Genomic DNA, 57,671 nt, shown 5'->3' with positions numbered 1-57,671 from the left:
TCAATACCGTCTCTGGTTGCACTATTTGGTTATCGAGGGTAATAGTTAAATGATGTTCTTGCAGGTCATCTTCGGCTAAGGCGATTTCATAACTAAAGGGGGGTTCTTTAACTTCGATAAGATCTTGCACCACGGTGCGCTTTAATAATGGGGTTTCAATATATAGCTCTGGTCGCCATTGTCCGGCTGGGAAAACTAATTTAAATTCACCGGTAAAAATACCATCTTTAGGGCGCTCATCGAAACCACGGCCATCGTCTTTAAATTCAGCAACATTCTGAGTGCCAGCGCCAAAGTTTGCAAAGTCACTGTTATTGGTGCTAATAAAGTCAACATTTAAACTGACCACATCCCGAAACAAGCCCACTTGAATCGGCTCACCATCATTTAGTATTTGCCCTGTAATTTTAACTGTTTCGCCACGAAACAGTAATGGGGGTAATGGTTCGGCTTGTAATTCTACTTCTCCTAACACCACAATCCGGCTTTTCGGCAAAATACTACCAACGACCTGCCAAGGCCCAGGCATTGGCTGCTTAATAGTAATCAGATCATAACTTAGCTCATCAAACCATTGTAGGTTGTCATCTTTTCTCGCCGAGGTTGCATAATATTTACTGCCATCGGGTTTTACCAATACCACTGCTGGTGCACCGGGCTTGCGAAAAAATAATAAGGTGATTTCGTCAACTTTATAATCAATACGAAAACGATTTTCCAGTAAAGGAATTTCATTTTGCCGCCCATCGCGCTGCAGTAAGGTTATTTTATCTTCATTTGTTGCACTGCTGGTGTTTGGTAACATCATAACCAAACACACAACTAACATTATGCTTCTCATGTTTTGCCTTATTCGGCGCGCCATATACATTGACCACCGGCTTCGTTGACTATATTTAATCGCTCTTCGTGAGCGAGTTGCTCATCATTATTGGCTTGTAAGACCACCAGCGGTGGACGGTTTGAATCTAAACGACGCAGTTCTTTTTGTTGTTGCTCACTGCCTTGATTTTTATTTTGATTAAGATTGAGCTTTACCTGCCCCCCCGTCATCGCTAAATAAACGTCAGCTAAGATCTCAGAATCCAGTAGTGCGCCGTGTAAGGTACGCTTAGCGTTATCTACATCATAACGCCGGCATAACGCATCTAAGTTATTCTTCTGTCCTGGATGCAAGTCACGCGCCATTTTGAGGGTGTCGAGAACTTGGCAGTAATCATGGGTTCTTTGATAACCTTGATTGAGCAACGCAAATTCATTATCCATATGACCGACATCGAACGGCGCATTATGAATTACCAGCTCCGCCCCTTTAATATAGTCGAGAAACTCTTGAGCTATTTGATGGAATAACGGTTTATCACGTAAAAACTCATTAGTGATACCATGAACATCAATGGCTTCTTCGTCACTTTTGCGCTGTGGGTTGATATAAACGTGAAAGTTATTGCCGGTTAAACGACGATTCACTAATTCCACACAGCCAATTTCAATAATACGATGCCCTTGTTTAGGGTCGATGCCGGTGGTTTCTGTATCTAAAACTATTTGTCTACGTGCCATATCGAATTTAGCCTGACTCTGGTATCTTTCTATAATCACTTTATTGTACATAAGATCAAGGGAAAACAGTGCAAAAAACCGTAGAGATTTACACCGATGGCTCATGTTTAGGTAATCCGGGCCCCGGCGGTTATGGTATTTTTATGTTTTATAATGACCACGAAAAAAAATTAAGCCAAGGCTATACCCTCACCACCAATAACCGAATGGAAATGCTCGCAGCAATTGTTGCTCTTGAGAGTTTAAACCGCCCGTGTGAGATAAACCTCACCACCGACAGCCAATACGTGAAACAAGGTATTGAATCATGGCTTGCTAACTGGAAGAAGCGAGGCTGGAAAACGGCTGCTAAAAAACCAGTTAAAAATGTCGATTTATGGCAGCGTCTTGATGCAGCCTGCGCCCGTCATAATGTGACTTGGAAGTGGGTAAAAGGTCATAGCGGCAATAAATACAATGAAATTGTTGATGATTTGGCGCGTGATGCCGCTGGCAGTAAAGATTTATTAGTCGATGAAGGTTACAACCCTGAATAATATTAGTAGGTAATTCATCATAAACCATTTAACAACTTAGTTATATGATATAAGCTTTGGATATATTAAATAATGGAGTTGTTAAATGGCAATCTCGATCGAGTCTTTTTTTCATCAGCAAAGTGCTACCTTTACTTATCTAGTGTCTTGCCAAACCACTAAATCTGCCATGTTGATCGATGTCCCTGCTGACTTTGATGCTGCTAGCGGTACGTTAAGTTTTCAGACCGCCGACGAGATCATTGCCCATATAAACGATAACCAACTTATTCTTGAGTGGGTTTTAGAAAGCCACGCCCATGCAGATCACATTACTGCCGCCAGTTATATAAAGCAGCAACTTGCGACATATCATCCTTGCAAGTTAGCAACCGGTAAAAAAATAATACAAGTGCAGGAGCATTTTAGCCGCCTGTATAATATTGATATGCCATGTGATGGCAGCCCATTTGAACAGCTATTTACTGATAACGAGCATTTTGCACTGGGCGCACACAAGGTTACTGTATTAGCGACACCAGGTCATACTCCAGACAGTGTGTGTTATTTAATTGAAGGCAACTTGTTTGTTGGTGACACATTTTTTATGCCCGATAGCGGTACTGCACGCTGTGATTTCCCAGGTGGCAGTGCCAAAACGCTTTATCAGTCACTGCAACGTATTTTAGCCCTGCCCGATGAAACTATTTTATGGATGTGCCACGACTATCAGCCGGGTGATCGCCCGCTTGCCAACAAAACATCGGTACTCGAGCAGCGCACCAGTAATATTCATCTACAAGCCTCTGAGCAAGATTACATAACAACCCGTAGCGCCCGTGATGCAACACTCAGTGCGCCTAAATTATTGCACCCAGCAATACAAATGAATATTCGCGCAGGCCAATTACCAAAAGCACAGCAAAACAGTCAGCGTTATTTAACGCTTCCGCTCACAGTGTTGCTTTGAGGTTTGCCGTAAACCCGCTCCTTTTACTGGAGCAAACTGTGGACGAGCGTGCCATTTAGGCTTTATGGGTGTCAAAGGCGCAACTCGTTTACGAGCGACCAACATATACACACTTCCCATGGGTTTTAGATATTGCTTGGTAAAACGTCGCCATGGCGCAAACCGCGATAAACGGTTGCCTCGTGCTAATGACGAATAAATAAAACGTTCATCACTGACTATTTCAAAACCTAATAGGTTAAGCCAATCTTTTACTCGTGCGGGAGTAAAAAAGCGTCCCGTCCATGGCAACTTTTGACCGCTAAAGGGCAACAATTGCGCCAGTCCACATAAACTAAATGGGTTAAACCCGGTGATCACCATATAGCCACCTGGTATTAAGGTGCGATGTGCTTCACGTAATATATGATGCGGATCGGTGTGATACTCTAAGCAATGGCTTAATATACAGGCATCAACACTGTGCTCGTAAAAAGGGAGCTCATCTATATCGGCAACAACACCTGTAAATGGTCCTGACTCTGCTACGCAGACTTGGTGTTTAATGGTGCTTTTACTGGTATTAAGTTCGCCACTGAGATTACCGAGTTTTAACATGTGATAGCCAAACATTCGCGGTAACCACTTGGCCATTTTACGTTCTATATCACTACGTAAATAGTCACCATGAGGAAACTCTTGCCACGACAGTGGTTTGGGTCCTTCTTGAAAACTAAGGGCTGGTTTCATACGCTGAGCTCGTTATACTGTTTGATATCGTCACTTTATAGAGCAATGTCACATGGTGCAAGTCAAAGCAATTAAAGCCTTTTCTGATAATTACATTTGGTGCCTTAGCGACCCTACAAGTTCGCAAGCATGGGTAGTTGACCCAGGTCAAGCTGAACCAGTGTTAACTTATTTAAACCAAGCAGGTTTGACCTTAGCGGGTATTTTAGTTACCCATCATCATTATGATCATACTGATGGCGTAGCCACTTTGTGTGAAAAATTTGTAGGTATTGATGTATACGGCCCACACAATAGTCCATTTAAAGGGATCACAAAACCATTAATGGACGCGGATAAGATAACCGTACTTGGTACGGAATTTACCATCATAACAACACCTGGACATACCTTAGATCATATTTGTTACACTAATCCTGTGCTTGCTTTTACAGGTGATACTTTATTTAGCGGTGGCTGTGGGCGTTTATTTGAAGGAACCGCTGAGCAAATGCAGCACTCTTTTGATAAATTAAAAAAATTACCGCCTGAATGTGAAATTTATTGTACCCATGAATACACGCAGTCAAATTTAGCTTTTGCGTTGGCGGTGGAACCTAGCAACCGCGATTTAATTGAGTACGCACAGTGGGTAGATATTCAGCGTCAAAATAATCAAATTACCTTACCAAGTACACTCGCATTAGAGCTAAAAATAAACCCATTTATGCGAACTGATATTACTGGAATACTAAAGCGCTTACCTGAAACATATAATCCGAGTACAAAAAACACCTTACAAAATAATGAACCTTGGCAAAACTTTGCAGGTCTTAGAATCTGGAAAGACCATTTTTAAAAAACAATCTAATAATAATCAAGCAATTAAATTTTTAGATAGTTGATTATTACGATTTTAGATAGTCAAAAAGTGGCAATGTTATCTCATTACAGGTAGTATTCGCCGAGTTTTTTACCTGATGCATTGGTATTTATGAATAAATCCCCCCTTGTTTTAGCCTTAGCACTAGTGCTAAGTGGATGTCAAACATTAACATCAACACAACCTGATGACCTAGTTGCTAATCACCCAGAACAATCGCAACTTGAAGGCGCAAGCCCAAATGATATTAGCGAAGCGTTGATGATCAATGCGCAATATCACCAAGTAAATGATGTAGATGAAGCACCTATTTTTGATGATGTATGGGAGCGTATTCGTTATCAACTATCGATTGAAGTCCCGCAAAATCGCCCTGTCGTCACTGAGCGTAATTACTACGCAAGACACCAAGCTTATTTAGACCGTATTTCAAAACGTGCTGAGCCTTATCTACATTTTATTGTAGAAGAAATTGAAAAACGCGATATGCCAATCGAAATTGCATTGCTGCCGATTGTTGAAAGTGCCTTTGATCCATTTGGCTACTCATACCGCAGTGCATCAGGTATTTGGCAATTTATGCCACAAACTGGTGAGCGTTTTGATTTAAAGCAAAACTGGTGGTACGACGGTCGTCGTGACATTGTACAATCAACCCGTGCGGCGCTTGATTATCTATCTTATTTACATAAAACCTTAGAGGGTGATTGGCTCAACGCCATCGCGGCCTATAACTCAGGTGAAGGGCGTTTATTACGCGCCATAAAAAAGAACCGTAAAAAGCACTTGCCTACTGATTTTTGGTCTCTTGATTTACCCAGTGAAACCACCACCTACGTACCAAAACTATTAGCATTATCAGACTTATTAAAACGCCAAGATGACTTTGGGATAAAGTGGAACCCGATTATCAATGCACAAGTTGTTGAAGCGGTTGATGTAGGTTCACAAATTGATTTAGCACTGGCCGCGGATATGGCTGATATTAGCCTGACTGAATTATATCGTTTAAATCCAGGTTTTAATCGCTGGGCAACGGATCCAAATGGTCCTCACTTTTTATTATTACCAACAGATAAAGTTGAGCAGTTTCAACAATTATTAGCTAAAACAGCGATGAAAGATCGTCTGCGTTGGCAACAATATATTGTCGCAAGCGGTGACAGTTTATCGGTGATTGCGAAAAAGTTTGCCACCAGCACCAGTGCTATCAAATCACTCAATAAACTAAAGTCAAATACCATTCGTATTGGTCAGCAATTATTAGTGCCGTTAAGTGACGGTGCAATCAATAGTAAACACTTACCAAAGCAAATGCGTATGGCGGTGAATAACAATAGTCAAAAGAAGCTCTCGCATACGGTTAAAAATGGCGATACTTTATGGGATATAAGCCGAGAGTACGATGTAACCATTAATGAACTCGCTAGCTGGAATAAACTTAAAAAGAATAGTGTGTTACGTTTAGGACAAAAGTTAACGGTTTATCAGAGCCCTACGACCCCTCAGGCGGCGTTAGCCAGTACCAATCGAACAATCACCTATAAAGTTCGCCGTGGTGACTCTCTGGCTCGCATCGCAGCTAAGTTTAATTTAACAGTCAACGATATTATCAAATGGAATGACTTATCAGGACAAAAATACTTACAACCAGGACAAAAGTTAAAGCTTAAAGTGGATGTGAAAAGCACCTAAACGAAGTTATACAGATAATAAAAAAGAGCGTTTTCGCTCTTTTTTATTATCTACTGAGGTAACTTAGCTAACCACTCTTGGAGCCATGGCTGAGTTACTGGCCAAGGTTCAAAATCTTCACAGGCATCGATTTCTAAACGATGACCGATAGGTTGTGCTTGTAAGTCACGAAATAACTCATCAAAACTTCGCCCTGCGCCACAAAACGTATCACCATAACTTCGGTCGCCCATGGCGATAATACCGTATGGCTTAGCAGTTAACATAGGAAAAGTGCTATTCAACTCGTTAAAAAAACCAGCAAGGTTGTCAGGAATATCACCTTGTCCGGTGGTCGAGGTGATCACTAAAATATGTGTGGCTTGCTGAATATCTGCAATGGTTGGTTGATCAACTAAATTTACGCTGTGCCCTGCTTGTTCTATTGCGTCAATAACGTCGTCACTTAAACGCTCGGCACCACCATAAACACTGCCTACAAATATGCTAATAGTTGCCATTAATAATCCTTCTCTTGATGTGGCCAGCCAAGCTGTTGACAAATAGTGAGCATTGCTTCACCTAGCGGCGCTTTAATATTGATTTGTTGTTGAGTATAAGGGTGCACAAAATTAAGCTCAGTTGCAAATAACATTAATCGACGTAATGCAAAATGCTCTCTAAAAAATTGGTTATGCTGATTATCACCATGATTAACATCACCAATAATAGGCAGTGATAAATGTTTTAAGTGACGGCGGATTTGATGCTTACGACCAGTTTTAGGAAAGCACTCCACCAGCGAATAGCGCACTGTTGGGTATTTATCAATTGGTATCGGTAACATTGCTTGCTGCAAGCAGTTAAACTGAGTTTGTGCCTCTTGTGGGGCTTTATTTTGATCAGCAAACTTATCCGCAATTTTATCCAGCTGTTCTTTTAGTGGTTTATCTAAAAACACCGACTCCGGAGCAAAACCACGCACTAACGCGAGATAACGTTTCGAGATTTGATTATCAATAAATAACTGATTAATGTCCCGTGCAGCTTCAGAGCTCAATGCAAACAGTAACACACCTGATGTTGGCCTATCTAAACGATGCACAGGGAACACATGCTGGCCAATTTGATCGCGCAGCATCTGCATCGCAAATTGTGTTTCGTGTTTATCTAAAAATGATCGGTGTACTAATAAACCAGAAGGCTTATTAATTGCGATATAGTTTTCATCACGGTACAAAATTTCAAGCTCGCCAAACTCAACGGGGGCTGGACGTTCATTCACTATTACTTCTCTTCCTAATAACTTATCAAGCTGAGCTAATAATTGCATCACAGCTGCACCACCATTTTTTTGCGCTAACATGAGTTCAGCCATTGGCGCGATGGCAAAATTACTCGGTAACGGCTGTTGTTGAGCGACTAACATTTGCATTTTTTCAATAAATACAAATTGTAACCACTGCTCAAACGCCATAGTATCGTGACAAAATGGCACTGTTGAGTTTAACGCTTGCGGATCAATTGGAGTATTTTGCCAAAGTTGATGCTGTTTTAATAAGTCTTCGAGTTGCGTTAAGTAAGTTTGGGTCTGTTGGTACATAACCACCCTTGTTGATTATCATTGCTTGATTATACCCTGTTCCAACATGGCCTGCTATGGCGTATAATTTAACGAATTTTGCAGTAAAAATCAGTGGATCATTATGACCGAGCAGATCGCAACCTTAGGGCAATTACTTGATGGCGCAGGCACAAATTGGCGCGTTTTTGATATTGGCAGACATATTACCAAGCTAGATAAAAAGCAATTTTTAGCCATTGAGCAAGCACAGATCCCCTATCCTTTCCCGCTCGCAGGCCATGCATGGTTAGCTATTCAGTTTTGGGATAGCAAAGCCAGTAGCGAGCCCTACGTGTGGTTTTTAAAGTTTCCAGTTGATGAGCAAAGCAAACTGGTATGCGCCAGTCGCGATCACTTTGCCAATATGGTAATAGAAGCACTTGGCAATGATTTGACCGGCGAGCAAGCTGACGGGAAGCTTGATAATAACCCGTATGTGTTTACACCTAACGCAAATAAACTAGCTACATTTAATGCACAGTTAAAAGTGTTATTAAAACAACCTGCCTCACAATATTATGAGTACACCCAACTGTATTTTAGTGGCAAACTAGGGTTTGATAATTGGCAAAGTGTGGCAGTACAGGGTATTGCTGATTTTGCATTACGCTTAGATAGCGATAAAAATCTAGCGTCATTACAACAAGCCTGGGAGCAACTGCCAGCTGAAGTATTACAACCGCTCAGCGCAATGCTTGAACATGTTGAAATACCGTCGATATTTAGTCAACAATTGTTAAGCTACGCCCAGCAAGCCATTGCGCAAAAAGATACCTTAGCACTGTGTTGTGCCCTACGTGCAATGTCAAAAGCACAAGCGCAAACACTTACGGCACAATTAGTGGATACTATTTTAGATTCAGAAATTGCCACAGAATCGGATGTTTTACTGACCATAGCAGGACGTTGTTTTAACTTGCTCACTGATCCTGAGCGGTTACATATTTTTATGGACAATTGCGCCCATCATCAGCAAATTGAAGAGCTTTTCCCAAGTATTTTTGCTGACTTAGTTGCAATACCGAGTATTCGACCACACTTATTAGGTTTACTTCGTAAAGAAAATCGCAGCGAAACCCTCGCGCGAGCAATTGGAAGGTTATTCTCGTAAATGGCAAGTTTATGGACATTCATTATCATTGGTAGTGTAATTTATTTGTTTTGGCTTAATCGTAAAGTTGCTGAAGCTGCCAACGCACACGCAAAACGTCAAAGCGACCAGCTACAAGTGCAATTAATGAGTGTCGCCTGCACTAAACGCCGCTTTGGCCTTTTAAAAAGCGGCAAACCTGGTATCAAAAGCGAGTTTATTTTTGAATTTTCCAGTGATGGTGAAAGCGTTTATCAAGGGGTGTTATTTATGGAAAATGAAATGCTGAAAAGCGTTTTAGTGCCGCCGCATAAGATTTAGTAGTGAGTTAGTGAGTTAGCAAGTTAGCGAGTTAGCGAGTTAGCAGCGCACACTGATATTTAATCATTTCACGTTAACTATAAAAAACTAAGGCGTAACATATAGTTACGCCCCAATCTGACTTCGTCCATAATAAGGCATCCATACCTACGCCGAAGCTACCATTTTTATCTATCCCCTGAACGGGTATATATCCAAATACACCCTCACATTGCATCTATGCAATATCCTACACATCCTAGTGTTATCCTCTTTGCCTACCTGGCCGTCCTGCGTTTCCAAACGCTCCTATTACTTCCTGTAATATAATCCTTTGGGCTATCCTTATCATTAGCTCCGCTAATGTACCGCATCCTCGCAGTGTCCTAACTCATCCTTGCATCCGTGTTAACTTGTCCATTTGCTTCCTGCTAAGCATCTTGCTTAATTGCCATAATCCGTTTCCTTGGCAGCAGCTCATTCATTGAGTCTGTGTCGTCTTGACAAAGTAAAGTTTAAAGCAAAGTGGACTCAGCGGTAGTCATAAATAATAATAATTTTCATGTAACAAATTTGCCAAAACAATTTTTTCACTATAAAACAGTTTGTTACGATGAAATCAATCATGATCACAGCGATATAAAAGGCTTAAGCGCACGATAATGTGAGACATCTCCTACAGTGACATTTCCATTATGGCGCTTTATCTTAAATCAATGCTGTTGAGCTGATTTAAATAGCAGTTCACCTTGTACATTGTTAAAAGTCAGTTGTTGTAAGTGCACAAAACCTTCACTGGCAAAAAACGCGGTATGTTTATCTTGGGTTACAAATACAGCCATACCCGATGCAGCTGGATTACCGCTAACTAAATCATTCAAGCCACGCAGTAGATGACGGCCGAGGCCTTCACCATGAAAATGAGGATCAACTGCGATAAAGGCTAAAAAATAGTAATTTCCTTGTGCTGCGAGCGCATTACGGATCGTTTGCTCTTTTTCAATTAATTGATTTGTTTGCAAATAGCCAGCACTAAGCATTAACTTTAAACGCCAGTGCCAATAGCGCTGTGCTTGCAGCTGACTTGATGATTCGAATACACACGCAACCGCTTTTAAACGATCATTTTTATATAAACCAATCAGCGGCTGTTTTTCTTGCCAAAAAGTACTGAGCTCTTCACGGATCAGAGCACGTAATTTTTTTTCATAAACGGCTTTATTCGCCTCACTATAATTGAGCATTGGTTGCAATAGCGGATCATCATGATAAGCTTGATAGATTAAGCTCGCAGCAATACTAATGTCTTCTGCAGCGATATATTGAACTCGAAATGTCTCATTTTCAGTCTCAACTGTCATAGCTAGTCCTTTTTATTATTTTGATTTTTTGTACATCAACAACTATAGGTATATTCCTATCTGCGTTAAAAGGCAAATTCAGCGGGTGTTAAACTCTAACAACCCATCATAAAGTTCTATAACTGTTTTACCGTTACCATCAAGGGGCATGACATGGATACCACTAAACACGATATCAATACATTATTCAAACAACTCGGCTTACCAAGTTCAGAGGCTGAGATTGACACTTTCATTGCTGCTCATTCATTACCCGCCACAACATTATTACAAGACGCCCCTTTTTGGGATCAAGCACAACAACATTTTATTGCTGAATCATTAGCAGAAGATGGTGATTGGAGTGAAGTGATTGACGAACTGGATGTACGTTTACGTCAGCAGTAAAAGTATTTGGCTACGGCCAACCACCTGTTATTATACCCGGCGCAGCACATGTTAGTGCTATGCCTTACTTTAAAGAGTTTAAAAATCGAATGAATGCTGTTGTTTTTGATGCAATTAAAGCCCTTCTTGATGAAGGCAAAATTCCTACTGTAGCTTTAACTAAAAGTAAACTGACACAACCTATTCCATTGCCTGTTATTATTGCTGCTGTTAGCCAATATAAAAATAACCCTGATTCTATCCATAATTTAGCAAAACAACCTCAGCAAAAAAGTGAGACTGTAGACAACTCTAGTCAACTTGATCGCATCGAAACAAAACTAGACCGCTTACTGGCACTACTTGAAAAATAATAAATTAGAGATCCATCATGTTTGTTGTTGATTTAACGTTTGATTGTTACCAAGATACGACCCTTGAAAATGCCGAACAAGCGATAAACCGCTTAGTTAATGCACTGCGCTTTAATGGGCAAATAATGGGAGAAGAATTCCCAACAGTATTAAAAGATGGCTACTTTGTAACGCGTGTTATGTGTCCAACTGATGATGCAATGCACCCGCTCAACAACAGTCCATTTGTAAAACACAGCATTGATAAATTACATAGCGCTGGATTGCTGGCACCAAAAGTAAAAGTGATCGGCCAAGATATTCACTCTAATGGTGCAGATGAGTGTCATGAGCCGTCCAGCTATATTTTATATACAACCTATGTGCATACATGTAGTCCGCTGTATTGCGGTGATGATTTTTTACCCGTTCCGTTGTTTAAAATACCCGCGATTGCCAATGGTGATTATAAAACTTTAATAAAATGGCAAGAAGACTGGCAAGCTTGCGACCAAATTCAAATTAATGGTGCAACGCGTTGTGAATTTCCTGCATTAGATGAAATATCAAACATTGATAGCGATCTTTCTCGTCGCGGTAAAGATATTGCCAAACGTGTTAGCTTTTTAACTAAAAAGCCAGTTTATTATTATTTGTATCGGGTTGGTGGCAAAGACAAAGCATCTGAGCTTGAACGTAAATGCCCAGGCTGTAATAACGAGTGGAAGTTACCTGAATCATGGTTTGGCTTATTTGATTTTAGATGTGAACCATGTGGTTTAGTGTCTAATATATCGTGGGATTTTCAGTAATAAAAACAAAAGGGAACTGCAGTTCCCTTTTTTAGCATTGTTATATTTCAAGTGCTGCAATAAACTCTTCAAGATTAGCCGCTAAGGTATGATGCGGTTTCTTTCCGACATACTCTAAACATACTTCACCTGAAGAAATTAATACTGATACTAATAAGTCGTCTTGATCCGTTAGGCCTATAAATACCGTTGGCTCTTGCTTAAGCTTACGCTTCATCAATACATGCCCGGTTATATTTTGCTGCAGTAAATCAAAGTCATCTTCATTCCAAGCTTGCAGTAACTCCACGCTATGTTGGTTTATTTTGGCAGTAATTGCTCCAGCAAAAAACGCGCCATAATACTCATTCAGTGCTTGTGGAAATTCAACCTCAAGGGCTGCTGCTAAATCAGTTAAAGAGCCTGTAGGACTGCGACGCGTCGCCTGCCATTGGATCATACCATTTGCATCCGCACTGCCAACCTCACAAGGGCTTGACCAATCACTGTCGTGCTCAATACATGGTAATGAATCTGTCTGCTCTAACTGGCGCTGGGCAAATCGTTGATGAAGTTGTTCTAGTTCTGTAGCAATACTCATACTGTGAAACTCATAAGCTTTAGGTATAATGGCGCTATTGTAACTATAAAAGACGTAACATGACAGATTACAGCAATTCACCTGAACTAAAAGGCAGCGTACTTGGCCAATCAACCGAGTATGTAGATACCTACACACCGAGCTTATTGTTTCCGATCGCACGTAAACTTAACCGCGATGATTTAAACATTGATGAAAGTGCCTTACCCTTTAAAGGTCAAGATCTTTGGACTGGCTATGAGCTGTCGTGGTTAAACGCAAAAGGTAAACCTGTGGTTGCCGTGGCCACCTTTGAATTTCCTTGTCAAAGTAGCCATATCATTGAATCAAAGTCTTTTAAGTTATATTTAAATAGCTTTAATCAAAGCCGTTTTGATTCAATTGATGACGTACAGGCTATTCTAACTGCGGATCTATCGACAGCAGTAGCAAAGCCCGTCAATGTTACTTTGTACAGCCCGAGTGATTATAACTGTTTACCCTGTACGCCGTTGCCTGGTGAGTGCATTGACGACTTAGACATTGAAATTGATAACTACCATTTACATGCTAACTCTTTACAAGCGGTCGCGACAAATACAGTGACTGAAACACTGCACAGTCACTTATTAAAATCTAATTGCTTGATCACCTCACAACCTGACTGGGCGAGTATTATTATTCGCTATACCGGTGAGCAAGTATGTAAAGAGTCTTTATTGCGGTATTTGATTTCTTTTCGTACTCATAATGAGTTTCATGAGCAATGTGTTGAGCGTATTTATTGTGACTTAATCACGCAATTGAAGATTACCAAGCTTGAAGTTTATGCCCGTTACACCCGACGTGGTGGCCTTGATATCAACCCATATCGATCCACAGATCACGATACAATACCATTTAACGTGAAAATAAACCGCCAATAATAGTCATTTTATTGTATAGAACCCCGAGCCCGCTCGGGGTTAATTTTCAACTCGCTAACTTTCTAGCTCACTAACTCTTTTAGTTGGTATTGACATACCGCATACATCAACATAATTAGGCGTTTCTACAAACCATGCTTCACTGCGATTTTGACGCGCTTTAATCAACATTTTAAAACTATTAGAATCTGTTTTTAGCATCTTAAATTGACTCAGGTCCTCTTTGCTTATATCAGCTAAAACTTGCAGATCCGTTATTGGATTAAATTTCTCTCCTGCTGTTTCTATGCGTGAGAGCAGATTAAAATGAGCCATGCCTTCTAGCACCCGGCCAAATACGGTAATATTTCTATCTAAGTAACGAGGTCCATGACCTAATGTGACATAAAACTCAGTGCCACCGCTGTTAATATCATTATCCCTTGCCATCGCAAATATACCGTTACAATGTACTTGCCAAGTTTGGGTTTGCGCTTCATTTTGTGCCACTGCAAAGCCATTTAAAAACCCCGTGATTGCAGCGTAACCATCTTCTCTATCCAGTTCGGTAATTTTAAGTGCCATTTTAGTCGCTAAATAAAACTCAGCAGGTACAGCTTTACTTGCAGTGTTAATTACTTTTTTACCACTGGCATCACCGCCTTGGGCTACAAAACCTTCCACAAAACGGTAAACACTCAAACCTCTATAAAAGCCTTCACGAGCAAGTTTTTTTATATTCTGTGTGTGTTTTGGTGCAAGTAATGGATTAAGTTCAATATACGCCGCGCCCGAAGGTAGAGTAATTTTAATGATATTATCAGTGTCTACCATTCGCCATTCTGATGCGCTTACATTACTCATTACATCACTGACTGTTGGTTGTTCAACCGTGTTTGCCACGCTTGTTTGACTCAAGATTAACGCAACCGCAGCTAAGCATGATTTTTTCAACATATCCCACAACTTTTTTTATTATTAGTGGTGCTACATTATTGGGTTAAGGTTTTTTTATCAAGCCAAAATTGTTGTTGCTGAATCGGCGCACTGCGCGGCAATAAGGGATTGCGAAGCTGAACAATTAGACGATTTTTTAAATTAGCTTGCGCAATAGTGATAGCAGACTTACTTAATACCAGTGCGAGTAACTCAGCAGGATAAGGATGACCTTCGGCTTAGCTAACACTTAATTGCGTGTTAGCTAAGCCACTAAAAAAACAAAATAAATAAGCTAAAATATAGGCTCTCAATGCATCATGACCATTAATCTAAATCGAATTTATAAAGAATATCAACATTTTGATACAGGCCACTGGTGATTTCAATGTATAACTGCGACAGTAACTGATAGCGTACAGCCACTTCACTAAGGGAGTCAAAAATCCCCACACTGTATTTCACTTGAATGCCTGGCGCAACGTAACCCGAAATTTCAACTTTGGTTTCCTCGCCGCTACCCTTAGAGCTCAAACTCACATCAGATAAACCAAACGTTTCACCAACTTTAGAAACCATTCCTTCGCTGCGGCTCACCCCTTGCGATAGCAACAACTGAGTTAACATCGCATCGGTTGAGCTATCACCTTCACCTAATGGTTGACCATTTAACAAGTAAGCGAGTGATTGTGCTTGATCCATTGCAGGCTCTGAAAACACTTTGAATACAGGCTGGTCGATATTGCCTGTTAAAGTGATCCCGGCAATAACATCATTAGCTGTATTGGCTGGATTACGGATCGCTTTAATATTTAAGTACGGCTTATCAATTGGGCCACTAAAACCAATTTGCCCGGTGCGAATTATCAAATCTTGACCAAATGAACGATATGTCCCTTGTCGTAAATTCAATTCACCGGTGGTGATCATTGGCGTTTGTTGATCCATTTTAATCGCTAAATCACCTTCAATTTTTGACTCCAAACCAAAAGATTTTATACGCACATCGTTTTCAACAATTAGCTTTAAGTTTATATCGTAATCAAAAGGCACTGCTTGCGTTTGCTTAGTCTGCTTATCAATAATAATCTCATCATCACTGACTCGCACAGCGCCTTCTGGTAACTCTTCGATTTCTATTCGACCATACGGAACAACCACTTGCCCTGCTAGTTTAAAAGCATTATCAACTAAACTTATTTTTAAGTCTGGGGAGATCTTAAAAATCACTCCTTGCTGCGCACGCACATAAAACTGCTCACCAAGTACCGCTAAGTTAACTGCAGGTTGAGTCCCTTGCCAATCAATATCACCGGTCAGTGCTAAGTCACCGCCTTCAGCATCTTTTAACTGACCCTCTAAGGTCGCTTTGGTTTTATCAAATGCGATACTAATATTTGAATCCACAATCGCGACTGGAAGTTGCTCGCCTTGTAAATTCACGTCGGAAATCTCAAGTTCACCATTTAACAATGGCGCACTGAGCGTGCCAGCTAACGCAATTTGCCCGCTAATACTGCCTTTTAATTGCTCTAGAGTACCCATAAAAGGCTGTAAATCGGTTAATAAAATCTTATCAATCATAAGTTGACCACGAAGCAATTGCTGACCAGTTAAATCTTCAGCATTGAGGTCAGCACTGATATCACCAATCACACTAGAACTTAGACGAGCCTGCAATTGTGTATTTTGTTGATCCGCGGTCGCGTTAAGCGAAAACGTTTCTATTGGTAAACGATAGCGCTTATCTTCATTTATAAGCGTAGCCGCCAAATCATGTGAGCTAATTGCTGCTGTTAAAGTTTGTAATTGAGTGTTTTGCCAATTCGCATTTAGTTGGCCGTTCAAGCCCCCTTCGGTAATAATATTCTCAGGTAATAAATGTTTTATTTCGGCTAGATCAAAATTATCCAGTTGCGCTTTAAACTGACCTTGTTGGTTAGTTTGGCTAAGCTGCTCAACGCAAAGTTTGCTATTGTCACTTTTCCAGCAATGTTGCTGCACCGAAAAATCGCCATTGTCGATATTAAATTCAATTGCAACCGCCGGTTGTGTGCTAACACGAATAACATTATCAGTAAGTAATACATCACTGACACGGCCTTGCCATACTTGATTAATAAATTTACCAGCAACTTCAAATTGAGCTTCTCCGTCAGCGGCATCTAAATTAAGTTGCAGTTGATGATCAGCTTTATCACCTGCAGCTGCTATAGTAAAACTGTTGATATGACGACCAGATACGCTCGCATCGGTGAGTTTTAAACTCACATTGGTTTGCCAATCAGCGGCATAATTAAAGTCTGTTTTGAGCGCTAAATGTTCAATCGCAATATCAGCAAAGCTTAAATGACTGATGCCAACATCTAAATTAACTATCGGCTCCAATCGTTGCCCAGTTATCGCAAGCTTACCTTCACCAACGCCGGTAAATTCGAGTTCATTTTGCTGCGCTTTATTTAAATGTAACAGCCCTTTAATATTCCACTGCTTAGTGATATCACCAGATAATGTAAGTTTATTTTCACCACTGGCAAGCTCAAACTTATCAATACTTGCATACAGTGAGTTATTTAAATCAAAGTCTGAGGCAAAGCTAAATGGTATATCGTTCAGCGTACCAGCTAGCTGAGTATTGGTCATTTTCAGCTGCCATTGCTGCTGCTTAGCACTGAAAACACCGTTAAATTGCCCTGAAAGATCACTTGTTAGCGCATCTGTTAGGTACTGGGCTTTCAAATGAGTTAATTGCCCTGAAAACTCACTATGAATACCTTTATCCCAACGCGCAGACGCTGTAATAGTGGCTTTACTCTCGTTCGCTAACAATGACAAGTCATCGACGTGGATCTGGGTTAGGCCACCTTTAAGAGAGGATTTTAACTGTACCTTAGGGTATGCCGCCAACTGACTTTGTGCTATTAGCTGTAACTTATAATCATCAGCATTACCTTTGCCGGTTAACTGCACATCACTAATCTCTAAAGCGTTGTTATCTACTTCAAGCTGCCACTGAGTAATATTTGCATTGACTGAAAAAGGAAAGTTTATCGTTTTTAAATCTGCGTTTATTTTTGCACTTAGCGGATATTGCCCTTGGGTGACTACATCTAATTGCAAATCGTGTAAATCACCATCCACAGCCAAACTGAGCTGATGCTCTGGATTGTTAAGAGTTATTTTTGCCGTAACCGGCGTATCATCAACTAAGGAGGCTTTTAATTGGCTACTCAAATGCCATTGCAAATAGTCAGCACTGAATGAAGGTAATATCAGTTGATTTTTTGCAATTGAGAAAGCACCTTTAATATCTGTAATTTCATGACTTTGCTCACCCTGTACAATCGTTACTTTCGATACCAATAATTGCTCAAGTGTTGCTGCAAGCGGCGAGCTAAAATGGATGTCAGGTAACGCCGCAAGTGCAGTTAGTGGTTCGCTAGGAGGTGATTGAGTCTCTTTGAGCAGCACATCAACTTGAGCAATTGAGAGTGATTTTAACGTCACCAGGGATTGCTCTGCCGAGGCTGACAGCGCAAATTTTGTCACTGTGACATCAGCGCTGGGATGAGCAAGCTTAAACGATGCAATTGCGATACGTTTAATCGAAACTGCTATCGGTAAACTGATTTCATCAGTACTACTGGCAACTGGCAGCTCTGGAACAGTCGCTTCATCATCAGCTAAATTTTGTGAAGTATCGGGCAATACCAGTGCCATGCTCTGCGCACTTATATTTTCGATGCAAATACCTTCACATCCCCACCAATATAGATCGATTTTTAGGTTTTTAGCATTAAAATCTAAGCCACCTTGTTGAAACCGCACATCAAATGAATCGTTATATAAAAAACGGCCATTGTTAATATCTATGTGTAAGCCATCGACTAGTTTGTTTGCGGTATAGGCAATCAACTGATTACCCGGTGCTGTAAATAATAAACAAAATACCAGCACGAATACCGAGGCAAGAAACACTGTGAGTGCGGTGATGATTTTTTTCATTCTTGACATTAAATTTCAGGCCCTATGGTAATACTTAATCGTGTACTGTTACTTTCTTTAGTGAGTCCCCACGCGTGATCAATTCTCACAGGGCCTACTGGTGTTAAATAACGAATACCAAACCCAGCCCCCACTTCTACACGGTCAGTAAAGTCATTGGTCGCTGTACCGCTGTCTACAAATAAGGCTGCTCGCCAACTTTCTGCAAACTGGTAATTATATTCAACAGTACCTGTAATTAGATATTTACCACCAATCAAACGACCGGCTTCATCTTCAGGTGATATTGATTGATATGCAAAACCACGTACGCTTTGATCACCACCAGCATAAAAACGCAGTGAAAATGGTACGTTATCAATATCATCAACCAACATTGCACCAATATTTGCTTTTAAAAAAATCAAATGTCGGTCAAGGTATGTTTGCAACCAAGCATTTTGTATCTGCATTCTGACGATATTAGTAGTTGAAAACATGTCCTTTAAGCCAAACTCTGCCGACACCAGCCATTGATATCCTGATGATGGTGTTGTGCCTCCCTCGGTAACTTTTTTAGCGTAACTGAGCCCGGGCATTAACATTTTTGAGCTTTGCTCTGTATCGCCAATTCGGTATGTTTCACGATCGCGGCGTAAAAAAGCGGTACGAACCCAGTTATCATTGGTCAACCATTGCCGTTGTAGTTGCCCTGTGAGAATTTTACTGTATACGTCGTTAGTTAACTCATCTTCTAACTTGTAACCAACAGAAAAACGCCATAAGTCATCATTTGGATCATCAACAGGGACAGTGTAACCAAGTGAAATATCTTGCTGACGCTGTGACACATTTAAGTTACTTTCAAGGTAGTGGCCATTTTCAGTGATCCAAGGCTTAGACCATTTAAAACGCACTTTGGGCCCCAGATCTGTACTGTAGCCGCCGCCTATTTCATAACTATTGGCAGGTTTGTGTAGCACGTCAACCCTAATAGGCACTTGCTTATTTGCACGATTAGAAATATCAGCGTAAACACGTACGCTGGCAAAATAAGGAGTGGTTGAAAGCGCTAAGTTATACTCAGATACCAAGGTTGCTTTATAAGCTTCACCTTGCTGAAATTTTGCAATAGAACGGATGTATTTTTCAGCTCGAGTTTCTTCACCTAAAACTAACTCACCAAATTGATAACGAACACCGGTGTCGATCGTTAGGATCACTTCAGCACTGTTATTCTTTAATGAAATTGCGAGTTGGTGTGCTAGCCATTTAACATCAAAATATCCTAACTCAAGCAATTGCCCTTCAATTTTTTTACGCGCCGCATCATAGTTACTGTGATTTAAAATATCCCCTTGATTTAAATTAATAGTGTTGATGCTATGCTTGAGTAGAGGGTCATCTTTACCATCACCTTGGACAGTAATACGTACGTCTGCAATTCGTGTTACAGGTCCGCGCTCAATAGTGGCCACTAAGGTTTGTGTTTCATTATTATAATTTAACTTAATGGTCGGTTTATAATAACCAAGTGCTTTTAAACTACTCGCCACTTGTTTTTTTGCATGACTTAACAAAGTACTGGTTGCATTGTCACCTTCTAATTGTTTTAAGTACAGCGCAACGTTTTTTTCAAGATCGCCCTTAATACCATTAATTTCATAACTAGTTACCACTTGCGCAGCTGCAAATACATGAAACGAAAAAAATAAAAATAAACCAACCGCAAAGCGAGTTAATATCCAACTAGGCAAGTAATTTCCTTACTTAAAAACAATTTACCGATAATTATTGAAATAGTACCATATTGAAGTCACTTCACGCAGTAACTCAAATGTGAAAATTAGTACGCTTATGTGCTTTATTTTGGTTACAATAGTCGATACTAATTTGAAATAATTTTATTGAGTTTTTAAATGCACTTTCCTGATGATGACAATGGCCAACTTTTAGCTGAAATCGCCGCTGCGGGTATAGATTTGGCCCAAATGCACAAAATTGATTTCTATATTTTATTTGAGCAAAAAGTAGATGCCGAAAAGTTTGCCACCGCGATAGCCAAAGATGAACTCTCCCCTGCCACCGAATTAGTGCAATGCACAGACACCGGTATTTGGGAAGTGGTAACTCAGGTAGAGATGGTGCCAGATCACACTTTACTTGGCCAAACAGAGCAATATTTAGAAAGTATTGCAAATGGCTATAACGGTTATGGTGATGGCTGGGGATTAATGGATGGCGACGACGCCTAAGTCTAAAATCAGTTAAGCTTATTAATAGCTTAGCTGATTTGCCTTTCTGAAGTTACCTTGATAATCAAATAGTTTATCGGCAACCTTCCAGCCATATTTTTTACTCTTTCTAGCAATAACAAAATCCGGTGCAACAAGCTGCATCTGTCCAGCAATAACTTGTCCAGCTGACTTATATTCTGTGGGTGTTTGACCATTAGCAGTACGCTGAGCAAATTGTTTATTAAACGCATAACGGGCGCCGGACTTTGAGAAATCATAAATTTCATCGCAACTAGCACCATCTTCATCATAATAAGTAACTTTAATAATATGTTCGTTATTTGCAAGGCTAACAACACTTAAACCACTGCAACGTAATACCAATGCATCTTTTAAATTTAATGCAGCACGTAGTTTATCATCAGGATCAGCCATTACCTCATGGCAAGACTGGCACTGACGTGCGGCAATATCATTTTGCGCACCACACGCTTCACATTCTTTAAAGCGAAAACGGTAATCACATTGCTCTTTTGAGCCATCATCATCTTCGAGTAAACCTTGGCAGCGACGGCCAAAATGCTCAATCACTTTACCTTGTGTATCGGTTTTTCCCCAAAATATATTGGCAAAACCACAACCCGGGCAAAGTACTTGTACAGGCTCGTTATCACTATCGCCTTTTTTACTTCCTACTTCGGGGTAAAATAAGTCAAAGCCATTACCTGCATAATCAATTACCAAACACTCGGTTTTCCCTTCGCTTAAACGCAGGCCTCGACCAACAATTTGTTGGTATAAACTAACCGACTCTGTCGGGCGTAAAATAGCAATAAAATCAACATGAGGCGCATCAAACCCAGTGGTGAGCACCGATACATTGACTAAATACTTTAGTCGGCGCTGCTTAAATTCCATAATAATACGGTCACGTTCAGCGTTAGGAGTATCCCCGGTGATCAAAGCCGTTTGTTGTTCAGGCAAATAACCATAGACTTCTTTTGCATGCATTACAGTCGCAGCAAAAATCATGATCCCTTGGCGTTGCTCGCTGTACTGAATAACTTGCTGCATAATAGCTTTGGTTGCTCTGCTATGCTTTTCTAGCAACTGGTTCATATCATCGGCTGTATAGCGTCCGAAGGAATCACTTTGTAAAGAAGAAAAATCATAATGACTGATCGCCGCATCCACTTCCTTTGGCGCAGTCAAATAATGATGCTTGATCATATAACGTAGGGGTAGTTCAAAAATACATTCTCGAAATGGACTCGCTTTATCGCCTCGAACAAAACCATGATAATGACGATAATAAACCCAGCCCATTCCCATACGATAAGGCGTAGCGGTAAGCCCAAGTACTTTTAACTGCGGATTATATGCTTTTAGCGCAACGATCACTTTTTGGTACTGGCTATCTTGCTCACCACTGACACGGTGACATTCATCTATGATCACTAACGAATAATGTTCGTTAAGTTGCTCAAGATTGCGTGACAGCGATTGGATACTGGCAAACGTTACTTGATGTAGCAATGACTTTTGTTTTAAACCCGCAGAAAAAATACTCGCCTGAAGGCCAAAGCTTTTATATTTTTCAGCATTTTGCTCAACAAGCTCTTTGACATGGGCAAGTACTAAAATTTTCTTTCTGGCAATTCGCGCTAACTCAGCGATCACCAAGCTTTTACCTGCACCCGTAGGTAATACAATTAAAGCAGGATCTGAGGTTTTACGAAAATGAGCGACAGTGCGATCAACCGCTTCTTGTTGATAGGGTCGTAGTACATACGTCATAGTGGCAACTTCGAAGGGGTCAACAAATAATGGGGGAATAACTATTTTATAAATAAAGAGGGGGTATATACCCCCTACAGTATTAAGCTAAGTGGTCGGTAAGTTCAACACCTTGAAATGCTTTAGGGCGTTTACCACGGCCAGTCCATTCAACAATTTCACCCTCAAACTCAATACGGTATTTAGGCATTACTTTTGTGCGTTTATCGTGGGCACCGTCTTGAAGATCATCAAGAGTAAGACCTTTTGCTTTTAACAGATCAAGTACTTCTTGTTTCGCTTGCTGCTGCTGCGTATATTTTGCAATCGCATCGCCAAGTAATGCCTGTGCTTTTTCTAAGTCTGATAGACTCGCTGATTTAATAAAAGCTTTAACTTCTTTCATTTTTTACTCACTAAGTTGTAAAGTTATAAATTAGATATGATTCAACTAAATTATAAGCCTATTCTTTAAAATAGGCCAAGCTGATTAAGCAGTTTTTAAGGATTTTATTTAAACTAAGATTAATCAATAAGATTAGTATAGTCATTTATTAAAGTTAAGTGGTTTATTATTCACTTTATCAGCGCTGAAAAATATACTTAACATGCTTAATTAACCTAAAGAGTATGCAATCCTTTTATTTAAAAACGAACGTTCATCTCAATATTTTCGCAATTACATAAATTCATTTGATCACTTTATAATACAACTACATCGACGTTATTAGCGTTTTAAACCGCCCCGCTAAACCAATATCATTAATGTTTTTTTCAAGACCAATAGAATAGGATTGCTTTTGGTCAGCCCAAGATAAACTCGTGTACACATTATCGCTATTGTCTTTAAGTACATAAAGGACCCCAGGGTTGCTATTTACATAATAATTCACCGCGTCCGCATCAATATATACGCCACTGCTTTGACTAAAACTAAACATTTTTATAATCACAGTACCAAACGTATCATTCTTGACAATCTGAGTTAACTGATCCCAACCGCTACCGGCAATAAAATTTCCGCCAACGGTTTTACTCATAACAGTAAATTCTTGTTGCAACAATATATTATCTAAAGCAACTGTGTCTCCTGCAAATTGCTGCGACAAATTAGTTTGGTCTGCGGTTGATTGCGCCGCCATGATTTCAGGTTTTAAGGTGCGCAGAAATAGTTCATGGCCATTTTTGTGCTCTGCAATCACTTTTTCAATATCTTTGATCTGAGATGTGTCCACTAACGCAAAACCATTGGTTTTAGTCTCTAAAGCAAGCCGTAAATAGCCTGTATCTTGGGCAGTATTAATTTTATCATGTTCGTGCAGTTCAATTGGCGTTTCTGTAAAAGAAAACACCTGAGCGCCCTGCGGTTGCGCTGCATGTTCTGCAAGAAAAGGATTAGAATTTAAATCGGGCTCATTAGCAAAAGCTACAACCGAGAATACAGCTATCATCGTTGCACTGAATATCACGTTACATTTTTTCATAATAGGCTCTTTATCCATAAAGAAGGCAATTAAGGGTGTTTAACTAACAATCAGTATAGTCGATTAAACACACAACTTGTACCTATATAATAAAATTATTCTTTTAATTTATATCTCGATGACGGTTATAAATAGCAGCCCTTATAGCGTGTACCTCCCCTTTTAAATTAAGCAACAACCACCTTACTTATATTTAAACAGATACAAAAAAGCCCTGTACGTGCAGGGCTTCAACCATCTGAATAATATTAGTTTAAATGCTAGGTACTAATTTAATTGCGCCCTGCTCTACTTTCATATCTAAAGGTAATTTACTTAATAGCGCAACCTTAGGATCATTCATATTTAATCTATAGACTGGGTTTACAGCTAAAAATCCGTTAATAACTTTCATTGCTTCATCATCAAGCACCGCTAGGTTTCCCTTAAAACCGCCCGCGTCGATAGTTGAATCAAGCAATTTTACATTCCGTAGAAATACCGCTTTTTTCTCACTATCATAAAATGGCGCACCTTCTATTTGCAGCTTCAGACGCACTGGGTATTTAAGTGCGAAAGCATTTATAACAGCACTCGAATCTGCACCTAATACGATTACATCACGATTATCAGGGCCGACATTCACGCTTAAATCATTCACATTAAACTGTACAGGTAACCCCATCAAGCTGACTTCTTCACTAAGTTTTGGTAATTGCTGGTTAAGTGCTGTTTCAATTTCGCTGCTAGTAAATGAATAAACAGATACGCCGTTCGTGGTGTTACAAGCAGAGAGTAATAAACAGCTAATTAATAAAATATACTTCATTGTTTTTCCTTTACTATAATATTATCGTCAAAAACCAAATAAAAACAAAAGCCGCACAACGGCGGCTTTATTTAATCTGCGGCGCCCTAGATTATTTAAATGCTAAATACCGCTTTTAAACGTCCTAGTGTGTCAGCATCAACTGAACCTTGAGCCAGAGCCAATAACTGTTTTAAGTAATAATGTAGATCAGCTTGTTCACCGCGATGCTTATCGTCAAGCATTGCAACCTGCTCAGCCATACGAGGTGCTCCCTCAGGACTGGCAACATTAGCTAGAATTTCCATTCTTAACATCAGTTGCGTAATGGTTAAATGCGTATCAGCACACCCTTGCCATTGTGCAGGTATTGCTTGCTGGTTTTCAAGCGCACTAAATAAAGCGCTAAAATCAGCCTGTGCTGCTTGTTCTGTCAGCACGGCTAATTTACCATCAATGTTAGCTAATAGCTTTTGCATGCGGTTATTTAATTCTTTGCTCCCTTCAAGCACAATTAGCTTAGTGCGTAAATCTAGTAATTGCGCTTTTTGATTAACCGCTGGTAATGCGTCTTCAAGTTCACTCAGTTGTGCTGCGATAACTGCGTTGTCGGCGGCTTGTTGCTGTTTATGCTGAGCAAACTCCTCACTGCGTTTAGCAAATGTCACATCGTTGTATTGACGGAATTTTTGCCATAATGCATTTTCAGCTTTTACACCCGCAAAGCCTATTCCCTGCCACTGCTGTTGCAGCTCTTTGAGCTGCTGACAAGCATCAGCTAAGTCTTCACTTACTGATAATTGCTGTGCTTGTTCAACGAGTGCATTTTTTGCTGCCGCGTTGCTTTTATGAAACGCATTCAACGCATTGAATACTTGCTGTTGCTGCGCTTTATATTGTGTTTGCAAAGCACGGTATACTTTTGGCTCTACATTACCCGCATTACGCCATACTTTATTGATACGATTGTATTGGCTTTCAAACTCTTTCCAATCAAACTCATCGCTCGTCGTATCAGTATCAGCCAATGATTTCATCTGAGTGATAATCGCTTCGCGTTCAAGTTTCGTCGTTTCGCGCTGTTGTTCAAGTTGCGCAAAATGTTCACGACATGGTGCAAATAATAGCTCTATCTTGTCATCAAACTCTTTACCTTGCGCCTGCTCTTGCTCGGTATCTAAACGTCCAAGCTCATTCCAACGACGGCGTAATGTTTTCACTTCGTTTGCACGCGCCTTGGCATCTGTGCAAGGTTGATTGAGCAAACTGGTAATTTCAGTTAGTAGCTCTTCACGCTTAGGGGCAGACGCATACTTTTGCCAATCACGAGCATTTTCTAACTGCTGCTCAAGATCTGCTTTGACTTTTTCAAGACTTTGCTGACTAACTGGAGTTAACGTTTCATACAGCTCAATAAAGCCTTTAAACACACCAAATGCAACATTAAAACGGCCTTGTTCAATAAGGCGCTGAACATCGCGTCCTTTGCGAGTAGCTTGTTGCTGATTTTTTGTTAATGTATCACTAATAGGTGCAACAGCTTTATTCCAGCGTTGTTGTTGCTCATTTAATTGTGCTTTAAAAGGCCCTTGTAACGGCTTAGGTAACTGAGCTAAAGATGCATTCGCCGCTTTATACGTCTGCTTAAATTGGCGATTAGCCTCATCATAATTTGCTTGGTCAATATCGTCAGTGTTGATACTGCTCAATTCTTTTAATGAAGTTTTAAAAACCCTGATCGCTTCACTAAGCTCTGGTAATTTAGCTACTTGCTTAAACAAACTTGTTAATCTGCCAGTCACTTGGTTTTTTTGCCCGCCGTCTTGCAGTTCGCTTTGTGTCAGTGTTTCCTGTGCTTGTGCAACTTTAGCTTCCAACCAATCTTGTTGTATTTGCTCTGGTGTTTCTAAGCCAACTTGTAGCGCATTTTCAATTTCATCACTTAACGCTTCTAAATTTGCCAACGCCAATAATTGTCGTTGCTGCTGAGCTAACCGTTGTTGTTGTTGCTCATGCACAGCTTGTAATTGACTAACTAACTCATTTAATTTTTCGGTTAGTACGGTGTATTTATTTGCAACCGTCTCGCGTTGTTCTGGATTTAACCAAGTTAGATCAAGTGCCTGCCATTGCTGGGTTAACTCACCATATTGTTGAGTAACAAGCGCATAGTCTTGTTTTTCACGTAATGCATTAAGTTTTGCCAAAATAACACGAGTATCATTTTGTACTTTTAATGGCATTTCAATTGCTAAACGCTCATTTTCTATATGCGTCTCAAGGGTTAATTTTGCCTCATCATGTGCATGCTTAACTAAGCTTTTCACTAATTGATGGGTGATCACTTGCTCAACAAGGTGCACTTGTAGTTCGCTTGAACCTTCTTTGAACGCCTTTTCAACTAACTTAGGATTAGCCAAACGTTTTAATAGCTTCGCTCTTACTTGCAGTTCTTTTTCTGCAAATGCAAGTTTTTCAAGCGTTTTTACCGGAGCAAAACGCTCTATGTATTCGTTTTTAATGTGGCTAGATAAGTTACTTTCATCACTCAGTACGGCATTTGATATATGCTGTTCTGCTAATTCTTTTAAACTTTGATCTTGTTTATACGCCTGCCACCACAGCACTAAATCATTGACTTTATTAAGCGCTTTTTTACGGATCTCTGCTGAACTATCTTCCAGAGCTAATGCATTTAAAATCGTCGCATCACGCTCTACATCTAGCTTTTCAATTGCCTCTAAACGTACTTGTTGCTTCGGGTGCTTCCACTTCGGGGTAAAAAGGTGTTTAAAGATCATGTTCACTAAACCTTGCTATTTCGTTGTCTGCGGTAAATTCTTTTTGCAATTGTGCTTTGGTTTTTTGCACCATTTCACCATTAGAACCGATGGTGAATTGCTCATTTGTTTGCGCTACTTTTGCTTGGTAAAGCATGACTAATTGCACTGTCTGCTGCTTTTGCTCGTCACTGAGTACCGTGCCATCAGGCCACTTACCTGTTGCGGCACCATACTGGAGGCGTTCGAATAATTCTGGGGTAATTGTTTTTACGAGATTATCGATGTTCATGTCATTTTTTCTTTTTTAAAGTCACTAAAATAACGCGGTTTATTAAATACCAAATACAACCGATTGCAATGGCTGCGGAGCATGCGTACCACGATGGAGTTTCAGGTTCTGGATGTAAAAAGTATAAACTAAAGAATCCACCTAAAAATATCAGTAAAGCAAAAAAAGAATGATTCATAAACATTTGTTGTTTTTGAATGCGTTTTTCGCGCGCTAGCTGTTGACGTTGTTCATCATCAAGCTGCGCTACATTATTCTCACAGTGAGGGCACTGTTGGTGTTTATCGGATATTGACTTATTACAACTAGGACAACGAACAATTGCCATATCTTTCTCCATACTTCGCATAAAAATCTACGCATAAAAAAGGCGCCTTGCGGCGCCCTTTATTGTACGTGTTTTATTTGTCGTTGTCTTTTTTCAATTGCAGCCAATAGCTGAGATCCGAAAAACAACGAGTATCTAATTTTTACAATAACCAAAACATCTCTGATTACACCACTCAATCCTATAACTGAGAGTCTTTTGATTGTTTTGCGAGACGCTTTTCCCAAAAAGTAGCGTTTTTGATCCCTAACTTAACAGGGTCAAATGTGATATCCCCGCCTTTTTTCTTCTGATCTTCGTAATCGCGCAAACATAATAGCGCAGGTCTAGCCACAAAGAATATTGATAAAATGCCCAATATATTTATCCAAGCCATTAAACCTACACCAATGTCACCAATACTCCAGATATAACCAGAGCTGTTTACCATGCCATATGACACCATAAACATAATCACAAATTTCACCATCACAAGCGGAATAGTACCTTTAAAATAACGATTTAAATATGCGATATTGGTTTCAGCAATATAATAATAAGCAAGTATTGTAGTAAAAGCGAAGAAGAACAATGCAATTCCAACAAATGCTTCACCAAAACCACCAAACACGCTGAATAAAGCCATTTGCGTGAAAGCAGCTGAACCAACTTCAGTTGCAGCATCAACGTTTTGTACAATAAATTGCCCTGCAGGTAATTCACCCACTACATTGTATTGCTGGGTAATTAAAATCATTAATGCTGTCGCAGTACAAACAAAAATAGTATCAACATAAACAGAAAAAGCTTGCACTAAACCTTGTTGGGCTGGGTGATCAACTTCAGCCGCTGCAGCTGCATGCGGTCCGGTACCTTGACCAGCTTCGTTAGAATAAATACCACGTTTTACACCCCAACCAATAGCGGCACCAAAACCGGCCTGTGCGGTAAACGCATCTGTTATGATTAAAGAGAAGATATCAGGTACTTTATCGATATTTAAAAATACCACGATTAAAGCTAATACTATGTAGCCTAACGCCATAAATGGCACCACAATTTGAGTAAAGTTAGCAATACGCTTAATACCACCGAAGATAATAAACGCTAAAACAATAAGAATAATTGCCAAAGCAACCAATTTAAAGCTACCAACTTCACCAAAACTCGTTGAGACCATAGTGCCATCACCAAACACTTGGGTAAACGCGTTGCCAACTGCATTGGCTTGCACGCCCGGCAGAAAAACACCACATGCAATAATTGCCGACACGGCAAATAAAATCGCCAGCCATTTTTGTTCTAAACAGCGATCAAAATAATATGCTGGGCCGCCGCGATATTGGCCATCTTCTTCTGTTTTATAAATTTGCCCTAATGTAGATTCGGCGTACGCGGTACTTGCCCCTAGAAAAGCCACTATCCACATCCAAAAAATAGCACCAGGGCCACCAAAGCCAATTGCTGCCGCTACACCGGCTATATTACCAACCCCTACTCGTCCAGATAACGACACAGCCAATGCTTGAAAAGATGAGATCCCTTTATCTGAGGTGTTAGGGCTAAATAGTAATTTGCACATTTCTTTAAAATGTCTAACTTGAGCAAATCGGGTTAATACAGAATAGAACAAGCCTGCGCCTAGGCATAAATAGATGAGTGCATTACTCCAAACAACATCATTAACAGCGCTTACAAAAGCTTCCATGGATATCCTCTATAGTTATATTTATTATTTTCTAGTTACGATACTCTGCTGTAGCTAATCAGAATGCGCGACATATGGCTATGGGAAATAAGGTAACAACATTACTACCTCCCCTGCAACTTTTTGAATATTAACTTAAACGATCTAAGTTTGTTAACACTTATTTTTCAAAACAACTACTTGTAAAACTTAATTAACCCTTCGTGGTTTTATGCAGGTAACTTAAATATACGGCTCGAACAGAGCTTGGAAAAGATTTAAGTAACACATTAAACAAATATCATCGCTTTATTAGCGTCGCTAATGCCATTCATCGCGATTAAAAAAACTAAGGGCATCGATATGAATGATGCCCTTAGTACAAACGCGTTATCTTAATTTATCTACTACGTTAACAATCGCAGCCAAGGTGTCTTGGCCAAATTGATATGAACGGCGATCTGACCAGCCATAATCAGGATCTGGTAAACCATCGTTATCCTTAAATGGCATTTCAACCGTATAAGCAAGCGCTTTAAATTCTTCTGCAACAGCTGATGACCCCACCGTTAGATTGGCTTGACCTGGCTCATCTTTCGGGTAACCGTGGACATCTTGAAACTCAGGAGTCACTATGTGCAATGCCGCTTTAAAACTGTCTTCTAAGTCTTTTAAGCGTGCATCATAGCTTGGGATACCTTCACTACCGGCTACAAAGTTATATGGAATCGCTTCATCTCCGTGAATATCAAGGTGCATATCAACACCGGTCTCACGCATTTTATTTAGCACTAAATATACTTCTGGGCTATTTTCCATGCTGGGAGTTTGCCATTCACGATTTAAGTTAACTCCTTTTGCGTTAGTACGTAAATGCCCGCGAGCACTGCCATCAGGGTTCATGTTCGGTACGATGTAAAATACCGCTTTTGATAACAATGCTGCTGCATGTGGATCTTCATCATCTAATAACTTATGTAATACACCTTCAACAAACCATTCGGCCATCGTTTCGCCTGGATGTTGACGGGCTGTTATCCAAATAGTTTTCTTATTTTCATCACTTTCGCCACCAATGCGCAGTACGCTCATATCACGGCCATCAAGTGTTTCACCTAAGGTTTCAAGCTGACAGGCTTCTTGGCTTTGTGCCCATGTGATTAGATCTAAGTGACGCTCGTAGCTATATGGTGCAAAGTAAGCAAAATAAACACAGCCACATTCTGGCTCAATCTCAAATGATAACGTGCCATCAGCATAGTTTGAAGGAACACGAAACCAGGTTTGGCGATCATATGATGCAACTGCCTGATAACCTTCCCAGCCGTCAGGATAAGCTGAATTTTCAAGGTTATTGATATGTAATTTATGGCTTTGAAAAGGTGTTGTTTCTAAACGGAAATGGAACCACTGAAAAAAATCAGATAAATGATCTTTATTGATCTCAAGCTGAATATTAAGTGGATCGGTCGCGGCAATGACCTTGATATTGCCACTGTCAAAATTACTGGTGATTTTCATTTTATTAAACCTATATATGAAAAATTAATCGCTAACTCATCGCTTGTTAGTTAGAAATTAAATAACGCCTCACTATAATGGACGCATTGTTATTAAAATGTAGCAAACTGGATACAGCCTACCACATGGCTTGGGTTTTGAAAAAACATTCATGACTAAAAAAGCCAGCGAATGCTGGCTTTTTGTAAAGATTTTTAAGCTATTACCAATTAACGTGGCAAGCTTGGGAATGAAACCTCGGCCATATCGCGCATACAACGCACAACTTGGCAGCTGTAACCAAACTCATTATCGTACCAAACATAAAGTACAATACGGTTGTCATCAACGATAGTGGCGGTTGAATCAACTACACCCGCATAACGACTGCCGACTAAATCGGTAGACACAATCTCAGTAGAGGCCGTGTAATCAATTTGGTCGCGTAACTCTGAATGCAGAGCAGCATGGCGTAAGAACGAGTTTAACTCCTCAACCGTGGTGCTGGTCGCAAGGTTTAAGTTCAAAATAGCCAGAGACACATTCGGTGTAGGTACACGGATTGCGTTACCCGTTAATTTGCCTTCAAGTTCTGGTAATGCTTTTGAAACAGCTTTAGCTGCGCCAGTCTCAGTGATCACCATATTAAGTGCTGCGGCACGGCCACGACGATCTGCTTTGTGGTAGTTATCAATCAAATTTTGGTCATTAGTGTACGAGTGAACTGTTTCAACGTGACCATTGTTAATACCAAACTTATCATTAAGTGCTTTTAATGTTGGTGTGATTGCGTTGGTAGTACAGCTTGCTGCACAAACAATTTTATCTTCCGGTTTGATATCGTGGTTATTAACACCATATACGATGTTTTTGATATTGCCTTTCGCCGGTGCTGTTAATAGTACTTTTGCAGCGCCTTTTGATTTTAAATGTAAGCCAAGGCCAGCTTCGTCTTTCCAGATCCCCGTATTATCGACGATCAATGCGTTTTCAATACCATATGCTGTGTAGTCAATTTCATCTGGAGAGTTAGCATAGATCACCTGAATGTAGCTACCATTGGCTTTTATTGCATTACGTTCTTTATCAATGGTGATTGAACCATTGAAAGGACCATGAATTGAATCACGACGTAATAGGCTAGCACGCTTTTCAAGGTCGCCGTCTTTACCACCACGAACAACGATTGCACGTAAGCGTAAATCCGCATAAGGACCTGATTTTTCAATTAACAAACGCGCTAGTAAACGACCGATACGACCAAAACCATATAACACTACATCGCGTGGCTCTTTGGCTTGTGAGTTTACAATTTCAGCTAACTCGTCGTTTAAATACTCTTCGATAGAACGACCATTTGCAACATCGTTAAATAAATAACCATAAGCCAGTTTACCAATATCGATACGGGCAGAGTTTAAATCCATTTTGCTAATAGCTTCTAAAAACGGAAAGCTTTCGCGTAAACGTAGTTTAGTACCTTCAAACTGTGCCACTGTTTTGTGAGATTTGATGATATCAATTGTACTGGCATTGACGAGAGGACGGCCATATACCGCGATTTCAATACCACGATTACGATAAAGCTTACCAATGATAGGTTGCATACTTTCTGCGTAATCTTGGCGTTCTTGCCAACTATTTGTGTATTCTAACTCGTGAGATGAGGTCATTTTATTTACCTAATTAAACAATTTTTGAACGGATAGCCATAAGACGTATTGAATTTTGAGAGCAACACGCCTCAGTGGGCTTCGCTATTCTAATTTAAACTAACTTTATTCTCCACTGTTAGAGATCAATTCATTACGCTAGAATAACAAGGTAATTATTAAGGTGAGGTTAAGGGATGTTACTAAGAGCAAGTGTTTTACTGAGTTTGTTGGCATTAACTGGGTGTGAAGAACCGTTGACACTTGCAAAGGTGTGTAAAGAAACCCCAGGTTTATGTAATGATTTAAATACCGATAGTCACTGTAAAGCACAGCGTGCTGATGTGATCATGGCGCGTTACCATGAATACAAACAACCGACTGACGATAACAAATATTTATTATTAAAGGGTTTTGAAAAATACGATAGATGCGTATCGCTGGCGGCAAAAATTGAGCATATCAAGTTAAAAGAAAAAACCACCTCACGCGTTGAAGCGCATTTAACCAGTATCAAGGAAATGACACGGTTATTTCAAGATACCAAAAATACTAACCACCCTGGGTTGTTGTATTATCACTGGTCACGCAATAATGACCAATCAGCCCTGACTAAATTACTTGCGCTTGAAAAGGATCCTAGTGTCACTGAGGACGCTGAAATCCAGTTTTTCTTAGCCAGCTACTATATTAAGTTTGATGAAGATAAGACCATAGACTTACTGTATAAAACGTTAGAGCTAAACAAAGCTGAGCAAACTCCAAACCCCGAAATATTCACCACATTGACCAGTTTGTTTTATAAGCAGGAAAAATATAAGCATGCCTATACTTTTGCAAAAATTGCGCAGCTTTCTGGGATAACCAATGTTGAAATATTCCCAATTGAACAACAGCTAACAGCAACAGGAAAAAGTCTCAGCGGATTAGATACCCTCGCACAGCAAACCTACGACAGTATTCAAGCTGGGCAGTTTGTTTCACCACGGGATTTTTAATCGCGTTCAAACTTAGTTTATAGAAAAGAAAAAGGCAGCTGACGCTGCCTTTTTTAATTTATTTGCTCGTACCAACTTCAACACGAGTTTTGAGCTTTTGACCAGGTCGAAAGGTGACGACGCGTCGTGCCGAAATAGGGATATCTTCCCCAGTTTTCGGGTTACGGCCAGGCCTTTCTTTCTTGTCACGAAGATCAAAGTTACCAAATCCAGAGAGCTTAACCTGCTCGCCTTTTTCAAGCGCTGAGCGGATTTCTTCAAAAAACGCTTCAACTAAATCTTTGGCATCCTTTTTATTGATCCCCAATTTTTCAAATAGGTGTTCAGCTATGTCGGCTTTAGTAAGCGCCATATCTAGTCCCTCAACGATGCATTAAACTGTTCAGCCAGTGCGGCCACCACGTTATCAACTACTAGATTGATATCTTTCTCTTCGAGTGTTCTATCAACCGCTTGCAGTGTTAGAGCAATCGCCAAACTCTTATAATTTGGCTCAATACCTTTGCCCTTATACACATCGAATAAGTTTAGGTCAACCAATTGATTTCCGCCAACTTTTTCTATCACTGATAAAATGTCGCCAGATTTCACCTGATCTTCCACTAAAATAGCGATGTCGCGGCGGTTTGAAGGGAACTTCGAAACCCCTACAGCCTCTGGTAAATTTCTTTTTTCAATGGCTGTCATTTCAATTTCAAACACGTAAGTCGCATTATTGATATCTAACGATTTTTGTACTTGAGGATGAATAGCACCAAAGAAACCGACCTTTTTACCTTCAACATAAATCACCGCAGATTGGCCCGGATGTAAGCCATCTGATTGCTCTGCTTTGATTTCAAAACGCGTTATATCATTGGTTAATGAAAGTAATGCTTCAACGTCACCTTTTAAGTCATAAAAATCAACGGTGCGCTTTTCTTCAACCCAATGTTCACCATGTGCCAGACCAGTAATAGCACCACCGATAACTGCAACTTGGTTTACGCCATTCTCTGCGTTTTCATCACGTAGAAATTTAAGGCCATGCTCAAATAAACGAATACGTGGCTGCTGGCGGTTTTGGTTATACATTACTGATGCAAGTAAACCTGGCATAAGGCTCACACGCATTGCCGACATTTCAATCGAAATTGGATGTGGCAAAATAAGCGCGTCACTGTCTGGGTGTAAAATAGCCTGTGCTTTAGGATCAACAAAGCTGTAAGTGATCGCTTCTTGATAACCACGAGTCACTAACGTATTGCGAAATTTGCTCACTGCAATATTGGCTTCGTTATGAGTGGTCATTTTTAATTTAGCAGTCGGAGCTACGTTTGGAATACTGTTGTAACCATATACGCGAGCAACTTCTTCAATTAGATCTTCTTCGATACGAATATCAAAACGGTAGCTTGGTACATCTGCACTCCACACACCATCGACAATTTTCACATCAAGCCCTAAACGGGTTAAAATGTCGGTTACTTTCGCATCTTCAATATGATGACCAATAACACGGTCTAAACGCGCACGACGAAGACGCACTTCAGTGACCTTAGGAAGCTTATCTTTTGCAACAGCTTCAACTACAGGGCCTGCTTGACCGCCTACAATCTCAAGTAACAACGCAGTTGCACGTTCTATTGCATCATGTTGCAGCGCAAAATCCACACCACGTTCATAACGATGCGATGCATCTGTGTGTAAACCATAGCTACGGGCTTGCCCTGCGATAGCAACTGGATTAAAAAACGCACTTTCTAATAGAATATCCGTTGTTTGCTCGGTAACGCCTGATTGCTCACCGCCAAAGATACCGGCAATCGCCAGCGCTTTGTTATGGTCGGCTATTACTAAGGTAGATTCATTCAACTTAGCAGTATTACCATCTAGTAATACCAGCTCTTCACCAGCATGGGCGCTACGTACTTTGATACCGCCTTCAATCGCATTTAAATCAAAAGCATGCATTGGATGGCCAAGTTCAAGTAACACATAGTTAGTTACATCAACCACAGGGTCAATTGCGCGCACGCCACTACGACGAAGCTTCTCAACCATCCAAAGTGGTGTTGTGGCGTCAAGGTTGATGCCTTTGATCACACGCCCTAAATAACGTGGGCAGGCTTCATCGTTTACTAGTTCAATTGATACTTTATCATCAATAGTTGCTGCAACCGCTGGTATCTCTAGGGCTTTAACATCAATACTGTTAAGTACGCCCACTTCACGAGCGATGCCTTTAATACCTAAACAGTCACCACGATTCGGGGTTAAATCAACATCAATAATGTTGTCATCAAGGCTTAAGTATTCACGTAAGTCTGTGCCCACTGGTGCATCAAGTGGCAACTCCATGATACCGTCGCCTTCTTCGCTAATACCCAGCTCCACGAATGCACACAGCATGCCGTGAGACGGTTGACCACGTAGTTTGGCTTTTTTAATTTTAAAATCGCCCGGTAATACAGCGCCAACCATAGCTACTGCAACTTTGATACCTAAACGGCAATTTGGCGCACCACATACAATATCTAATAGCTCATCGCCACCGACATTGATTTTAGTTACACGTAGTTTATCTGCATCAGGATGCTGACCACATTCAACTACTTCACCGACAACAACGCCAGAGAATTCTGCAGCAGCGGGCTCTACACCATCTACCTCAAGGCCGGCCATCGATAACTGTTCCGAAAGAGCCTGCGTGTCAATTGCAGGATTAACCCACTCTCTTAACCACTTTTCACTAAATTTCATGTTATTTCTTCACTCTTAACGGAACTGATTAAGGAATTTCAAATCGTTTTCGAAAAACGCACGTAAGTCATTTACACCATAACGCAGCATGGTTAAACGCTCTACACCCATACCAAAGGCAAAACCAGTGTATTTTTCTGGATCAATTCCCACTGATTTAAGCACGTTAGGGTGCACCATTCCGCAACCTAATACTTCTAACCATTTTCCGTCTTTACCCATCACATCAACTTCCGCTGAAGGCTCTGTAAATGGGAAAAATGAAGGACGAAAACGAATTTCCATATCTTCTTCAAAAAAGTTACGCAAGAAATCGTGCAAAATACCTTTAAGCTCAGTAAAGCTTACATCAGTATCAACCATCAACCCTTCAACCTGATGGAACATCGGCGTATGTGTTTGGTCGTAATCGTTACGGTATACACGCCCTGGAGAAATAATACGCAGCGGCGGTTGCTCAGCTTCCATGGTGCGAATTTGCACACCACTGGTTTGCGTACGCAACACCAGTTTTGGATTAAAGTAAAAGGTATCGTGATCAGCACGCGCTGGGTGATGCTCAGGAATATTTAGCGCGTCGAAGTTATGAAAATCATCTTCTACTTCTGGGCCAGATTTAACCGCAAAACCTAATTCGCCAAAAAAGCTCTCAATCCGCTCAATGGTACGCGTCACTGGGTGTAAACCACCTGTTGGCATAACACGACCGGGTAATGTTACATCGATTGTTTCAGCGGCTAATTTCTCTTCAAGGGCTTTGCTTGCTAATAATTCGCGCTTGTCGTTAATCGCAACTTGTACATCTTGCTTAGCTTGGTTAATTACTTGGCCTGCTTCTTTGCGTTCTTCAGGGGCAATTTTACCAAGGGTTTTTAATAGATTCGTGATTTCGCCTTTTTTACCAAGGTAGTTAACCCTGATATCTTCAAGCTGCGCGATTTCACTGGCACTGGCGACCGCCTCAAGTGCTTGCGCTAATATATTTTCTAAGTTCATTCGATACCTGATCTGTCACAGAAGGTGATTTAAGTAATAGCTAATGATAACTGAAAGCAATGGCTAGATTCCAGACCTTATACCAATCTTATTGAATTCTTTCCCATTCTGGTTAAGTAAAATGGGAAGTTAGACGATTTTGTAGAGAAAACTAGAGTTTTAGAGTGGATTTTATGAAAGGAATTGTCAATTTACGTTGTGCAGCCATCGATGCATGGTCAAGTTTATCAAGCACATCAAGTAGCGCACGCATATCACGACTCAAACGCGTTAATAAAAAGCGCGCACATTCATCACTGAGCTCTAAGCCGCGCATATTGGCACGCTTTACTAAGGCTTCGGCTTTGTCATCATCACTCATAGAACGGATTTGAAATGTCGTACCCCATTTTAATCGTGACTCAAGATCCGGCAGGCTAATATTTAGCATGTCTGGTAACAGATCCGCTGTCACTACCAAGCACTTACCCGGTTCGTTAAAACGGTTAAAAAAATTAAACAACGCTTTTTCCCACGCATCGTTACCTGCTACTAAATGCACGTCATCAATACACAGCACATCAAGGGCATCTAAGCCATCGAGCACCATAGGACCAAAATCAATCACTTCGCGCATTGATAGCAGCATAGTTGATAAACCATGCTCTTGAGCATGAATACAGGTTGCATACAGTAAATGCGATTTACCTGAATCCCCTAAACCACACAAATAAGTATATTGAAAAGTGGTTGCTAAACTTTTAAAGGCATTTTTTAAATGACTCACTTCCAGTGAATTTTCACCACCAAAATAAGAGGCAAACGTTTCATCATCCGGTAACGTCACCGGCAATGCCATTTGCACCGGCTCCATTGCCGGCATTACAAACCAACCCATTGATATTCTAAATCGTCTTGCGCTGTCACAGGATAAAACGCACGAGGGTCAACAAAGGGTTGAAAAGCGCGGTCGAGCTCTAAGGCTTTTTGTAAATCATGCATACTGCCAGTATGATTTATCGCAAAACTAACCATATCAGCGGTACGAGCACGAATTGTCACTTGGGTAACCACGCTTAAGCTCTGTAGCTGACGTTTAGCAAGCTCTATATCGACAAAGTTAGTGGTGCCTTTTAATTTAAACACCGCTTGGGCAAGTTGCGTTGTAGAATTTGGATCAACCGCATATTCATTGGCCAAGCCTGCCGCTAAACTGTCAATCATTAAGGCTATGGCTTGTTGTTTATCACCGGTTACTCTGTTTGCTTCAAACAGCTCATCGTTAGTAAAACGCCAATCCAACAGCCAAACCTCACTGTCAGGTTGTTTGTATAAACGCGCGGTAATACTGCGCTCTGCACTATAGCGGCTTGATGCCTGCTCGACTGGCGTAGAGAAATTTCCCCACACTTCAGGTATTCCCACTAATGCACGGTCTTGTAAATCAAGTAATGGCACCACGACAGGCAAACCACGTCGCGCTGCGGTGCTATAAATTAGTTGCTCTAACTGCGGATAGCTTTCTTGGGTAACAAGTTCGCGACGCCAGTTATCTTCAATGGCAAGCCAAATAGCCACCAGCGGACGACGCGTCCCCCACAATGGTAAATTAAGTTCTTTGACGAGTGCGTTGATTTTGTTTGCTTCAAATTTAACCACGAGGTTAAGCTGACCATTGGCTTTTTCGTCGTATTCAAATTTGAGCATGTAATCTGATATATCTTTACTACGTCGCTGAGCCGTTGGGTTTTTGTCAGCATTTGGATCGCCACTGACCTTAACCAGTACATTTAGCAACGCTTCGCGGCTGGCGCTGAGTCGAGCATCGCGAGATTTGTCAGATACTTTTAATACGTCCTGATATAGATCAGTAACTTCAACCGCAGTTGCAGTGAAACTTAGGAAAATGGTGGTAATAGCAATAAATAATCTAGACACAGGGCATTAGTTCTTGGTTTTAAACTGATTTGATCCTAATTCAAAGCACCCAACAAAGCAAAAATATATTTGTTAAAACCCACTTACAAATAAGTGTTTGTAATCAATACACAGAAGATCACAGCGGCATCCTCTATAAGGATCGCAATTAGCTTACGAATAAGTGATAAACCGGAGCTTTATCGCGGGTGCTAACAATCTCATAATTGCGCTTAACTATCCCAAATTGGTTTCTAACGCTTTCGAAAACCATTACTATTGCGCATTCTATTGCAGCAACTAACGGATGCTTACATGCTCGACTTCGCAGTGCTGGGGGTATTTATACCCACCTTCTTTTTTGTCTCTATTACACCTGGGATGTGTATGACTTTAGCCATGACCTTAGGAATGAGTATTGGCGTGCGCAGAACTATGTGGATGATGATTGGCGAATTACTTGGCGTTGCTATTGTGGCTGTTGCAGCAGTCGCAGGGGTGGCAAGTATTATGCTCAACTACCCGACACTATTTAACGTATTAAAATGGCTCGGTGCAGGTTATTTAGTCTACATTGGCATTTCAATGTGGCGAGCAAAAGCAACCATCAAATTAGGCGCAGACAGTAAATTAAAAGTATCTCGCCAAGCACTATTCTCACAAGGCTTTATCACCGCGATTGCCAACCCTAAAGGCTGGGCGTTTATGATTTCCCTGCTACCCCCATTTATAAATATTGACTACGCGATTGCGCCACAATTGAGTATGTTAGTCGCCATCATTATGCTCAGCGAGTTCACTTGCATGATGCTCTATGCCACTGGCGGTAAAAGTTTACGGCTGTTTTTAAACCAAGGTGACAATATCAAGTGGATGAACCGCATCGCTGGTAGTTTGATGGTCGCGGTTGGTATTTGGTTAGCAGTTAGTTAGCGGCCAACTAAGCACACGACTCACGCGCAATATTCACGACTGAATATTGCGCGCTAAATTTACATCTCTGTTACATCAGCGTTTAATCGCTATTAAACAGCACCTTTTTCATACTGCTCTTTTAAGGCAATCACTCGCTCACGCAATTCATCTGCAGTGACTGCATTGGCAGCAATAGGCTCGCCAACAGTCACAGCGACCAGCGACCATTTCAGTCGTGGAAGTCGCCATTTTGCTTTACGACTAAACATGCTGCCCCATAACCCGCCTAGATGAACAGGTATAACGGCCACCGGTGAACGCTGTATAATACGTTCAATACCACGGCGGAAAATATCAATCGAACCATCGCCAGTTAGCCTCCCTTCAGGGAAAATACCCACTAACTCACCGTTATCTAATGCTTTAGCAACCTCATCAAATGCTTCTTGAAACGCCTGCGGATTAGATTTTTCACTGTCAATTGGGATAGCTTTGGCCATTTTAAATAACCAATGCAACGCGGGAGAATAATAAATGGGGGCAAATACCATAAATCGAATAGGCCTTGGTGATGCCGCTAAAATAAACATCCAATCAACAAAGCTGACGTGATTACTCACCAATACTGCTGCGCCTTCACTAGGAATATTATGCTCCCCTTTGGTACGCACTCGATACATACAAATGGTCAATAAATAAATAACAAAGCGTAAGAAGAACTCTGGCACCTTGGTATAAATATACACAGAGATCAGTAAATTTAATCCTGCCAGTAACAAGAATAACTGTGGGATCGTCCATGCAAATATAGATAGCGTTACAATACTTAACACCGCACTGGCGACCATAAACAACGCATTTAACACATTATTAGCGGCGATGATGCGTGAACGGCTTGATTCGACGGTGCGTTGTTGGATCAAAGCGTACAATGGCACAGTATAAAAACCAGAGGCAATGCCAATGCCGGCCATCCAAATAAAATGCCAATACATGTCACCAGTATGCAGTATTTGTGAAAGTGTAAATAATTCTTCGCTTGGTAGCTGGTAAAAGTTCATTGCAGGCTCTTGGCTCAGTAAGTACAAAAATAATGTGATCAACAACGCGCCAAATGGCACAATACCTAATTCTATCCGCGAGCGAGACAACTTTTCACACAACAGCGAGCCTATTGCGATGCTCAATGAAAATACCACCAAAGCGCTGGTGACGACCAGCTCATCGCCAACCATGACATATTTCACATAATTTGGTAGCGCCGTTAAAATAATCGCCCCTATAAACCAAAACCAACTGATACCAAGTACCGACTTTCCGACCGACTCAGTTTGTGAATTAAGTACCCTAAATAGGCTTTTGGTGGATGAGAAAATATTAAAAGTAAACACTAAATTAGGATCATTCGCGGCACTAATTGGAATAGAGCGACTACTCAAATAACCAATAATCGCAAGGCTTATAATTGCCACACAGATGACCGTTGGCCCCACCGTTTGGGTAATGTAATACGTGCCAAACGTTGTGCCAATCAATATAGCCACAAATGTCGCAGATTCAACAAGGCCATTGGCTTTGGTTAATTCATCTGCTGCCACGTGCTGCGGTAAAATGGAATATTTTAGCGGGCCAAAAAAGGTACTTTGTAACCCTGTTAAGAATACCGTGGTTAACATCAACCAAACAGATTGCGTTGAAATGGCAACAGCGCCTACTAGCATAATCGGAATTTCGGCAAGTTTTACGGTGCGGATTAATTTTGACTTTTCCTTTTTTTCAGCAATTTGTCCCGCCATCCCTGAAAATAAAAAGAACGGTAGAATAAATAAGCCTGCCGCTAAGTTAGCATAAAAAGCGCCATCGGCAACATTTGCCGTTTGAAAAATCAATAACAGTAGCACCGCTTGTTTATAAATATTATCATTTAACGCAGAGAAAAACTGGGTGACAAAAAGCGGTAGAAAGCGCTTACTCTTTAGTAAAGCACGCTGATGTTTTTTATTATCTTGCATTGTGATCCTTACAAATTAACCAAACTGGTGAAAAAGAGACTCCAGCTACTAAAAATAGATTACCCAGTTATTGGATAAATTACGATCAAACTTTTACCACCAAGGTATAAAAACAAAAAACCTGCATAACAGACGTTAATGCAGGTTTTAAATTAATGCGCTTCTAAGAGCTAATTTTGACTAACCACTCGTCGGCCACTAAATGCATGCATTAATGTCATGCCATCGAGCAAATCAAGTTCGCCACCGACCGGAATACCATGGGCTATCCGCGATGCATCAACTTTATAACGGTGACAAAGCTGGGCAATATAATGCGCTGTAGTTTCCCCTTCAACTGTAGGGTTGGTCGCTAATATAACCTCGTTTATCCCACCTTGTTGCAACTTACTTTCAAGAATATCAAGGCCAATTTCATTTGGACCAATACCATCGATAGGTGATAAATGTCCCATCAATACAAAGTACAAACCTTTATACTGGCCAGTTTGTTCAATCGCCAACACATCGGTAGGTGATTCAACCACACATAAAATTCCGCTATCTTGACGTTTGGGGCTTAAACAGATTTCACACTGCGGCTGCTCTGCAAAAGTACGACACGATTGACAGTGTCCTATTGCAGTCATCGCCTTGATAAGTGCATTACCAAGCTGAGTGCCCCCTTTACGGTCGCGCTCAAGCAGATGAAACGCGATGCGCTGCGCTGACTTTGGGCCTATGCCGGGCTGACAGCGTAGTGCTTCGATCAGCTGGTTTAAACTCTCTGAAAGTTGCATGTTTTATCTTAAAACGGCATTTTCATACCTGGTGGTAATTGCATACCGCCAGTTACTTTACCCATGCGCTCTTGTGTTTCTTCTGCTACACGGCGTACTGCGTCATTACACGCAGCGGCAAGTAAGTCTTCAATAAGATCTTTTTCGTCTTCCATTAAACTTTCATCAAGTTCAACACGGCGAACATTATGGTTTCCAAGCATGGTTACTTTAACTAAACCAGCACCTGCTTCACCAACCACTTCTAAGTGAGCAATTTCGTCTTGGGCTTTTTGCATGCGCTCTTGCATTTGCTGCGCTTGCTTCATCATGTTACCCATTCCACCTTTAAACATAACTTTCTCTCTTTCTATTTCTAATTGCCATGAAGATAAGGGCTATTGCAATGAATTACAATGCCTGAATACTGTTTTCATCGATAATTGCAGAAAATAGCTGCTGTAACTGTACGATATTTTCATCACCGTTGATCACATCGATTGCTTGCTGATGGCGCCCTGCATCGATCTTTTGCTGAATTAAGTAAGGCGAATCTATCACCCCAGGGGCAAAATTGATTGTCAGCTCAACATTATGCCCGTAAATACTGGCCAGCGCTGCACTAAGCTTTTGCCTTAACATCGGGGTATCGAGATGTTTTTGCGATTCATCCACTTCTAAGTGCAGCTGTTGTTGTTGCTTTGAATAAATTGAATGCAAAGCAAATTGACGCATCCGCCCGCCAAGTCCCATCCGCTTAATTAAGTATGCCCACTCATCTTGTTGATGTGCAAAACGAATATCGCTGATCGGGCTTTGAAAATCATCCGGTATTTGAATGTTTATTTCAGGCTCAGGTGCAGCAACTACTTTTTGTGGATTAATTTGCTCTAGCAATTCCGGTGCTAAATTCTCAGTAATAGTCTGATGTTTTTCTTTAAAGTCAGGTTTCACACGCTTATTTGCGGCGATATTCGGCGTGTAACCATCAGTCTCAGGCTGACTACTTGCCCCCGTTATCTGGGGCTGTGACTTTTTTACCGCAGTACCGCGCTCAACCGCAGCTGGTTTATTCGTTGATGGCGCCACAGGTGTTTTACCACCAGAGAGCGTACCTGCACCGGAAATATTTCTATCTCGTAAAATACGTGCAATTGCAGACTGCGCTTGTGCTTCTTTTTGGCTAATATCTGTGGTATCTGAATAGTCAGAGAATGAGCTGTTATTTTGTGCTGGAGCGGTTTGCTCTGCGCTATATTGATGCTCAGGCAAAGATTGTTCTGGCGCATGCTCAAAGCCACTATGAAAGCCCTGCTCCACTGCGTTATTCATTACCTCATCATATTGGGATACTAATTGTTGCTCAAGCTCAGCATCTGAATCATGCTCATTACCATGCGCGGCTTCGTGCATAATTCCCGAATTTGTATGTGGTGCAGTAGTAACAGTTGACTGCGTATCGACAGGTGCTGTTTGCTCACCGGTTACAGAGTGTTCAGTTGTTGCAACGACTTGTTCAGGCGCACTCACGGCCGTTTTTAGCGGTGCAGCTTGAGGCAATGATACTTGGTTATCAACAGGCTGTGGTGTTGCAGGCTTATTTTTATTGAGAATATCTCTCAATGCTGCTGAGCGAGACCGGTTGTTATCGGCCGCTGGTGCCTGCGCCGCAGTACTTGCAAGCATTTGGCTATCAACTGGTTGAAATGCCAGTAAGCGCAGCATAACCATTTCAAAACCTAAACGAGGCTCTGGCGCCCATTGTAAGTCTTTTTTGCCATTAAGCAGTAATTGATAATAAATTTGGATTTGTTGTGAATCGCAGCTCTTTGCTACTTCATTAATAAACTCGCGATTATATTCATCTAACTTGGCGGCATCGGGCACTAATTGGGTTAATTGTGCTAAATGTGTAAGGCCAATTAGATCATCTAACAAAGCAATATAATTTGGGTTTTGGGTGGCAACTTGCTCGATTTGCGCCATCAATGCATGGCCGTCTTGGGCTAATAATGCAACCAGCAAGTGCTGGCTATAATGGTTGTCCATCAACCCTAGCATTGCTTGCACCGCTTGATGCTTAATATCACCATTCGTTTGAGCAATCGCTTGATCAGTTAAACTCAATGCATCACGCATACTGCCATCAGCAGCTTTGGCGATAATTTGCAGGGCTTGAGTTTCAAAACTTAATTTTTCTTCACCTAACACATATTCAAGTTGTTGGAGTATTTCAGGTTGCGATAACGCATTAAGATTAAACTGCAAACAACGCGATAAAATGGTGACAGGCAGTTTCTGTGGATCCGTCGTCGCTAATAAAAACTTAACGTGCTCAGGCGGCTCTTCCAAGGTTTTTAATAATGCATTAAAACTATGCTTTGAAAGCATGTGTACTTCATCGATCAGGTACACTTTGTAGCGACCGCGAGTTGGCGCGTACTGCACGTTATCCAATATCTCACGGGTATCTTCAACTTTAGTGCGCGATGCGGCATCTATCTCAAGTAAGTCAATATAACGACCAGTTTCGATATCTATACAGCTGCTACACTTGCCACACGGTTGCGCCGAAATGCCTTCATCACAATTTAAGCTTTTTGCAAAAATACGTGCGATGGTGGTTTTACCCACCCCGCGAGTCCCAGTGAACAAATAAGCGTGATGCAGTCTGTTTTGTGTTAAAGCATTAATAAGCGCTTGTTTCACATGGGACTGACCGACCAATTCATGAAAGGTCTGTGGACGCCATTTTCTCGCTAGGACTTGATAACTCATTAATTATTCGCCTTCGAATTCAACCAATTTCAGGATTTTAATCCCCATTTTTGCAATGCGTTGCTCGCCACCTAGTTCTGGTAAAGAGACTACAAATGCTGCATCTGTCGCATGACCACCCAACTTATTGACTAATTTAGCGGTCGCTTCAATGGTACCGCCGGTTGCCAACAAGTCATCTACTAAAAGCACTTTGTCACCTGGGACAATGGCATCTGTATGCAGCTCTAATACATCTTCACCATATTCTAGCTGGTAATCTTGAGAGATCACTGCACGTGGCAGTTTACCCGGTTTACGCACTGGAATAAAAGGAATACCTAATGCATATGAAAGCGGTGCACCGAAGATAAAACCACGTGATTCAGTACCTATAATCTTGGTAAAACCTTGATCTTTATAAGCTGAAATAAATGCATTAATTGTTGCTTGAAATGCAGCGGGATTAGCCATTAGCGTAGTTACATCACGGAACATAATGCCTGCTTTAGGGTAATCTGCAATAGTAGTTATGCTATCTTTAATGATAGATGGAGTTACTTGAGTCATAATTTAAACTGTTTTATCTGTAATATTACAAAGCAGACAATTATAACATCACAAAAATGAGTTGTCGGTAAGAAGTTAAATAATTAAGTAATAAGACTGCACTATATACAGCCTTATTATAATTTAGCAGTGCTAAATTAAGAGACTGTGGTGATCCAGCCTAGGATTGCATTTAAACAGCCAATTCCTGCAAACACAGCTAAGAATGCAAGAAAATACATTGCATTAAACGGATCTTTAAAATCTTTATCTTCTGACATAGGTACTACCTTTTATTAAGCGCGACGAATTAAGGCGCACATAATAGACGATGTAAAATAATCAATAAAGACTTTAAGGGTGATTTTTTGTCACGATAACGCCACGCTCTGCCATTGCATGTAATGTTGCTGTAGCACCTTGCACAAGCTGTTCTGTAGTAAATTGCGGCGCTTGTAAAGCAACTTGCTCCACCAACGAAGCTAATTTGATACTCGGTGTTGTATCTATAATCGCCAGTAATAATGCGGTCATTGCATTGGTAGCAAGAAATTGTACTTCGTCGTCGGTATCGCGATACACCACAAAATAATGAGGCTGTTCACTAGGCTGCTGTGGTTGAAAATCAACACTAATATGCTGTACAGCAAACTGATAACTTAAATTTCGCGCGCAACTACCCATATAAAGAGGCACATTACTCAGCGGTGCATTAATGATGCAATCAGTTGGATCCGCATGCGCAACCGAGACATCAAGCTCAATCCATTCATAATGAGCAAGCTCAAGCATAAAGGGGGGATCAATTTCTTGCAATTGGTAATCACTACTTAAATACGCAATAAACTCACCAGCAATATCCAAAAAATAAGGTGATTGACAATCGTGTTCAGCAAAAAATTGGCGAACTAATCTTAACCAATTGTTATCGCTGTAGAGTGTTTTCAGAACCGGAAATGCTGAGGAAATAAAGCCATTGATATTATTGAAAAATAAATCACGGTAGATCGCCATACGACGTTCTTCAATGTCATCGGGCTTTGGTTGTGTATCTGGCGCTCGAATATGCGCCATAAACGCTTGTTGGGTTTCAATAAAATTCATATCAGGCACTTTCTTTTCGCTGTATTATTGCGTGCTTGGCTTGTAGTTGATGAATTATATCCAGCTCTTTGGTAAGCTCAGCGATAGCTGGAATATTAAAATCACGTTCCAATAAAGTCGCAAACACCCCATGATGTTGATAAGCACGGTCAAGTAATTGCCAAACAGGGTCAATCACGTCAGCACCGTGAGTATCAATAAGTAAATCATCCGCCTCGTTGAAATGCCCTGCGACATGACCATACGCTATACGTTGCGATGGCAAGCTAGCTAAAAAATGCTCTGCATCATAACCATGATTTATCGAATTCACATAAATATTATTTACATCGAGTAATAACTTACAATCAGCTTGCTGTAATATTTCAGTGGTAAATTCTAACTCGCTCATTTGCTGACCAGGTGCGGCATAATAAGACACATTTTCGATAGCTATTTGCTGTTCGAGAATATCTTGCACCTGTTTTATCCGCCCAACAACATGGGCAATCGCAGCTTCAGTAAATGGGATCGGCATCAGATCATACATGTGGCCGTTGCCGGAACAATAACTAAGGTGCTCACTAAAAAGCTTAACGTTATGTGCTTTGAAAAAGACTTTTAAGGATTTAACAAATTCAATATCTAACGGTTCAGGTGAGCCGATCGACAATGACAAGCCATGACAAACAAAATTATTTGTATCGGTCAGTGACTTAAACTGCTTAGCAAAGCGACCACCGAGTTTTAACCAGTTCTCAGGCGCCACTTCCATAAAATCAATTTGCTTTGGTATCTGCGTCAATAATTCATCGAGCATTTCTCTGCGCAGCCCAAGCCCTACCATGCCAAATTCACTGTTACTAGATACAGTCATATCCACTCCTTCATTTAAAAGGGCCACAATGCGGCCCTTTTATAAACAAACTACTTAACTAAAGTGCAGGTTACATAACTTATCTAATTAATGGCTACCGCATTTGCCTTCTTTGTTAGCTTTAGCATCACCGCCGCACTTGCCTTCTTTGTTAGCTTTGTCGTTTTTAGCGTCGCCACCACATTTGCCTTCGCCGCACTTGCCTTCTTTTTTAGCTTTATCGTGTTTAGCATCGCCGCCACATTTGCCTTCGCCGCACTTGCCTTCTTTGTTAGCTTTGTCATGTTTAACATCGCCACCGCATTTGCCTTCGCCGCACTTACCTTCTTTTTTAGCTTTGTCGTGTTTGGCATCGCCACCACATTTGCCTTCGCCGCACTTACCTTCTTTTTTAGCTTTGTCGTCTTTAGTTTTAGCATCTCCACCGCATTTACCTTCGCCACATTTACCTTCTGTAGCATCGACTTGGTAGCCCGTTACCATTTGTTGAAATTCAAATGGATTCGCTTGAACATCTGCAGAAATAAAACTTGTGCTGCCTACAACTACCGCGCCTAATGTTAACGCAATTGAATTTTTTTTAAGTGTATTCATTTTATGACTCTCTCTAAACATGTAAGGGGTGTACTAAGTAGACCTTGCTACAAAAATAATATTTCACTTAATCGCAACTTTTTATTTGTTAGTTACAATAACGCTACAAAAGAGTGAACAATTGAAGTTAACTATGGGAGTAAAATTGGCATTTATCAATGTTATATTTACAGGTAAACTACGTCTCCTTTTATCAAGTCAAAGTGCCCCTATCATGAAATTAGTTTTAGCGCCTATGGAAGGGGTTGTCGATTTTAAAATGCGCCAACTACTCACCGAAATTGGTGGTTTTGATTTATGCGTCACTGAATTTGTACGTGTTATCGATGCCTGCTTGCCTGATAAAGTATTTCATCGCTATTGCCCAGAGCTAAATAATAACGGTTTAACGCGTTCTGGCACTCCTGTGCGTATCCAATTACTTGGCCAAGTCGCACACGCATTAGCTGAAAACGCTGTCAGGGTAATTGAGCTTGGCTCTCACGGCGTTGATCTTAATTTTGGTTGCCCTGCGAAAACAGTCAATCGCAGTAAAGGTGGCGCTGTGCTGTTAAAAGACCCTGAACACATGTATGAAATCATTAAAGCAGTCCGTGATGCCGTGCCAAGCGAGCATCAAGTAAGCGCTAAAATTCGTTTAGGTTTTGATGATGACAGTAACAGTCAAGAAATTGTTGATGCCGTTGTTAGTGCCGGTGCCAATAGTATTGCTATACATGCCCGTACAAAGCGAGACGGTTATAACCCGCCCGCTTATTGGGAGAAAATTCCACCACTGATCAAAGATAAAAACATCGCCGTAGTCGCAAATGGTGAAATTTGGCAAGTAGAAGATGCACTACTTTGCCAGCAACGTAGTAGTTGTAAAGACTTAATGCTTGGTCGCGGTGCACTGTCGCATCCTGATTTAGCACGCAAAATAAAAGCACACTTTAATGATGAGCACTATGTTGGCTTAAAGTGGGAGCATATTCTCTATCATCTGATCCATTCAGCCATACATCATGACCCCGCGAAAGATGAAAAGTATTTTGCTTCTCGTACTAAGCAGTGGCTGGGCTATTTAAAACGCCAATATAGCCAGGCCGATATTTTGTTTGATGAGATCAGACGCCTTAAAACAAAAGAAGATGTTGCCGATGTTTTGAAAAAATACGCTATCGCACCTTAATTTGACACACATCATAGTCGGCTTTTTTAAATTAATGAATACTGCAGCATTGCTCAACGAGGACAATGACAATGATCAATGCTCAATATCACCTTCAACAACTTAATACAGAGTTAGAGCAAGTAAGGCTGTGCTTGCTTACGACACTATCAAGTTCATGTAACCTACTGCATCACTCGCTAGCTGAAACCTTGCGCAAAAATAACCCTGAACAATGGTTAGAGCTTACGCAGAAGCAACTTGGCACTGAATATAAAGATATCATAGTACGCTTAGAACAACTTGAAGCGGCAGTCTGTCAAATCGATATCGGCCAATATGGTTATTGCTGTGACTGTGAAGAAAAAATTGACTCGCAACGGCTAAATGCCGATCCAACAGCGCAGCGCTGCGGCAACTGCGAGCCAAGGTCATAAAAATCAGCAAGCGAGCTTACGAAGTTGTTAAAAGTGTTGCGAACGCAAAACTTTGCGCCGGATAAAAAATGATATCAGCCACTAAATAATCGACTTGTTGTGGCGTCATTTTTAATCGTTTCAGTAAATTAACTTTCGCTTGTTGCACAGTCCAAGCATGGTAATGGATGCCAAGATCGGTTTCCATCATAGCTAACCAGAAAGTACGCTCTTGATTACTTATCTGTGTTGCAGCTTGCCCTGCATAACCCCTTAAGCTCAAGTAATTTTGCGCCCAATCAAAGCCAACTTGCTTATCTTTAGACAATGCAAAACGCTGCTCAAGGACTGAGTGCTGATGATCAACTGCAAAACGCATAGAGTATACCCCTTGCTGCATTTCCTTCAACTGAGATTGCACTGCAACTAGCCAATTTATTGGTGCTTTAGTAGTGCCTGAGAAGTAATTTAACTTACTTTGATACCAAGACCCACCATTTGATAAGCCATGTAAACCAACACTTCCACGGGGTGTATAGAGCGCTAAATACTCATTAAACTCGTTGAGAGTGTGTTTAATGTTTGCTGGAAGATCAACGCGAGTAAGATTCTTAGTTACCTGCGTTTGTAACGCATTAAGCTCAATTGAGTTGAGTCTAAGTTTACTCTCTTTAGCAAGCACCAACTGCTGCTGAGTAAAACTGAGCCAATTGTTTATGTTTGCAGTAATGTCGTGTTGTTGGTTATAGGCAAGCATATTATCAAGCACAGGAATATACACCGGCCATGTAAAATAGCGCTCCGGAAAGCGCTCTGCAATAATAAGATAATCCAATGAACTCTGCGCGACAGGAGTGAAGTCTAAGGTTTGCATGGCTTGATATATGCTGTGACGCTCTTTCAAATATGCATCACTAAATGGAAACTGTTGCTCGTTAACTTGTTTAATTTCACCTGTTGGTCTTAAAAATTGATTTAGTGTTTGCAATGCTTGCTGAGCTTGCTCTTTACTTTGATACTGATTATTCGTATCACCACATGCGCTCAAGAAAAGCGCTGAGAAGCATATCCATATTAGGTGTTTCATAATGAGTTAAATCCAATAAAAAAAGCCCCATAGGGGCTTTTTATAAATTGCTATAGCGAATTAAAGTTAAATCTTAACACCGTTGCGAGCGGCTTTATCTTTAATAAATACAGACCAACCTTTTGCAAACTTACGCGTGCGAGGGTCATCCATTGCTTTAGTAATTGCAGCATAAGCTTGCTTATACTTTTCTTGATAGTAATAAGCTTCCGCTAAATCTGAATAAATAGTTCCTGTCTTATCAGAACCTAATTCAAGCGCCTTGTTCAAACGAACAACGGCAGCACTATAATTTTGCGATTGTAAAAGTAATGAACCTGCTTTGCGATAAAGCTCAGCATCGTCATCAAATTTAGCCGCTTCTTCATAGTACTTAGCTGCTTTTTCAATATCTTTTGAGCGATGATAGTTACTGGCTACTGCGCTGATATTTTGTTTATTACGCTTAACAATTTTATCATTGATAGACTTCTCTAAAACCTTAGCGGCTTTATAAGGAATTTCATTCAATGAATAAAAGTTAGACAAAACTTTATAATCAACTTCAGTTTCAAAATAACCATTTTTGTAAGCTACTTCCATCGTTGCAAGACCAGTTTTATAGTCTTCCGTCTGAAGGTAGTATTTACCTAAGCTTACCCATGCTTTTTTATCATCTGGCCAGATACGAACAATTTCTTCACCAACTTTGACCATATTTTTATAGTCTTTAAGCTCAAAGTAAGAACCTAATTTTAATTGGTAAGGGCCTTTGTTAGGCTCTTTTTGAAGTTTAATTGCTTTCTCAGCTGGTGTAAAAACATCACGGAATTTACCTAACTGATAGTTAGCTTGGGCTATACGAGTATAAACCGTTGCATCTTCTTCACCAGTAAAGTCCATCCATGCAACATAAGCATCTTTGGCTTTTTCATACTGCTCAGTACCAGCATACATATCGCCTAATGTTTTTAAACTTTGTTCTTGATCGGCAAAGTTTAACACATCAGGGGCAACAGCTAATTTTAAGTAACCAATCGCAGTTTTGTACTGCTCTTTCTGGCCATACATGCTACCTAAATAGCGGTTAACTGTTGCTTTGTCGAAATCATCAGAAGCATCGATTTCTTTCAACATGGCGATAGCTTCATCAAGCTTTTCTTCGTTATACAAGTCAAACGCTTTTATAACTTTTTTACCAGTGCGCTCACCCATGATCCTAGTTTTTGCTTTCTTCCGCGCTTCAATTTTCGCGGGATCTGGCGCTGCTAGAACCGGTGCAGTAAATACTGCACCCGAGAAAGACATAAGTACCGCAAGTGCTGTTACTTTAGATAAATTTCTCATTACTTGCCTCCTTAATTGCCTTGGTTAATTTTAAAGTCTAGCTGAACTTGTAAACCAACTTGCTTTTGTGGCTTACCGTCAATAATTTTAGGACGGTATTTCCACTTGCTCAAGGCGCGTTTAGCTTCTCTATCGAAAATACGTTTAGGGTCTGCGTCAATTACTTCAACATCAGTAACCCCACCCAATTCATCGATTGAGAATGAAAGTTGTACCCAACCTTCTTTGCCATCACGTGCTGCTTGTGTTGGATATTTTGGTTCAATACGAACGATTGGTGTCGCATCACCGTCTCGTCCGAATGCCCCTGGACCACTTAGACCACCTGCCGAACTTCCCACATCAATGCTTGGCATGTTAAATGACATAGCACCTGGATTTGGGTTGTTATTTTCCGGCTGTGGCGGCTGCGGTTTAGGCGGCTGCTTTGGCGGTGGAGGCGGCGGAGGCGGTACTCGCTTCCGTTCCTGCACCTTAGATTCAGGCGGATTCGTCATAATTTCGACTATGATCTGCTCTTTTTGTTCCGTATTACGGTCAGCCCCACCAGAGATGAGGAAGGCCATGAAGTAGAACAAGCCGAAAGTAACTGCCCCACCTGCAATCAGTGAAAACAGAAAACGAATCATTACTGATCTCCAGCTATTGAAATTCTCAGGTTGTCGCCCGTCGCTTTGATCTGGTCCATAACTTTAACCACTACGCCGTGTTTTGCATCTTTATCAGCTTGCAAAATTACAACTTCAGTAGGTTGTTCTGCTAATAAACTTTCGATTTTTGCTGAAACACGTTCAACATCAACTTGCTGTTTATCAATCCAGATTTCGCCGTTGTCACGAATTGCAATAAAAATGTTAGCATTTTTTTGCTTCGTAGCTTGGGCCGCTTTTGGTTTATTGACCTCGATACCAGCCTCTTTAACGAACGATGTAGTTACGATAAAGAAAATAAGCATGATAAATACGATGTCAAGCATCGGTGTCATATCTACCGTTGCATCTTCTTCTTCACGAAAACGTTGTTTACGTGCCATATTTAATTCTCTCTCTAGTGATGAGGCATACTATCAACAAGCTTGGCTTTCACCATTCTCGCTCTTGCCTCAAGGCGTGAGCTAAAGAATACTCCAGATAATGCCGCAACCATTCCAGCCATTGTTGGGATTGTTGCCATTGAAATACCTGATGCCATTAAACGTGCATTACCTGTACCTTGGCTTGCCATGGTTTCAAAAACCGCGATCATGCCTGTTACTGTACCAAGTAAGCCAATTAAAGGACAAACAGCTACTAATGTTTTAATCAACAACATACGCTGATCTAATTTTTCAGACGCTTCAGAAATCCATGCTTCACGGATTCTGTGTGCGTACCAAGACGTAGTGTCTTGGCGGGCATCCCACTTTGCTACAATTTCCGACGATAAACGAGGAAATTCTGCAAGTAGGAACCAATAGCGCTCAATCATTAAAACCCACATAAGAAAGAGTGCTATCGCGACCACGTATAAAACCTGGCCGCCTGTGCCAACAAAATCCCTGATAGATTCCCAGATCTCCATCAGGACTAGCATTAGGCTTTCTCCTTCTCCGCGTGAGTAGCAATAATACCTGCGCTTTGCTCATCGAGGATGTGTAATACCGACTTACTACGACCCGCAACAACAGCGTGAAGAAGAATAAGTGGTAATGCAGCTATTAGACCTAGCGCAGTAGTTACAAGTGCTAGAGAGATGTTACCTGCCATGATCTTCGGATCACCTGTACCGAACAATGTGATTGTTTGGAACGTTAAGATCATACCGATTACCGTACCTAGTAGACCAAGTAACGGCGCGATTGCAGCAAGGATTTTAATGATATTGATACCAGCTTCAATGCGTGGCGTTTCACGGAGAATCGCTTCATCAAGTTTAAGCTCAAGGTTTTCAACATCTTGTGTTTTATTGTCATGGTACACTTTAAGAATACGACCCAATGGGTTATTTGTATTCGGTGTAGACACGTTTTTAAGCTGACTATTAATCTTACTACGAGTAAGAGTAAGGTCAATAAAGCGTACTAGTGTGATTAAGATACCTAAACCTAATAACGCAGTGATGATGTAACCAACTACGCCACCTTGGTGGAAGTATTCATCAAGTGTCGCTTTTTGTGTATTGATACGTAAGATAGCACCACGAGTCGGATCCACATATACACCAGCATAGTTATCAGAAGACGTATTTTCTAAGTCTTTAATACCAGCAAGGATATAACCATCAGGTTGTTTACCTAAAGGCTGAATCGATTTAGTTTCAGGCGAATAGATTAAGTAGCCATCGTCTGTTACTAAGTTGAAGTTACCGATACGTGTTACTTTCTTAACTGTTGCGTTACCGTCAAGACCTGCAACTTCAGTTTCAAAAGTAGAAACTTTAGCTGACTCAGTCATTTCAGTTTGTAGCGCTATCCAAAGCTCTTCAAGTTCACGAACTGTTGGTAACTCTTTAGCAGCAGCTAATGAACGTAAGATTTCAGCACGGCCTGGCTTTTCAGCAGAAACAAGAGATGCTTCGATTGAACCGATTGCATCTTGCGCAGCACGACGTACAACACCAAACATCTCACCTAAAGTACCTTGTGCACTTTCTAGAGCTGCTGCTTTCTCATTCATTGTATTTTCGTTTTGTGCATACTGCTTTGTTAAGCTATCGCCACGTGCTTTTTCAGCAGCTAATTGGCTTTTCGCTTTATTAAGTAACGCTTGCTTATCAGCACGATCTGATAAGAACTCTTGCTCACGTTGCTTATTGATTTTGCCTTCAGAGATACGCTCTTGCTTAACTTGCTCAAGGATTTTATCTAAAGCATCAGTATTTGCATGTGCGTTAAGCGCGGTACCTGCAGAAACAGATAGTACTGCTGCAACAGCAAAACCTTTAAATAGTTTCTTCATTATTGATTACTCCGCGCCAAAGATTGGTAGTTTAACAAGTTCTAATGTCGCTTGCTTACGCGCCATACGAATAACTTCTTTAACAGGTTTTAGGTATTCATCACCTAATTCTTTCCACTGTTTAGTGTTGTTATCCCATACCCATGCGTGCTTTAAGTCAAACGATTGAGCAACGTAAGTGATACGACCAAGTTGGCCGAAATCAACGTTAATGCTCTTGCCATCAACTTCTAAAGTACCTTGTGAAGCAGAAACTAAAGAGCTGTATGCAGCTTCAATTGTGTATGCTTCTAATACTTGACGGAACTTCTCTGAAGTCGTTACAGAAGAAGAAACCATTGTTTCACGTAATCTTTCAACACGCGCCAAACGATTGTCACTGTTAAACGGAACGTCCGCTTTGATGAATTGCTCGAGCGTATCGATCATGCGATACATCAAAGGCACAACGTTTTGTTTTGTGTTGTCGATCGTAGCAATTTGACGGTCAAACGATTCAATTTGTGCATTTTGGTCAGCGACCAAACGTGCAACGTGATCGTTGTATACTTTCAATAGCTCAGATTCATCAACAACGCTACGGTACTCAGCTAATAGCTCTTGAGTTTGACCATATACATTGTCAATTTTAGTTTGAGACTTAACCGCAGCCGTTTGAATTTGTAGACCTGCTTTTTGCACGTCATTCAAAGGATCTGCAATCACATTGCTGCTTGCGAATGCAAAAGCGCCAACCAACGCAGTTGCTACAAGACTCTTTCTGATTTTAACAGACATAGTTCCCAACCAATTAAGTAATGTTACTTTTATAATTTAATTACCTCCCGAAGGAGACAACCCTGATATCTTTTAATAGATATCAACCCTCCAATAATGCTAAATGCAATGCATGCTGTCAACTTGATGTTTGGAATTAGATCGAAATAAATTAATTCAATCATTGCAAACTAAAACACAAAAAACAAAGGATTAACATAAATGCAACACCATTGAGTTTTCAGCTGGGATGAAAGCCGCTACCTAACAACAGTTCTACCGTCAGCCATGAAATACAAAACATAAATGTAACATTTTATGTGTAATCTAAGAGGGTTAAAAAAAGTTCATAATTATTTCGAATAAGCGTAATCATTCAGTAAAAAAGCCTTTTTATGCAGCCAAACCTAGGATATATCGCATATAAAAATTAGCAACTGGACCTTTTAAAGGAAAGCGTGACGCATGATTAAGCCCTAAAGTAATACCTGTTTTCTCTGTAAGACTCAAAGAGTCACTGCCAGTGTTATCAAGATATTAGAAATAATCACATTAAACATGTTGAGGCGATATCCCCTGTTCCTATTTATACCGATTATTAACGTGCCAAACTTATGTATGAGCAATCAGAGGCAAAATAGCACTATCTAATTAAATACTAATTAAATACTAATTAAATACTAATTAAATACTAATTTAATTAAAAACATCATCGTTA

General features: G+C 40.7%; 56 protein-coding genes and 1 pseudogene (1 of these 57 running past the window's edge). 15 read left to right on the top strand and 42 right to left on the bottom strand.

From position 1 onward, the window contains the following. Positions 1-808 carry the 5' portion of a TIGR03503 family protein gene (locus tag H5201_RS13880; RefSeq protein ID WP_404675522.1) on the bottom strand. The gene continues 536 nt to the left of window position 1, outside the view, so the window shows 808 of its 1,344 coding nt (coding positions 1-808); the start codon lies at positions 806-808; the stop codon falls past the left edge of the window. A 41-nt stretch (positions 809-849) separates the two neighbouring features. Continuing rightward, complete coding sequence (dnaQ, locus tag H5201_RS13875) at positions 850-1,563, bottom strand: DNA polymerase III subunit epsilon (RefSeq protein ID WP_182784880.1); 714 nt, start codon at positions 1,561-1,563, stop codon at positions 850-852. A gap of 68 nt (positions 1,564-1,631) precedes the next feature. On the opposite strand from dnaQ, the gene rnhA reads away from it, so the two are divergent. Together rnhA and H5201_RS13865 are read left to right on the top strand one after the other, a co-directional pair. Next, complete coding sequence (gene rnhA, locus H5201_RS13870) at positions 1,632-2,099, top strand: ribonuclease HI (protein WP_145241653.1); 468 nt, start codon at positions 1,632-1,634, stop codon at positions 2,097-2,099. Positions 2,100-2,184: 85 nt separating this feature from the next. Then, positions 2,185-3,048: an MBL fold metallo-hydrolase gene (locus H5201_RS13865; protein WP_149982933.1), complete on the top strand. Its 864-nt coding sequence runs from the start codon at positions 2,185-2,187 to the stop codon at positions 3,046-3,048. On the opposite strand, the gene H5201_RS13860 is transcribed toward H5201_RS13865, so the two are convergent. Continuing rightward, complete coding sequence (locus H5201_RS13860; RefSeq protein ID WP_145241649.1) at positions 3,019-3,777, bottom strand: class I SAM-dependent methyltransferase; 759 nt, start codon at positions 3,775-3,777, stop codon at positions 3,019-3,021. The genes H5201_RS13865 and H5201_RS13860 overlap by 30 nt on opposite strands. A gap of 52 nt (positions 3,778-3,829) precedes the next feature. Here H5201_RS13860 and gloB point away from each other — a divergent pair, with 52 nt between their 5' ends. Further along, positions 3,830-4,615: a hydroxyacylglutathione hydrolase gene (gene gloB, locus H5201_RS13855; protein WP_182784878.1), complete on the top strand. Its 786-nt coding sequence runs from the start codon at positions 3,830-3,832 to the stop codon at positions 4,613-4,615. Positions 4,616-4,750: 135 nt separating this feature from the next. Next, positions 4,751-6,334 carry a LysM peptidoglycan-binding domain-containing protein gene (locus H5201_RS13850; RefSeq protein ID WP_182784875.1) on the top strand — a complete coding sequence of 528 codons (1,584 nt, stop codon included), beginning with the start codon at positions 4,751-4,753 and terminating at the stop codon, positions 6,332-6,334. A 50-nt stretch (positions 6,335-6,384) separates the two neighbouring features. Here H5201_RS13850 and H5201_RS13845 read toward each other — a convergent pair whose 3' ends face one another. The 3 genes and pseudogenes from H5201_RS13845 to H5201_RS23225 all read right to left on the bottom strand — a co-directional run. Next, positions 6,385-6,834, bottom strand: coding sequence for a flavodoxin (locus H5201_RS13845; protein WP_149982930.1), 450 nt, complete (start codon positions 6,832-6,834; stop codon positions 6,385-6,387). Next, the gene (truC, locus tag H5201_RS13840; protein WP_310736236.1) at positions 6,834-7,598 is read right to left on the bottom strand and encodes a tRNA pseudouridine(65) synthase TruC; all 765 of its coding nucleotides are present in this window, start codon (positions 7,596-7,598) and stop codon (positions 6,834-6,836) included. The genes H5201_RS13845 and truC overlap by 1 nt, the downstream gene beginning before the upstream one ends. Positions 7,599-7,628: 30 nt before the next feature. Further along, positions 7,629-7,916, bottom strand: a pseudogene (locus H5201_RS23225) (YqcC family protein); the annotation flags it as partial. Positions 7,917-8,019: 103 nt separating this feature from the next. Here H5201_RS23225 and H5201_RS13835 point away from each other — a divergent pair. Both H5201_RS13835 and H5201_RS13830 read left to right on the top strand, forming a co-directional pair. Beyond that, positions 8,020-9,048 carry a DUF3549 family protein gene (locus H5201_RS13835; protein WP_182784873.1) on the top strand — a complete coding sequence of 343 codons (1,029 nt, stop codon included), beginning with the start codon at positions 8,020-8,022 and terminating at the stop codon, positions 9,046-9,048. Beyond that, on the top strand, positions 9,049-9,348 hold the full coding sequence (locus H5201_RS13830; protein WP_169019573.1) for a DUF3301 domain-containing protein: 300 nt from the start codon (positions 9,049-9,051) through the stop codon (positions 9,346-9,348). Between the two features lie 692 nt (positions 9,349-10,040). On the opposite strand, the gene H5201_RS13825 is transcribed toward H5201_RS13830, so the two are convergent. Beyond that, positions 10,041-10,688: a GNAT family N-acetyltransferase gene (locus tag H5201_RS13825; RefSeq protein ID WP_145241634.1), complete on the bottom strand. Its 648-nt coding sequence runs from the start codon at positions 10,686-10,688 to the stop codon at positions 10,041-10,043. 153 nt (positions 10,689-10,841) lie between these two features. Between H5201_RS13825 and H5201_RS13820 the strand changes: the two genes are divergently transcribed. The 3 genes from H5201_RS13820 to H5201_RS13810 all read left to right on the top strand — a co-directional run bounded on the left by H5201_RS13820 (position 10,842) and on the right by H5201_RS13810 (position 12,219). Then, positions 10,842-11,075 carry a DUF2789 domain-containing protein gene (locus H5201_RS13820; protein ID WP_145241632.1) on the top strand — a complete coding sequence of 78 codons (234 nt, stop codon included), beginning with the start codon at positions 10,842-10,844 and terminating at the stop codon, positions 11,073-11,075. An 89-nt stretch (positions 11,076-11,164) separates the two neighbouring features. Next, complete coding sequence (locus H5201_RS13815; protein ID WP_182784871.1) at positions 11,165-11,428, top strand: hypothetical protein; 264 nt, start codon at positions 11,165-11,167, stop codon at positions 11,426-11,428. 17 nt (positions 11,429-11,445) lie between these two features. Further along, the gene (locus tag H5201_RS13810) at positions 11,446-12,219 is read left to right on the top strand and encodes a Zn-ribbon-containing protein (RefSeq protein ID WP_149982924.1); all 774 of its coding nucleotides are present in this window, start codon (positions 11,446-11,448) and stop codon (positions 12,217-12,219) included. A gap of 40 nt (positions 12,220-12,259) precedes the next feature. Here H5201_RS13810 and syd read toward each other — a convergent pair whose 3' ends face one another. Then, positions 12,260-12,799 (bottom strand): SecY-interacting protein, encoded by a 540-nt coding sequence (gene syd, locus H5201_RS13805; protein WP_182784869.1) that lies wholly within the window; start codon positions 12,797-12,799, stop codon positions 12,260-12,262. Between the two features lie 59 nt (positions 12,800-12,858). Between syd and queF the strand changes: the two genes are divergently transcribed. Then, entirely contained in the window at positions 12,859-13,704 is an 846-nt protein-coding gene (gene queF, locus H5201_RS13800; protein WP_182717945.1) for an NADPH-dependent 7-cyano-7-deazaguanine reductase QueF, read from the top strand. Positions 13,705-13,758: 54 nt separating this feature from the next. Here the strand turns inward: queF and H5201_RS13795 are convergent, their stop codons facing one another. The 3 genes from H5201_RS13795 to H5201_RS13785 form a co-directional block, all read right to left on the bottom strand. Continuing rightward, a complete protein-coding gene (locus tag H5201_RS13795) occupies positions 13,759-14,640 on the bottom strand; it encodes a peptidylprolyl isomerase (RefSeq protein ID WP_182717944.1) in 882 nt (293 codons plus the stop codon). A gap of 306 nt (positions 14,641-14,946) precedes the next feature. Beyond that, complete coding sequence (locus tag H5201_RS13790; protein WP_182784867.1) at positions 14,947-18,633, bottom strand: translocation/assembly module TamB domain-containing protein; 3,687 nt, start codon at positions 18,631-18,633, stop codon at positions 14,947-14,949. Then, a complete protein-coding gene (locus tag H5201_RS13785; protein WP_404936145.1) occupies positions 18,633-20,348 on the bottom strand; it encodes an autotransporter assembly complex family protein in 1,716 nt (571 codons plus the stop codon). Before H5201_RS13785 ends, H5201_RS13790 begins: the two co-directional genes overlap by 1 nt. Positions 20,349-20,522: 174 nt before the next feature. Between H5201_RS13785 and H5201_RS13780 the strand changes: the two genes are divergently transcribed. Then, entirely contained in the window at positions 20,523-20,858 is a 336-nt protein-coding gene (locus H5201_RS13780; RefSeq protein WP_182717941.1) for a ribonuclease E inhibitor RraB, read from the top strand. Positions 20,859-20,879: 21 nt separating this feature from the next. On the opposite strand, the gene H5201_RS13775 is transcribed toward H5201_RS13780, so the two are convergent. The 10 genes from H5201_RS13775 to H5201_RS13730 form a co-directional block, all read right to left on the bottom strand. Next, the gene (locus H5201_RS13775) at positions 20,880-22,637 is read right to left on the bottom strand and encodes a DEAD/DEAH box helicase (protein WP_182784865.1); all 1,758 of its coding nucleotides are present in this window, start codon (positions 22,635-22,637) and stop codon (positions 20,880-20,882) included. Positions 22,638-22,719: 82 nt separating this feature from the next. Next, the gene (locus tag H5201_RS13770) at positions 22,720-23,022 is read right to left on the bottom strand and encodes an H-NS family nucleoid-associated regulatory protein (protein WP_182784863.1); all 303 of its coding nucleotides are present in this window, start codon (positions 23,020-23,022) and stop codon (positions 22,720-22,722) included. 307 nt (positions 23,023-23,329) lie between these two features. Beyond that, positions 23,330-24,100 (bottom strand): hypothetical protein, encoded by a 771-nt coding sequence (locus H5201_RS13765; RefSeq protein WP_182784861.1) that lies wholly within the window; start codon positions 24,098-24,100, stop codon positions 23,330-23,332. Positions 24,101-24,353: 253 nt separating this feature from the next. Further along, complete coding sequence (locus H5201_RS13760; protein WP_182717938.1) at positions 24,354-24,908, bottom strand: DUF1439 domain-containing protein; 555 nt, start codon at positions 24,906-24,908, stop codon at positions 24,354-24,356. Between the two features lie 95 nt (positions 24,909-25,003). Further along, entirely contained in the window at positions 25,004-27,688 is a 2,685-nt protein-coding gene (locus tag H5201_RS13755) for a DUF349 domain-containing protein (RefSeq protein WP_182784859.1), read from the bottom strand. Then, entirely contained in the window at positions 27,678-27,959 is a 282-nt protein-coding gene (locus tag H5201_RS13750; protein ID WP_016707757.1) for a YeaC family protein, read from the bottom strand. Before H5201_RS13750 ends, H5201_RS13755 begins: the two co-directional genes overlap by 11 nt. 1 nt (position 27,960) lies before the next feature. Continuing rightward, positions 27,961-28,287 (bottom strand): hypothetical protein, encoded by a 327-nt coding sequence (locus tag H5201_RS13745; RefSeq protein WP_149982912.1) that lies wholly within the window; start codon positions 28,285-28,287, stop codon positions 27,961-27,963. Between the two features lie 181 nt (positions 28,288-28,468). Beyond that, complete coding sequence (locus tag H5201_RS13740) at positions 28,469-29,974, bottom strand: sodium:alanine symporter family protein (protein ID WP_182717936.1); 1,506 nt, start codon at positions 29,972-29,974, stop codon at positions 28,469-28,471. Between the two features lie 369 nt (positions 29,975-30,343). Next, the gene (locus H5201_RS13735) at positions 30,344-31,474 is read right to left on the bottom strand and encodes a carboxypeptidase family protein (RefSeq protein ID WP_149982910.1); all 1,131 of its coding nucleotides are present in this window, start codon (positions 31,472-31,474) and stop codon (positions 30,344-30,346) included. Positions 31,475-31,683: 209 nt separating this feature from the next. Continuing rightward, positions 31,684-33,126, bottom strand: coding sequence for a glyceraldehyde-3-phosphate dehydrogenase (locus H5201_RS13730; RefSeq protein ID WP_145241596.1), 1,443 nt, complete (start codon positions 33,124-33,126; stop codon positions 31,684-31,686). 176 nt (positions 33,127-33,302) lie between these two features. Here H5201_RS13730 and H5201_RS13725 point away from each other — a divergent pair, with 176 nt between their 5' ends. Beyond that, positions 33,303-34,103 (top strand): DUF2989 domain-containing protein, encoded by an 801-nt coding sequence (locus H5201_RS13725; protein ID WP_182740011.1) that lies wholly within the window; start codon positions 33,303-33,305, stop codon positions 34,101-34,103. 58 nt (positions 34,104-34,161) lie between these two features. Here the strand turns inward: H5201_RS13725 and ihfA are convergent, their stop codons facing one another. The 5 genes from ihfA to H5201_RS13700 all read right to left on the bottom strand — a co-directional run bounded on the left by ihfA (position 34,162) and on the right by H5201_RS13700 (position 39,758). Further along, positions 34,162-34,455 (bottom strand): integration host factor subunit alpha, encoded by a 294-nt coding sequence (gene ihfA / locus H5201_RS13720; protein ID WP_016707763.1) that lies wholly within the window; start codon positions 34,453-34,455, stop codon positions 34,162-34,164. A 2-nt stretch (positions 34,456-34,457) separates the two neighbouring features. Beyond that, entirely contained in the window at positions 34,458-36,845 is a 2,388-nt protein-coding gene (pheT, locus tag H5201_RS13715) for a phenylalanine--tRNA ligase subunit beta (protein ID WP_182717934.1), read from the bottom strand. 15 nt (positions 36,846-36,860) lie between these two features. Then, positions 36,861-37,841, bottom strand: coding sequence for a phenylalanine--tRNA ligase subunit alpha (gene pheS / locus H5201_RS13710; RefSeq protein ID WP_145241591.1), 981 nt, complete (start codon positions 37,839-37,841; stop codon positions 36,861-36,863). A gap of 151 nt (positions 37,842-37,992) precedes the next feature. Next, on the bottom strand, positions 37,993-38,703 hold the full coding sequence (gene hda / locus H5201_RS13705) for a DnaA inactivator Hda (RefSeq protein WP_179959227.1): 711 nt from the start codon (positions 38,701-38,703) through the stop codon (positions 37,993-37,995). Next, complete coding sequence (locus tag H5201_RS13700; RefSeq protein ID WP_149982907.1) at positions 38,703-39,758, bottom strand: DUF2066 domain-containing protein; 1,056 nt, start codon at positions 39,756-39,758, stop codon at positions 38,703-38,705. The genes hda and H5201_RS13700 overlap by 1 nt, the downstream gene beginning before the upstream one ends. A 294-nt stretch (positions 39,759-40,052) precedes the next feature. On the opposite strand from H5201_RS13700, the gene H5201_RS13695 reads away from it, so the two are divergent. Beyond that, positions 40,053-40,670: a LysE family translocator gene (locus tag H5201_RS13695; protein WP_182740013.1), complete on the top strand. Its 618-nt coding sequence runs from the start codon at positions 40,053-40,055 to the stop codon at positions 40,668-40,670. A 92-nt stretch (positions 40,671-40,762) separates the two neighbouring features. Here the strand turns inward: H5201_RS13695 and H5201_RS13690 are convergent, their stop codons facing one another. The 9 genes from H5201_RS13690 to H5201_RS13655 all read right to left on the bottom strand — a co-directional run bounded on the left by H5201_RS13690 (position 40,763) and on the right by H5201_RS13655 (position 49,282). After that, entirely contained in the window at positions 40,763-42,664 is a 1,902-nt protein-coding gene (locus H5201_RS13690) for an MFS transporter (protein ID WP_182784857.1), read from the bottom strand. Between the two features lie 170 nt (positions 42,665-42,834). Then, entirely contained in the window at positions 42,835-43,443 is a 609-nt protein-coding gene (gene recR / locus H5201_RS13685; protein WP_149982904.1) for a recombination mediator RecR, read from the bottom strand. An 8-nt stretch (positions 43,444-43,451) separates the two neighbouring features. Then, a complete protein-coding gene (locus tag H5201_RS13680) occupies positions 43,452-43,778 on the bottom strand; it encodes a YbaB/EbfC family nucleoid-associated protein (RefSeq protein ID WP_149982903.1) in 327 nt (108 codons plus the stop codon). Between the two features lie 55 nt (positions 43,779-43,833). Further along, positions 43,834-46,200, bottom strand: coding sequence for a DNA polymerase III subunit gamma/tau (gene dnaX / locus H5201_RS13675; RefSeq protein WP_182784855.1), 2,367 nt, complete (start codon positions 46,198-46,200; stop codon positions 43,834-43,836). A 3-nt stretch (positions 46,201-46,203) separates the two neighbouring features. Next, positions 46,204-46,749 (bottom strand): adenine phosphoribosyltransferase, encoded by a 546-nt coding sequence (gene apt / locus H5201_RS13670; RefSeq protein ID WP_149982901.1) that lies wholly within the window; start codon positions 46,747-46,749, stop codon positions 46,204-46,206. Positions 46,750-46,886: 137 nt separating this feature from the next. Continuing rightward, complete coding sequence (locus H5201_RS23220; protein WP_257325665.1) at positions 46,887-47,009, bottom strand: hypothetical protein; 123 nt, start codon at positions 47,007-47,009, stop codon at positions 46,887-46,889. 73 nt (positions 47,010-47,082) lie between these two features. Next, a complete protein-coding gene (locus H5201_RS13665; RefSeq protein ID WP_149982900.1) occupies positions 47,083-47,832 on the bottom strand; it encodes a DUF2063 domain-containing protein in 750 nt (249 codons plus the stop codon). Position 47,833: 1 nt separating this feature from the next. Beyond that, positions 47,834-48,658, bottom strand: a complete 825-nt coding sequence (locus tag H5201_RS13660) for a DUF692 domain-containing protein (protein ID WP_149982972.1) — start codon at positions 48,656-48,658, stop codon at positions 47,834-47,836. A gap of 117 nt (positions 48,659-48,775) precedes the next feature. Then, on the bottom strand, positions 48,776-49,282 hold the full coding sequence (locus H5201_RS13655; protein ID WP_182784853.1) for a hypothetical protein: 507 nt from the start codon (positions 49,280-49,282) through the stop codon (positions 48,776-48,778). 214 nt (positions 49,283-49,496) lie between these two features. Between H5201_RS13655 and H5201_RS13650 the strand changes: the two genes are divergently transcribed. Both H5201_RS13650 and H5201_RS13645 read left to right on the top strand, forming a co-directional pair. Next, positions 49,497-50,453: a tRNA-dihydrouridine synthase gene (locus H5201_RS13650; RefSeq protein ID WP_149982898.1), complete on the top strand. Its 957-nt coding sequence runs from the start codon at positions 49,497-49,499 to the stop codon at positions 50,451-50,453. Positions 50,454-50,524: 71 nt separating this feature from the next. Then, a complete protein-coding gene (locus tag H5201_RS13645) occupies positions 50,525-50,869 on the top strand; it encodes a TraR/DksA C4-type zinc finger protein (protein ID WP_149982897.1) in 345 nt (114 codons plus the stop codon). 16 nt (positions 50,870-50,885) lie between these two features. On the opposite strand, the gene H5201_RS13640 is transcribed toward H5201_RS13645, so the two are convergent. From H5201_RS13640 to H5201_RS13610, 7 genes are all read right to left on the bottom strand, one after another. Continuing rightward, positions 50,886-51,935, bottom strand: coding sequence for a hypothetical protein (locus tag H5201_RS13640; RefSeq protein ID WP_182767892.1), 1,050 nt, complete (start codon positions 51,933-51,935; stop codon positions 50,886-50,888). A gap of 66 nt (positions 51,936-52,001) precedes the next feature. Beyond that, positions 52,002-53,261 carry a hypothetical protein gene (locus tag H5201_RS13635; protein WP_182717928.1) on the bottom strand — a complete coding sequence of 420 codons (1,260 nt, stop codon included), beginning with the start codon at positions 53,259-53,261 and terminating at the stop codon, positions 52,002-52,004. A gap of 11 nt (positions 53,262-53,272) precedes the next feature. Beyond that, positions 53,273-53,890: an energy transducer TonB gene (locus tag H5201_RS13630; protein WP_149982894.1), complete on the bottom strand. Its 618-nt coding sequence runs from the start codon at positions 53,888-53,890 to the stop codon at positions 53,273-53,275. After that, positions 53,890-54,294: a biopolymer transporter ExbD gene (locus H5201_RS13625; RefSeq protein WP_054205753.1), complete on the bottom strand. Its 405-nt coding sequence runs from the start codon at positions 54,292-54,294 to the stop codon at positions 53,890-53,892. The genes H5201_RS13630 and H5201_RS13625 overlap by 1 nt, the downstream gene beginning before the upstream one ends. A gap of 14 nt (positions 54,295-54,308) precedes the next feature. Further along, positions 54,309-54,833: a MotA/TolQ/ExbB proton channel family protein gene (locus H5201_RS13620; protein WP_145241564.1), complete on the bottom strand. Its 525-nt coding sequence runs from the start codon at positions 54,831-54,833 to the stop codon at positions 54,309-54,311. Further along, positions 54,833-56,197, bottom strand: a complete 1,365-nt coding sequence (locus H5201_RS13615; protein ID WP_182784851.1) for a MotA/TolQ/ExbB proton channel family protein — start codon at positions 56,195-56,197, stop codon at positions 54,833-54,835. The genes H5201_RS13620 and H5201_RS13615 overlap by 1 nt, the downstream gene beginning before the upstream one ends. Before the next feature lie 6 nt (positions 56,198-56,203). Next, entirely contained in the window at positions 56,204-56,974 is a 771-nt protein-coding gene (locus H5201_RS13610; RefSeq protein WP_182784849.1) for a DUF3450 domain-containing protein, read from the bottom strand. Positions 56,975-57,671 lie beyond the last annotated feature (697 nt).

Source organism: Pseudoalteromonas sp. SG43-6, from assembly GCF_014164365.1.
Taxonomy (GTDB): Bacteria; Pseudomonadota; Gammaproteobacteria; order Enterobacterales; family Alteromonadaceae; genus Pseudoalteromonas; species Pseudoalteromonas rhizosphaerae.
Note: the sequence above shows the minus strand (reverse complement) of the source record. Positions and strands in the feature narration are given on the sequence as shown.

Coding starts and splice junctions, on each gene's coding strand:
- H5201_RS13645 (WP_149982897.1), top strand. CDS start 50,525: ATGATCAATGCTCAATATCACCTTCAACAACTTAATACAGAGTTAGAG.
- H5201_RS13775 (WP_182784865.1), bottom strand. CDS start 22,637: ATGACGTATGTACTACGACCCTATCAACAAGAAGCGGTTGATCGCACT.
- queF (WP_182717945.1), top strand. CDS start 12,859: ATGACAGATTACAGCAATTCACCTGAACTAAAAGGCAGCGTACTTGGC.
- syd (WP_182784869.1), bottom strand. CDS start 12,799: ATGAGTATTGCTACAGAACTAGAACAACTTCATCAACGATTTGCCCAG.
- pheT (WP_182717934.1), bottom strand. CDS start 36,845: ATGAAATTTAGTGAAAAGTGGTTAAGAGAGTGGGTTAATCCTGCAATT.
- H5201_RS13810 (WP_149982924.1), top strand. CDS start 11,446: ATGTTTGTTGTTGATTTAACGTTTGATTGTTACCAAGATACGACCCTT.
- recR (WP_149982904.1), bottom strand. CDS start 43,443: ATGCAACTTTCAGAGAGTTTAAACCAGCTGATCGAAGCACTACGCTGT.
- H5201_RS13760 (WP_182717938.1), bottom strand. CDS start 24,908: ATGAAGTATATTTTATTAATTAGCTGTTTATTACTCTCTGCTTGTAAC.
- H5201_RS13780 (WP_182717941.1), top strand. CDS start 20,523: ATGCACTTTCCTGATGATGACAATGGCCAACTTTTAGCTGAAATCGCC.
- H5201_RS13690 (WP_182784857.1), bottom strand. CDS start 42,664: ATGCAAGATAATAAAAAACATCAGCGTGCTTTACTAAAGAGTAAGCGC.
- H5201_RS13850 (WP_182784875.1), top strand. CDS start 4,751: ATGAATAAATCCCCCCTTGTTTTAGCCTTAGCACTAGTGCTAAGTGGA.
- H5201_RS13665 (WP_149982900.1), bottom strand. CDS start 47,832: ATGAATTTTATTGAAACCCAACAAGCGTTTATGGCGCATATTCGAGCG.
- H5201_RS13790 (WP_182784867.1), bottom strand. CDS start 18,633: ATGTCAAGAATGAAAAAAATCATCACCGCACTCACAGTGTTTCTTGCC.
- H5201_RS13735 (WP_149982910.1), bottom strand. CDS start 31,474: ATGAAAATCACCAGTAATTTTGACAGTGGCAATATCAAGGTCATTGCC.
- H5201_RS23220 (WP_257325665.1), bottom strand. CDS start 47,009: ATGTCAGAAGATAAAGATTTTAAAGATCCGTTTAATGCAATGTATTTT.
- H5201_RS13625 (WP_054205753.1), bottom strand. CDS start 54,294: ATGGCACGTAAACAACGTTTTCGTGAAGAAGAAGATGCAACGGTAGAT.
- ihfA (WP_016707763.1), bottom strand. CDS start 34,455: ATGGCGCTTACTAAAGCCGACATAGCTGAACACCTATTTGAAAAATTG.
- H5201_RS13615 (WP_182784851.1), bottom strand. CDS start 56,197: ATGAAGAAACTATTTAAAGGTTTTGCTGTTGCAGCAGTACTATCTGTT.
- H5201_RS13835 (WP_182784873.1), top strand. CDS start 8,020: ATGACCGAGCAGATCGCAACCTTAGGGCAATTACTTGATGGCGCAGGC.
- H5201_RS13770 (WP_182784863.1), bottom strand. CDS start 23,022: ATGAAAGAAGTTAAAGCTTTTATTAAATCAGCGAGTCTATCAGACTTA.
- H5201_RS13865 (WP_149982933.1), top strand. CDS start 2,185: ATGGCAATCTCGATCGAGTCTTTTTTTCATCAGCAAAGTGCTACCTTT.
- H5201_RS13750 (WP_016707757.1), bottom strand. CDS start 27,959: ATGAACATCGATAATCTCGTAAAAACAATTACCCCAGAATTATTCGAA.
- gloB (WP_182784878.1), top strand. CDS start 3,830: ATGGTGCAAGTCAAAGCAATTAAAGCCTTTTCTGATAATTACATTTGG.
- H5201_RS13815 (WP_182784871.1), top strand. CDS start 11,165: ATGAATGCTGTTGTTTTTGATGCAATTAAAGCCCTTCTTGATGAAGGC.
- H5201_RS13630 (WP_149982894.1), bottom strand. CDS start 53,890: ATGATTCGTTTTCTGTTTTCACTGATTGCAGGTGGGGCAGTTACTTTC.
- H5201_RS13650 (WP_149982898.1), top strand. CDS start 49,497: ATGAAATTAGTTTTAGCGCCTATGGAAGGGGTTGTCGATTTTAAAATG.
- H5201_RS13740 (WP_182717936.1), bottom strand. CDS start 29,974: ATGGAAGCTTTTGTAAGCGCTGTTAATGATGTTGTTTGGAGTAATGCA.
- H5201_RS13830 (WP_169019573.1), top strand. CDS start 9,049: ATGGCAAGTTTATGGACATTCATTATCATTGGTAGTGTAATTTATTTG.
- H5201_RS13825 (WP_145241634.1), bottom strand. CDS start 10,688: ATGACAGTTGAGACTGAAAATGAGACATTTCGAGTTCAATATATCGCT.
- H5201_RS13640 (WP_182767892.1), bottom strand. CDS start 51,935: ATGAAACACCTAATATGGATATGCTTCTCAGCGCTTTTCTTGAGCGCA.
- H5201_RS13845 (WP_149982930.1), bottom strand. CDS start 6,834: ATGGCAACTATTAGCATATTTGTAGGCAGTGTTTATGGTGGTGCCGAG.
- H5201_RS13725 (WP_182740011.1), top strand. CDS start 33,303: ATGTTACTAAGAGCAAGTGTTTTACTGAGTTTGTTGGCATTAACTGGG.
- H5201_RS13765 (WP_182784861.1), bottom strand. CDS start 24,100: ATGAAAAAATGTAACGTGATATTCAGTGCAACGATGATAGCTGTATTC.
- H5201_RS13730 (WP_145241596.1), bottom strand. CDS start 33,126: ATGACCTCATCTCACGAGTTAGAATACACAAATAGTTGGCAAGAACGC.
- H5201_RS13635 (WP_182717928.1), bottom strand. CDS start 53,261: ATGAGAAATTTATCTAAAGTAACAGCACTTGCGGTACTTATGTCTTTC.
- H5201_RS13860 (WP_145241649.1), bottom strand. CDS start 3,777: ATGAAACCAGCCCTTAGTTTTCAAGAAGGACCCAAACCACTGTCGTGG.
- pheS (WP_145241591.1), bottom strand. CDS start 37,841: ATGAACTTAGAAAATATATTAGCGCAAGCACTTGAGGCGGTCGCCAGT.
- H5201_RS13695 (WP_182740013.1), top strand. CDS start 40,053: ATGCTCGACTTCGCAGTGCTGGGGGTATTTATACCCACCTTCTTTTTT.
- H5201_RS13610 (WP_182784849.1), bottom strand. CDS start 56,974: ATGTCTGTTAAAATCAGAAAGAGTCTTGTAGCAACTGCGTTGGTTGGC.
- H5201_RS13755 (WP_182784859.1), bottom strand. CDS start 27,688: ATGATCTTTAAACACCTTTTTACCCCGAAGTGGAAGCACCCGAAGCAA.
- H5201_RS13820 (WP_145241632.1), top strand. CDS start 10,842: ATGGATACCACTAAACACGATATCAATACATTATTCAAACAACTCGGC.
- H5201_RS13660 (WP_149982972.1), bottom strand. CDS start 48,658: ATGGTAGGGCTTGGGCTGCGCAGAGAAATGCTCGATGAATTATTGACG.
- H5201_RS13795 (WP_182717944.1), bottom strand. CDS start 14,640: ATGTTGAAAAAATCATGCTTAGCTGCGGTTGCGTTAATCTTGAGTCAA.
- dnaQ (WP_182784880.1), bottom strand. CDS start 1,563: ATGGCACGTAGACAAATAGTTTTAGATACAGAAACCACCGGCATCGAC.
- H5201_RS13620 (WP_145241564.1), bottom strand. CDS start 54,833: ATGCTAGTCCTGATGGAGATCTGGGAATCTATCAGGGATTTTGTTGGC.
- hda (WP_179959227.1), bottom strand. CDS start 38,703: ATGCCGGCAATGGAGCCGGTGCAAATGGCATTGCCGGTGACGTTACCG.
- H5201_RS13745 (WP_149982912.1), bottom strand. CDS start 28,287: ATGGCAATTGTTCGTTGTCCTAGTTGTAATAAGTCAATATCCGATAAA.
- H5201_RS13680 (WP_149982903.1), bottom strand. CDS start 43,778: ATGTTTAAAGGTGGAATGGGTAACATGATGAAGCAAGCGCAGCAAATG.
- apt (WP_149982901.1), bottom strand. CDS start 46,749: ATGACTCAAGTAACTCCATCTATCATTAAAGATAGCATAACTACTATT.
- H5201_RS13655 (WP_182784853.1), bottom strand. CDS start 49,282: ATGAATACACTTAAAAAAAATTCAATTGCGTTAACATTAGGCGCGGTA.
- dnaX (WP_182784855.1), bottom strand. CDS start 46,200: ATGAGTTATCAAGTCCTAGCGAGAAAATGGCGTCCACAGACCTTTCAT.